The following is a 56,761-nucleotide window of genomic DNA, read 5'->3' on the forward strand; positions in this document are numbered from 1 at the left end:
ATCGTTATGTGGATCACCGCCTCCATCCCAGCCGGAGTGAGGCTCCTCAGGCGCTCCGCCGCACCGCCGGTCAGAGCCATGGTCGGCTGCCCGCCCCGGAGGTTGACCACCCCCATATCCCGCCAGAAGACGCCCCTGTTGAGCCCGGTGCCGAGCGCCTTGGCGCAGGCTTCCTTGGCCGCGAAACGCTTGGCGTAGGACGCCGCCCGATTGCGCCGCCGATCCGACTTCTGGCGTTCGACATCGGTGAATATGCGCTGGATGAACCGCTCACCAAACCGTTCGAGCGTCTTTTCGACGCGGCGAATATCGATCATGTCGTTGCCGATACCGAGGATCATGCGGCATGGACTCCCGCGCGAGCCTCGTCCATCAGCGCGCGCATCTGCCGGATCGCCGGGCCGAGCCCGATGAAGATCGCCTCGCCGATCAGAAAATGGCCAATATTCAATTCGGCAATCTGCGGCAGCGCCGCCACCGGCTTCACATTGCCGAAGCTGAGCCCATGGCCCGCATGAACCTCAAGGCCGAGTTCGACGCCGTCCCGCGCCGCCTTCGTGATCCGCGCCAGTTCCTCCGCCTGCTCCAGGCCCGTCCTATCGCAATAAGCGCCGGTGTGAAGCTCGACCACCGGAGCGCCGAGGGCGCGAGCGGCTTCGAGCTGGCGCACATCCGGATTGATGAAGAGCGAGACCCGGATGCCCGCATCGCCGAGCCGCCGAATGATGGGCGCAAGTTTTTCGCGCTGGCCGGCCGCATCCAGCCCGCCTTCGGTCGTCACTTCCTCGCGCCGTTCCGGTACGATGCAGCAGGCATGCGGGCGATGTCGCAAGGCGATCTCCAGCATTTCCTCGGTCGCCGCCATTTCGAGATTGAGCGGCAGGCCGATTTCCTTCATCAGCCTGTCGATATCTTCATCGCGGATGTGGCGCCGGTCTTCGCGGAGATGGGCCGTGATCCCGTCCGCGCCCACGGCTGCCGCAGCAAGGGCCGCACGTACGGGATCTGGATGCTCGCCGCCACGGGCGTTCCGGATCGTCGCGACGTGGTCGATGTTCACGCCGAGGCGCAGATGCGCCGTCTTTGTCCCGCTCATCTCTCGAAACTCCCGCGCGCCTTATTCCTGTTCGTCGTCCTCGTCGCCCATCGTCTCCTGCGCCGTCGTGCGGGCAAGAACACGGGCCTCAAGCTGCTCGCGCCGCCGGAGCTGATAGGCCGCGACGGCAGTCTTCACGATGAAATATGTCACCAGCGCTCCCGCAATGCCGAGCGGCAGCGAGCCGACCGCCATCGGCACGAGCACCGGCAAGATCATGTCGAACGCCTTGTGGCTCATCAGAACTTCCGAGAAGTTCACGTGATGGCGCCCCGACATGCCCAGGATCCGGTTGCCCACATCATAGGTCGCGATCCAGATCGGGGGATAGCTCAGCGGATTGCCGACCAGGGTTCCAAAGGCCGCCGCGATGAGGTTTCCCCGGAATACCCAGGCGATCACGAGCGCCATCATGATGTGGAAGCCGAGAAATGGCGTGAAGGCGGTAAAGGCGCCGGCGGCCACGCCGACCGCGATGGTGTGCGGCGAGCCGGTCAGGCGCCAGACGCGGCGCCAGACATACCGGCTCGCACGAATCCAGCCGATGCGGGGCCAGAGCGACTCTCGCAGCTTTTGCAGCGGGTGAAGTTCGACCCTACGCCGGAACACCGATCAATCCTTACTTGAGGCCTCGGCTGCCGGGCTTCGTCGCCGGTATCTTCGCAAGCTCCGGCGGAAGCTTGTCCGCCGGATAGGCCGGCACGTCGATCTGCGCGAGCGAGATGAGCTTCACGCCGACCTTCGCCTTGCCGCCCGAACGGTCGATCAGGCAGGCCGCGGCGACGACGCGCGCGCCCGTCTTCCTGATCGCAGCGATGCATTCGCGCGAGGAAAGGCCGGTCGTCACGATGTCCTCGACCATCAGGACGTTCATGCCCTTCTTGAGCTCGAAGCCGCGCCGCACGGCGAACTCGCCATTCTCACGCTCGACATACATGGCCGGAACGCCGAGATGCCGCGCCGTCTCGTAGCCGGGAATGATGCCGCCGACGGCAGGCGAGACGATCGCGTCGATCGGCTTGTCGATCTCTTCGCGCACCTTCGCCGCCAGCGCCTTGCAGAGCTTCGACGTGCGCTTCGGGTTCATGAAGACGCGCGCCTTCTGCAGGAAGAGCGGGCTGTGCAGTCCCGATGAAAGGATGAAGTGGCCGCGAAGCAGCGCTCCCGACTTCTCGAATTCCTTGAGAACCTTAGCCTCTTTCATGGCGCTCCCCATTTTGTGCCGCTTCGAAATACCAGATTTCGCCTGAGATGACCCGGAAATTAAATGCCCGCGACGCGGCTCAACGGCGCGGCCTCGAGACCTTGCTCACCGCCGACAGCCCGTTCAACGCGGCCATGATGCGCGTCAGATGCTTGAAGTCGCGCACTTCGAGATCGACCTGCATGTCATAGAAATCCGCGTCGCGCTGCGTCATCGAGAGATTTGTAATGTTGCTGCCATAATCCGCGATCAGCGAGGTGATATGGCCGAGCGAGCCCACCTCGTTGCGCGCGGTGATCATCAGCCGCGCCGGGAAAACCTGCGGATGCTCGGGATCGATGTCCCATTTCACATCGAGCCAGCGCGTCAGGTCGCCGTCGAATTCTTCCAGCGCGGGCGAGTCGATCGGATAGATCGTGATGCCCTTGCCCGGTGTGACGATGCCGACGATCCGTTCGCCCGGCAGCGGGAAGCTGTTAGGCGCCATGCTGATCGCGAGGCCGGACCCGCGCCCCGTGAGCCGCACCACCGCGTGCTCGTCCCCGGCGCCATTGCCCTTTACAGCCTTGCGCTTGGCGCTCTTCTTTACCGGCAATTCAGGGTAGACGGCCTCAAGCACCTGCTGGCCCGTAAGCTCGCCCGCGCCGACGGACGCCAGAAGATCGTCCACGTCGTCCTGATGCAACGCGCCCGTCGCGCGTTGCAGGATGACATCCGTCATCTCCTTACCTGCAGCGTCGAAGACGCCCTTCAGTATCTGGCGTCCGAGACGCCCGAACTCCGCGAGCTTCACCTGACGGATCGAGCGGCGGATCGCGGAGCGCGCCTTACCCGTCGCCACAAAGGCTTCCCAGGCGGGCGACGGACGCTGCGCCTGCGAGCGGATGATCTCGACTTCATCGCCATTCTGCAGAACGGTGCGCAGCGGCATATGGCGGCCGTTGATCTTGCAGCCCACACAACTGTCGCCGACATTCGTATGCACGGCATAGGCGAAGTCGATGGGCGTCGCGCCGCGCGGCAGCGTGATGAGCAGCCCCTTGGGCGTGAAGCAGAAGACCTGATCGGAGAACATCTGCAGCTTGGTGTGCTCCAGAAACTCCTCCGGCGTGCCGCCATGCTCCAGCATTTCGATAAGCTGGCGCAGCCAGCGGAATGTGCTGGCGAATTCCGCCGACTTCTCCGCCCCGCCCGCGCCTTCCTTGTAGAGCCAGTGTGCGGCAATGCCGAGTTCGGCCAGCTCGTGCATCTTGTGCGTTCGGATCTGGACTTCGACGCGCTTCTGCTCCGGCCCGATCATGGTCGTATGGATGGAGCGGTAGCCGTTGTTCTTCGGCGTCGAGATGTAATCCTTGAAACGTCCCGGCACCATCGGCCAGTTCGTATGCAGAACGCCGAGCGCACGGTAGCAATCGGCCACATCGTCCACGATGACGCGAAAGCCGAAAATGTCGGAAAGCTGCTCCAGCGAAATGGCGCGGCGCTCCATCTTGCGCCAGACCGAATAGGCGCGCTTCTGCCGCCCGTCGACCTTGCAGGCAAGTCCCGCCTCCTGCAGCTTCGCCTGCAGGTCGCTGGCAATGCGCTCGACGATGTTGCCGCTCGCGGCGCTGAATTCGGCGAGCCGCTTCATCAGCGTTTCGCGCGCCTCGGGGTTCAGCTCCTTGAAGGCGAGGTCTTCCAGCTCTTCGCGGATTTCCTGAATGCCCATGCGGCCGGCGAGCGGCGCATAGATGTCCATCGTTTCCTGCGCGATGCGGGCCCGCTTTTCCGGCGAGGAGATGTATTGCAGCGTCCGCATGTTGTGCAGGCGGTCGGCAAGCTTCACCAGCAGCACGCGAATGTCGTTCGACATGGCGAGCAGGAATTTGCGGAAGTTCTCCGCCTGCTTGGAATGTTCAGACGTCAGCTCGATGCGCGTGAGCTTGGTCACGCCGTTGACAAGATTGGCAACCTCCACGCCGAAGAGCCTGGTCAGCTCTTCCATGGTCGAGCCGGTATCCTCGATCGTGTCGTGCAGGAGCGCGGTGACGATCGTGGCGGTGTCGAGCTTGAGGTCCGTCAGAATGCCGGCGACTTCGATCGGGTGCGAGAAATAAGGGTCGCCCGAGGCGCGCTTCTGGCTGCCATGCTGCTTCATGGCATAGACGTAGGCGCGGTTGATCAGTGCTTCGTCCGCCTTGGGATCGTAGCCCAGTATCCGATCGACCAACTCATACTGGCGCAGCATTCTCGAAACCAGCCTGCCTCCGTCCAACTTCGCCCGAATAGCTCCGGGCTCAAAACAAAAGCGCCGCCCTTACCTTCCGGCCGGGGCGGCGCTCTAAACCGATTGACGCACGGGAGCGGAAGGAATGTCCGCCTTGCGGTCGCTTAGTCTTCCCCGTCCATGTCGTCCGCGTCGGCGGATTTCTGCTGCGGCGAGTCGATCTGGCTCTGAATGGCGCGGAGGAGCTCCTCTTCGCTCATGCGGTCGCCGCCGGCGCCCGCGCCGAACGTGTCAATGTCGGCGGCCGTCACTTCGCCAGCCGTCAGAAGCTGCAGGCTCTCGGCCTCCGGCTCGTCCGTCTCGACGCGCTTCTGCATCGTGCCGATCAGGTCTTCGCGAAGATCGACCGGAACGACGGTCCGCTCGGCGATCTCGCGCAGCGCCACGACGGGATTCTTGTCGTTGTCGCGGTCGACGGTCAGCTCGGCGCCTGCCGACATGGCGCGCGCACGGTGCGCGGAGAGCAGAACCAGCTCGAAGCGGTTCGGCACCTTGTCGACGCAATCTTCAACGGTCACACGCGCCATTGTTGCAACTCCGGGGTAAGGCGGGAAATCTATTGTGCGGTGTATGTAGGGGCTCGGCAAGGAGAAAGCAAGCAGAAACAGGCTCTTAGGAGCCAAAGCCCCGGCTTCCTCAGGAGATTTTCTCAATTCCCGCAAGCGCGCCAATGCCTTGCGCCGCCTGAAGGCGGGCCAGAAGCTCGTCCGGGCCCTGCCCCGTCACCGGATGGCGCCATTCCGGGGCGACCTCGGCCAGCGGCACCAGAACGAACCCCCGGTCGGGAATGCCCGGATGCGGCAAGGCCAGCGGCAGCTCCCCAAGCCCGGCATCGGCGCCCCGGCGTCCGACCGGCGGCACCACCATCCCGTCAAAATCGAGCAGGTCGATATCGATGGTCCGCTCGCCCCAGCGAACGCGCCGGACGCGACCGAACATTGCCTCGATCCGGTGCACCATTCTGAGAAGGTCCGCCGGCGGCAGCGCAGTCTCCACCACGGCGACACCGTTTACATAGGGGGGCTGTGAATAAGGCGTGATCGCGGGGGTCTGGTACCAGGACGAACGGCGGCGCACGGAAATGCCAAGTGAAGGCATCAGTTCGAGCGCCTTCTCCAACACCGTTATTGGCTCACCGTGAACAGACGTAAGATTTGCGCCAAAGGCGAGCAGGATCATTTCAATTTGTCCATGTAGATGAATCCCCGTTTTCAAAGCAAATCGGCTTCTATAGTTTCTGGCCGTGAACAGCCACCCCAAGCCGCGCTCAGTCGCCGGGCCTGTCTATTTCAACCCAACAAAGACTTTTGGCTACTCCCGGGAGTGCACCATGAATTTCTATCCCCAGGAACGCATCGCGCTCTTCATCGATGGTGCGAACCTTTATTCGGCCGCGCGGGGCCTCGGCTTCGATATCGACTATAAGCGACTTCTCGAACTTTTCCGCTCCAAGGGAACGCTTCTCCGCGCCTTCTACTACACGGCGCTACTTGAAGATCAGGAATATTCGCCGCTTCGCCCGCTTATCGACTGGCTCGATTACAACGGCTTCTCGGTCGTGACCAAGCCCGCCAAGGAATTCACGGACGCCACGGGCCGCCGCCGCGTCAAAGGCAATATGGACATCGAGCTCGCCATCGACGCGATGGAAATCGCCGACAAGGTCGACCATGTCGTGATCTTTTCCGGCGACGGCGATTTCCGCCGTCTCGTCGATGCCATTCAGCGCAAGGGCAAGCGCGTCTCCGTCGTTTCCACGACCCGCAGTTCGCCGCCCATGATCGCGGACGAGCTTCGCCGTCAGGCCGATCAGTTCATCGACCTGGAGACCTTGCGGGGCTTCATCGGCCGCAATGCCGATAATCGCCCTCAGGTGGTCCAGCCTGCGGACGATGACGACGACTTCTACGACGACGAAGAAGACGATATCGACCTTCCCGCGCGCGCCTGAACGCGATAAAAGGCGGCATGTCAGAAATCGAAGCAGCGGCGCCCGAAGCGCCGCGCGACTGCCAGCTCTGTCCCCGCCTCGTCGCCTATCGGCGCGAAAATCAGGCCGCTCACCCGGACTGGTATAATGGCCCCGTGCCTTCATTCGGCGACGAAAAGGCGCGCCTTCTCATTGTGGGCCTCGCGCCCGGCGTTCAGGGTGCCAACCGCACCGGCCGCCCCTTCACCGGCGACTATGCGGGCGACCTTCTCTACTCGACGCTGATCGAGTTCGGCTTCGCCAAAGGCGAGTTCAAGGCCCGTCCCGATGACGGGCTGACGCTGCATGACGCGATGATCTCAAATGCCGTGCGCTGCGTGCCGCCGCAGAACAAGCCGACGCCGCTCGAAGCGAAGACCTGCCTGCGTTTCTTTTCCGCGCGTCTCGCCGCCCTGCCGAAGCTCACCGCCATTCTGGCGCTTGGCCGCATCGCCCATGACAGCGTGCTGACCGCGCATGAAGCGAAGCGTTCGAAATTCCCCTTCGCCCATCAGGCGAGCCACGACATCGGCAACGGCCTGCGCCTCTTCGACAGCTATCACTGCTCGCGCTACAACACGAACACGCGGCGCCTGACGCCCGAGATGTTCCACGACGTGTTCAGGGATATTCGGGCGTATCTCGATCGGCGCTGATTCAGCGGCCTTCATCCTTCGAGATGCGGGCTCGCACCCGCTCCTCAGGATGAGAGTCTGGCTTTATGAGCCTCATCCTGAGGAGGGCCAAAGGCCCGTCTCGAAGGATCAACCCCACCCTCAGCTATAGCGCTCTTCCGTCCACGGATCGGCTTCGTTGTGATAGCCGCGCTCTTCCCAGAAGCCGGGCTTGTCGACCGGGCTGAACTCGATCCGCTGGATCCACTTCGCGCTCTTCCAGAAATACCATTGCGGCACGATGGCGCGCACGGGCCCGCCATGTTCGCGCGTCAACCGTTCGCCTTCCCAGGCATGGGCAAGCAGCACATCGGGCTCAGCAAAGACTTCGAGCCTGATGTTGGTCGTGTAGCCATCATGGGAATGAAAAATGACGTGCCGCGCATCGGCCGTTGGCTTCACGAGATCGAGGATCGTGCGGGATGAAACGCCGTCCCAATGGTTGTCGTAGCGGCTCCATGTCGTCACGCAATGAATATCGCTGACGTAATGGACCTGCGGCAGCGCCATGAATTCGTCGAAGCGCAGCGTCACCGGATTTTCGACCGCGCCATCGATGACGAGCTGCCAGCTCTCCACCGGAATTTCCGGCTGGATGCCGAGGTCGAGCACCGGCCATTTCTCGACGAGATGCTGGCCCGGCGGCAATCTGTTCTCGCGTCGGAGATCGGCCTTGCCGGTCAGGTGCCTGCCCTCGGCTGCGGTCCGCTCCTTGGAGCGGATCAGCTTGTCCTTGATCTGCCCGATCAGGCCGGGTTTGTCGCCGTCACTCATTTCCCGCCTCCTCGCCGCGCCTCCGCGAATGCCAGCCCGCCCAAAATCAGCGCCATGCCCAGCGCGTGATAGAGGTGGAACGGCTCTCCCAAAAGACCGACCGCAAGCAGGCTCACCATCATCGGCACGAGATAGATCGCGACGCCGGCGCGCGACGGTCCAAGCAATTCGATGCCGCGATTATAGCAGAAATAGGCGGCGACCGCCGGAAAGAGCGCGACATAGAGAATGGCGCCGACGCTCACTTCCGTGAGCGGCACAGGTCGCCCGTTCAGGCTTTCGATCAGGTATGGCACCAGCAGCGCGACCGACGAGACGCCGAATATGCCAGCGAGCAGGCTCAGCGGATGCACCGCCGGCTTCCATTTCAGCACGATCGAATAAAAGGCGTTGAGCACGACGCCGACGACGATCCAGACGTCGCCACGCGTGAAGGAAAGTCCGAGCATCCGCCCCAGATCGCCCTGAAAGATGATCGCGAGCACGCCCGCAAAGGCGACCGCCATGCCGGACACCTGCCGCAGGCTCGTCCGCTCGCCGAGGATCGGAATGGCGAGCATGAGGATCGTCACCGGAATGAAAGCCTGCAGGAGCCCCGCATTGATCGCCTGCGTGGTCTGAAGCCCGATATACATGCAGAGATTGAAGCTCGCGCCGCCGAGCGTGCCGAGGCCGAGCATCACGGGCCATGCGCCGAGCATGCTCCGCCACTCCACGCGCAAATGACGCCACGCGAAGGGAAGCACGATCAGGAAAGCGAGGAACCAGCGCCAGAAGGAAAGACCGATGGGCGGCATGCCCCGTTCGATGGCGGCGCGGCCGATAATGGCGTTGCCGCTCCAGAAAAGCGCCACAAGGAAGAGAAGAAAATATGGCTGGTTGAACAGGAAGCCTGATGCACGCGCTACAAAGCCGGGACGCTGCATTACCCGCGTTCCCGCATCACGCGAGCCTTGTCGCGCTCCCAGCTACGCTGCTTTTCGGTTTCCCGCTTGTCGGCGAGCTTCTTGCCCTGCGCGAGACCGATTTCCACCTTCACGCGGCCCTTGTCGTTAAAATACATCTTCAACGGAACAAGCGTCATGCCCTGTCGCAGCACGGCCTGCGAGAGCTTGTCGATCTCGCGCCGATGCAGCAACAGCTTACGGGGCCGCCGCGTCTCGTGGTTGAACTGATGCGCCTGCAGGTAGACGGGAATATAGGCGTTGACGAGCATGATCTCGCCCTGCTTCGTCGCCTGCGCATAGGCCTCGTTGAGGCTGCCCTGCCCGACGCGGAGCGATTTCACCTCGGTGCCCTTCAGCTCGACGCCGGCTTCAAAGACGTCGGAGATCGAGTAGTTGAAACGCGCCTTGCGGTTGTCGGCAATGATCTTCCGGCCGTCTCCCAGCTTTTTCTTTGCGCCGCCGCTCTTCGATGACATGGGCTCTCGGTTTCAGATACTCAGTTGATGAGGCCGGCATGACGCATGGCGCCACGGACCTTCTCGCGCGTCGGTTCGGTCACCGGCACCAGCGGCAGGCGCAGCTCGTCGCGGCAAAGGCCAAGCAGGCTCGCCGCGTACTTGATCGGGCCGGGGCTCGGCTCGATGAAAAGGTTGTGGTGAAGCGGCATGAGCTTGTCGTGAATCTCCAGCGCCTTCTTGTAATCGCCGGAGAGCGACGCGTTCTGGAACTCCGCGCAGAGCTTCGGCGCGATGTTCGCCGTCACCGAGATGCAGCCCTGCCCGCCATGCGCGTTGAAGCCCAGCGCCGTTCCATCCTCGCCGGAAAGCTGGATGAAGTCGGGGCCCATGGCCTGACGCTGAAGGCTCGCGCGGGCGAGGTTCGCGGTCGCATCCTTCACGCCGACGATATTCTTCAGCTCGAAGAGGCGCGTCATGGTCTCGACGCTGATGTCGACAATGGTGCGGCCCGGGATGTTGTAGAGAATGATGGGCAGGTCGACCGCATCGTTCAGCGCCTTGAAATGCTGATAGAGGCCCTCCTGCGACGGCTTGTTGTAATAGCCCGTCACGCAGAGCGCGCCATCGGCGCCGACCTTCCTGGCGTGATGCATCAGCTCCAGCGCTTCGGCCGTGTTGTTCGAGCCGGCGCCAGCGATGACCGGAACGCGCTTCTTCGTCACTTCGACGCAGATCTCGACGACCTTGCGATGTTCTTCATGGGAAAGCGTCGGCGACTCGCCCGTGGTCCCGCAGGGAACGAGCCCATGCGTACCCTCGGCGATCTGCCATTCAACCAGTTTGGCGAACGCGTCCTCATCCACCTTGCCGTCCCTGAACGGGGTGATGAGAGCGACGTACGATCCCTTGAACATGTTCCTCAAGCTCCAAAGCCCCGCATTTCCGGGGACGCCCGCCTTCCGGGCGGCGCGCACGATAACCATAACCCACGGGCGCGGCAAGAAATCCGCCGAAATCGGCAAGCGATGCGACTTGCGGCCCATTGCCCCGCTTGTTACCACAACGCTAATGTCAATGAACGATAAACCGGCGCCGAATCGCAAAAAGCCGGCTGTCGTCGAAGGGGTCGATGGCGTTCCTCCGGGGGGACGATGCGGCCGGAATTCATGAACTGGAACGAGTCATTGTCGGCTCCTGAGCGCGATCGAAGGCCGAACCGGGCAAAACCCCGAAGGTCGCCGCGCGTCGCGCACCTCCTGATCCTGATGCTCGGCGCCTGCCTCGCCTTTGGCCCCGCAAGCTTCGCCGCGGCCGAAACCTCCGCCACGACGCCCCACAAGACGACCTCCAAAGCTCATACGAAGAAGCCTGCCGAAAAGGCCGCCAGCAAGGCCAAGACGGCGAGCAAGAAGAGCACCGCCAAAAAGTCTGCCAAGAAGACCGCGTCCAAGAAAACTGCGAAGAGCAAGACCGCGGCAAAAAAGCCGACGCCCAAGCGCCATCTCGCGGTGGTGAGCTCAACCCTGCTCACCAAGGCCGACCTCGCCGCCTTGAACGACGCCTATGCCGAAGCCGATCGAGGCAACTGGCCGGAAGCCATGCGCCATGCCGGCCGGATCGCCGATCCGACGGCGGCGAAACTCGTTCTGTGGTCTCGCCTCGTTGCGCAGGATTCGGGCGCCACTCTGGCCGAGATCGTCGCTTTCCAGCAGCAGAACCCCGACTGGCCCCGTCAGGCGCTCCTGTCCCGCCGCGCCGAAGAGGCGCTTCTCGCCTTTTCGATGAGCGATCAGGATGTGCTCAACTGGTTTGGCGATCACCCGCCCGTGACCGGCGAAGGCCGCCTGCGTTATGGCAAGGCCCTCGCCGCGAATGGCCGTAACGACGAAGCGCGAGAGTGGATTCAGCGCGCCTGGGTGGAGAACGATTTCACCCTCGCCCGCCAGAAGGAAATCCTGAGCGGCTTCCGCCCCTATCTCACCGCCGCCACCCACAAGGCGCGGCTGGACCGGCTGCTTTTCGACGAGCGCAGCGCCGATGCCCGGGCCACCGCGGCACTGATCGGCGCGGATGCGCAGAAGCTCGCCGACGCGCGCATCAAGCTCATGACGCGCTCGACGCTCGCACCCGGCGCCCTATCGAGCCTGCCCTCGTCGCTCAGATCGGACCCCGGCCTCATCTACGACCAGATCCGTTATGAACGCCGCCAGGGCAATGACGAGAAGACGGTCACGCTGGTCATGACGGCGCCAAGCGCGCCCCACGCCATGGTCGACGCGGACGCCTGGTGGATCGAGCGCAAGATTGCCGCGCGCAAGGCGCTCGCCGTCGGGCAGTACAAGCAGGCCTATCAGATCGTTTCCCAGCACGGGCTGAAGACCGGCGCCGACTTCGCCGAAGCGGAATTCATGTCGGGCTGGATCGCACTCCAGTATCTGAACAATGCGAACACTGCACTTTCCCATTTCGCGCGCCTCAACGACGCCGTGTCGACGCCGATCAGCAAGGCGCGCGCGGAATACTGGTGCGGCCGCGCGGCGGAAGCCGCTCGCGACAAGACCGTCGCGGAGCTCTACTACCGCAAGGCGTCCACCTATCCGACGACGTTCTACGGCCAGCTTGGCACCGCCGCCCTCGCGGGCATGAACGGCGGAACGGCGCGTCTGCACCTGCCGAAAGACCCGGCGCCAACCGCTGGCGCCAAGGCATCCTTCGAGAAGCTCGAACTCGTCCATGCGACCAAGGTGCTGCACGATCTCGGCCGCACCGACCAGATGTGGAGCTTCATGCTTCACCTCGCCGACATTCTCGATGATCGCGGCGAACTTGCGGAGCTTTCCGACCTCGCGCTCAAATATGACGAGCCGAAGCTGGCGCTGCGCATCGCGAAGGCCGCCGCGCAGCGCAACATCGTCCTGCCGCAGCGGGCCTATCCGGTCGCTCGCATGCCGGAATACCGCGTGAAGGGCCCGACAGTCGAAAAGGCGCTGGTCTATGGGCTTTCGCGTCAGGAAAGCGAATTCGACGCAGGCGTCGTCAGCCCCGCAGGCGCGCGCGGCCTGATGCAGCTCATGCCGGGCACGGCAAAGCTCGTCGCAAAGCAGATCAAGGTTCCCTATTCGGCCGATCGCCTCACCAGCGACCCGTCCTATAACGCCATGCTCGGCTCGGCGCATCTCGGCGACCTCATCGAGAACTATTCGGGTTCCTACATCATGAGCGTCGCGGCCTATAATGCCGGCGGCTCTCGCGTGGGAGAATGGGTCGATCAGTTCGGCGATCCGCGCTCGGGCACCGTCGATCCCATCGACTGGATCGAGAACATCCCCTTCTCCGAAACGCGCAACTACGTTCAGCGCGTGATGGAGAACACCGAGATTTACAGAACGCGTCTCACCGGCCAGCCGGGCAAGATTCGCCTCGAAGAGGATTTGCGTCGGCGTAACGGCGGCCCCATTCCCGTCATCGCGAAGACGCCGCCTGCCGACGGCGGCGACATGGCGCTTTCTCCCTCGCTCGCGCTGCCGTCGACCGCCATGGCGCCGGTCGCGGACGACGAAGACAGGCCCGCCGACGCCAAGCCGGTGAAAGAGGCCGTGGCTGACGCCGACACCGCCCCGACGCCCAGGCCCATCGCGCCCAATCGGACGCATTCGAAGCAATGACGGCACAGCCCTACCGCGAACTGTTCTATACGACGCAGGACGGGCTGCGCCTGTTCGCGCGCGACTATGGCACCCGCGCATCGCGGGCGACGCCGGTTATCTGCCTTCCGGGCCTCACCCGCACCTCGCGCGATTTCGAAGCCTTCGCCGAACGCCTCTCGGCGACGCGGCGCGTCCTCTGCGCCGATCTGCGCGGACGCGGCCGCTCGCAATATTGCGAGAGCTGGACGGACTACACGCCCGCCCATGAGATGCTCGATACTTTCGACCTGATGGGGGCAGCCGGCATTCACCGCGCCGTATTCGTCGGGACGTCGCGCGGCGGCATCGTCACCATGCTTATGGCGGCGCAGCGGCCCAACGCGATTGCCGGCGTGATCTTCAACGATATCGGCCCCGAGATCGACATTGCCGGCCTTAAACGCATCGCGGGTTACGCCGGTATCGGCGAGGCCCCGCCCGACTGGACCGAGGCGGCGTTCCGGCTGCGCATGGCGAATGAGCGCGAGTTTCCCAACCTCACCAGCGAGCAATGGTACGCCTATGCGCGGCGCACCTTCGCCGAGGAGAACGGCGCGCCGAAGATCGATTACGACGCCAGGATCGGCACGGCGCTGCGCAAGGGGCTCGAAGCAGCGAATGGCGCGCTTCCCGACATGTGGGCGCAGTTCAAGGCTGTGAACCATGTGCCGGCGCTCGTCATCCGCGGCGAGAACTCGGACATCCTTTCAGCCGAGACCGTGATGCGCATGGAGGCCGGCCATCCCGACCTCGTGAGCGTCACCGTCAAGGATCGCGGCCATGTTCCCTTCCTCGACGAGCCCGAGGCGGTCGCCGCTCTCGACGCATTTTTCGAGCGCATCTGACTAGCCCTTCCTGATGCGCAGCATGCGGGTCGCGCCGCGCTGGAATTCGAAGGGGACCGGAACGAGTTCAGCAAATAGCCCCGCCTCCTCCAGCGCCTCCATGACGACCGGTAGATGGCTCGACGGGCGCCCGTCGAGATTGATGAGCGGAAATATCCGCACCTCCCGGGCGACCCGCGCGAGTTCCTTCATCGCGGCCACATGAAAGGCCGCATCGAGATCGTCGCCATATAGAAAAAGCAGATGCGAGCAGAGCGCCGTTTGAAACGCGTCGTTTCCGAACGGCAATGCGGGCAAGGAAGCGGGCACGTATCTCTCCCGGCCCCGAACCTCGAAGTCGGCAAGAAAAATGTCGAGCGCCTCGCGCCTGATCCTCTCGATCCGTTCAGGCGATCCATATCGCTTCCAGTTGAAGCGATATTGCGCAACGCGCAGGCCCGCCATCATGTCATTGCGGGTTTCCTCGAAGCGATGCCGGATGGCGGCGCCGCTCGCCGCATAAATCGGATCGCAAGCCAGAACCTCAATCCCATGCCCGGCCGCTTCCGCCGCGAAAGACGCGGGCCCTCCGCCCACATCGAGAACAGCGCCTTCCAGCGGCAGATCGGCGAGCGCAAAGAACTCCGCATACTCGTCGTAACGCCGCCCCCAGGGCACGATGCCCTGCAGGTCAAATTCCTTTCGTATTGCTGCTTCCTTGAACATCCTGCGCTCCGTAATGGCGCCGGCGGCTGCCCCTGAAGGCGCCTTCCATCCGATTACGGAAACAAAAAGGCCGCCTCCAAATGGGGCGGCCGATCCGGCAGGTCGATAGACGACATGACTGGGCCACCCTTCAGGTGGTCCACCAGGCCTTGTTGCAAAGGAACATGCGCGTCATCGTTTCATCCTCGCCCGGCAAATCCGGGATTGGCGGCAATCTACTCCTGCTCGACGGCCTTGCCAAGCACAGGCACCTTACTCAGGTTCGCTCGGCTCGATCCTGAATGTCGGGATCGACCAGCGCATGGCGAGCGCCGCGAGGCGGATGGCCAGCACGGTCACCATCGAAGTCCACAGGTTGACCGAGGCGGGAAGGTCGAATTCGCGCAGGACAACGAAGAGCGCAGCGCCGACCAGCGCGGCCAGGGCGTAGACCTCACGTTTCAGGATGATGGGGGTCCGGTTCGCCAGCACGTCGCGGATCAGGCCGCCGAAAACGCCCGTAACGACACCCATGATTACGGCGACGGGCCCCGATATACCCATGTCGAGCGCCTTGCGCGTTCCCAATATCGCGAAGACGGCGAGACCGATGGCGTCGGCGATCAGCATGGGTCGGCGGACATCAATCCCCCACTTCATGAGGGGAATTGTGGCCAGCGCAAATACGGATGCCACGACTACGTACCATGACGACACAATCCAGAATACTGGCGTCGCGCCCAGCATCATGTCGCGGATGGTGCCCCCGCCCACGGCCACGATCACGCCGAGGACCACCACGCCGAACCAGTCCATTTCGCGTTCGCCAGCCACAAGCGCGCCGGACACGGCGAAGGCGGCGACACCGATAAACTGAAGAAACGCCAGCAAATTGATAGCAAGCACGACCTTTTTCCTCCGCTGACGCTACTGCCCCTTGCTAGCCGGCAATCCTACCATTAGTAAAATCGGCAGACTTACTATTCTAAAAGCGGGGCCGATCACCCATATATGGCCATTCCGCCCCCGCCTCGCACGCGCAGTCCTCTATCCCGTCCGTAACCTTAGCTTAAATCGCACCTGGAGAAGCCCATGATGACCAGACGCATGGCAATCATGCTCGCCATAGTCGGCGCCATTCTTGGCCTGTTCATCGCCTACAAGCTCTTCATGGGCATGATGACCAAGAAGTTCATGGCTTCCATGGGCAACAAGGCCGAGACGGTCGCCGCAATGACCGTGACCCCGCAGAACTGGGAACCGACGATCAGCGCGGTCGGCAGCCTGCGCGCGGTTCGCGGCACGGATATCGCCCCCCAGCTCGCGGGCGTGGTGGCCTCCATTCCCTTCAAGTCCGGCGACGACGTGAAGGAGGGCGACGTGCTTCTTCAGCTTGCCGACGAAGACGACGTGGCGAACCTGAACGCGCTCAAGGCTTCTGCCGAGCTCGCGCGCATTACCTATGAGCGCAACAAGGAACTCGTCCGCACGCGCGCCGTCAGCCAGGCCGCGCTTGACAACGCAATCGCCGCCTACAAGAGCGCAATGGCCCAGGTCGCCGCTCAGCAGGCTCTCGTCAACAAGAAGCAGATCAAGGCGCCCTTCGCGGGCCGCGTTGGTATCCGCCTTGTCGATGTCGGCCAGTACCTCACGGCCGGCACCAAGGTCACGACCCTCCAGGCGCTCGACCCGATCTTCTTCGACTTCTCGATTCCGCAGCAGTCGGTCCACCTCGTCAAACCTGGCCAGAAGATCACTCTCACGACCAATGCCTTCCCGGGTGAAGCCTTCACCGGGCAGGTTTCGGCCATCGACCCCAAGCTCGACGTCGAGACGCGCAACGTGGCGGTGCGCGCGGAACTGCCCAATCCTCAGGCGAAGCTCCTGCCGGGCATGTTCGGCACCGTGAAGATCGTCACCGGCGAGCCCGAGAAGGTTTTCGCCCTGCCGCAGACGGCGATCACGTTCAATCCCTATGGCCAGTCGATCTTCATCGTGAAGAAGGGCGAGCCGGGAGCGGACGGCAAGCCCGTGCTGACCGCCGACCAGACCTTCATCACCACCGGCGAGACGCGTGGCGACCTGATTGCCGTGCTCAAGGGTGTGAAGGAAGGCGACATGGTGGTGACCTCCGGCCAGATCAAGCTGAAGAACGGCTCGCATATCGCCATCAGCGACAGCGTGAAGCTGCCGAACGACACGTCGCCGAAAGTACAGGACCGCTAAGGTCGGAGTAAGCCATGCACTTCACGGACATCTTTATCCGGCGTCCCGTCCTCGCAACGGTGGTGAGCCTGCTCATCCTCGTTCTCGGACTTCGCTCGGTGTCGCTGCTGCCGATCCTGCAATATCCGCGGACCGAGAACGCCGTGGTGACGGTGACGACATCCTATTACGGCGCCAGCGCCGATGTGGTCGCAGGCTTCATCACCACGCCGCTCGAAGCCTCGATCGCGCAGGCCAACGGCATCGACTACATGTCGTCGAGCAGCCTGCAAAGCCTCTCGCAGATTCAGGTGCAGATTCGCCTGAACTACGACTCCGCCAAGGCGCTCACGGAAATCAACACCCGCGTCAATGCGGTCAAGAACCAGCTTCCCGCCGAAGCCCAGGAACCGGTCATCACCATCGCCGTCGGCGAGACGATCGACTCCATGTATCTGGGCTTCAACAGCGAAGTGCTCGCCACGAACCAGATCAGCGACTATCTGCTGCGTGTCGTCGTGCCGAAGCTGCAAGCGGTCGAAGGCGTGCAGCAGGCCGAATTCCTCGGTGAAAAGCGCTTCGCGCTGCGTGTCTGGATGGACCCGGACAAGCTCGCCGCCTATGGGCTCACCGCCACGGACGTCTCGACGGCTCTGGCCCGCAACGACTTCCTCTCCGCGGTCGGCACGACCAAGGGGCAGATGGTCCAATACGATCTGACGGCATCGACGAGCCTTCATACGCTCGATGAATTCCGCAATCTCATCGTCAAGAACAAGGGCGGCACCTCCGTCCGCGTTCAGGATGTCGCCAACGTCACGCTCGGCGCCGAAGACTATGAGTCCGCCGGCGGCTTCGACGGCAAGCCTGCCGTCCAGATCGGCATCAAGGTCGCGCCGACCGCGAACCTGCTCGACGTCATCAAGCGCCTTCGCGCCATCTTCCCCGAAATTCAGGCACAGCTTCCTGAAGGCCTCCACGGCGCCATCGCCTATGACGCGACGAAGTTCGTCAACAGCTCCATCTCGGAAGTGGTGCGCACGCTGGTCGAGTCGCTCGTCATCGTGACTCTGGTCGTCTTCGCCTTCCTCGGTTCGCCGCGGTCGGTGCTCATCCCGACGCTCGCCATTCCCCTGTCGCTGATCGGCGCCTTCGCCTTCATGCTGATGTTCGGGTTCTCGATCAACCTGCTCACCCTGCTCGCGCTGGTCCTCGCCATCGGCCTGGTGGTCGACGACGCGATCATCGTGGTCGAGAACGTGAACCGGCATCTTGAGGAGGGGCTTTCTCCATTAAAGGCGTCCGTGCTCGCCGCTCGCGAGCTCAGCGGTCCGATCGTCTCCATGACCGTGGTTCTCATCGCGGTCTATATCCCGATCGGCTTCATGGGCGGCCTCACCGGCGCGCTTTTCACCGAATTCGCCTTCACGCTGGTCGGCGCGGTCACGGTTTCCGCCATCGTCGCCCTCACGCTTTCGCCCATGATGTGCTCGCGCCTTCTCAAGGCGCATGACGCAGAGAAAAGCGATTGGGAGCAGCGCCTCATCCAGGCCATCGACCGGCGCTTCGAACAGCTGCACAGAGCCTATTCCCGTGCCCTGTCGGCGAGCCTCGACCAGATTCCGGTCGTGGTCGTCTTCGCGCTCATCGTCATTGGCAGCCTTTATGTCTTCTGGTCTTTCGCAAAGACCGAACTCGCGCCGCAGGAAGACCAGGGCATCGTCATCAGCATGATCACCTCGCCGCCGACGGCAACGATCACGCAGCGCCAGATAGGACAGGCTGAAGTCTACAAGGCGATCCGGAGCCACAAGGAAACGGATCACGTCTTCCAGGCGATCATGCCGACACAGGCAATCGCAGGCCTCGTCACCATTCCCTGGGATGAGCGTTCGAAGACGTCGAGCCAGATCCAGGCGGAATTGCAGGGGCAGCTCGACCAGATTCCGATCGTCCGCGCGGTGGCCTTCCAGCCCCCGCCGCTTCCGGGCGCGCGCGGCCTGCCGATCGATTTCGTGATCCAGACGACCGAACCATTCGAGCGTCTCGACGAAGTGTCGCGGAACCTGCTTGCCGAAGCGCAGAAGAGCGGCAACTTCATCTTCCTCGACACCGACCTGAAGTTCGACAAACCCCAGGCCCAGATCGTCATCGACCGCGACAAGGTTGCCGACATGGGGCTCACCATGAGCGATGTCGGCGCGGCGCTGACCTCGATGCTCGGCGGCGGCTATGTGAACTATTTCAGCCTCTCGGGCCGCTCCTACAAGGTCATTCCGCAGGTGCAGCAGCAGTTCCGTCTGAACACGGATCAGCTGACGAACTACTACATCCGCACGTCTTCGGGTAAGTCGATCCCGCTTTCGACCGTCGCCCATATTGAGATGAAGACGGTGCCTCAGGCGTTGAACCACTTCCAGCAGCTCAACGCGGCCTCGATCACGGGCGTGTCGACCCCGGGCATCACCACGGGTCAGGCGCTCACCTATCTCCGCGACCTCGCGGCCCGGACCCTGCCCGCCGGCTATACGGTCGACTTCGGCGGCCAGTCGCGCCAGTTCGTGCAGGAAGGCAGCGCCCTGATCATCACGTTCTTCTTCGCCCTCGTCATCATCTTCCTGACGCTGGCGGCGCAGTTCGAGAGCTTCCGCGATCCGGTCATCATTCTGATCACGGTGCCTATGTCGCTTTGCGGCGCGCTGATCTTCATCAGCCTCGGCATCGGGGGCGCAAGCCTCAACATCTACACGCAGGTCGGTCTGGTGACGCTGATCGGCCTAATCAGCAAGCACGGCATTCTGATCGTCGAATTCGCCAACAACCTTCAGCTTGAGGGCAAGAAGAAGCGCGAAGCCATCGAGGAAGCGGTCGGCATCCGTCTTCGCCCCATTCTGATGACCACCGCCGCCATGGTTCTCGGCGTCATGCCGCTGATCCTCGCAAGCGGCGCCGGCGCGGTGTCGCGTTTCAATCTCGGCCTCGTCATTGCGAGCGGCCTTGCCATCGGAACGCTCTTCACACTCTTCGTCGTCCCCGCCATGTACATGCTGATCGCCGAAGACCATCAGGCGATCAAGGCGGAAGAAGACGCCCTCGCCGCCGCCGAGGCAGAGGTCCACTAGGTTTCCGGCCAGGCTCATCCGTAAATGACGGATGGCCCGGCGGGAGACTAGAATGCTCCATGCTCCGGACAGCCGGGGCCATGGGGAGGAGCCATGCCGAAGATCGAGATCAACGGCCAGACGGTAGAGGTTGCGCCCGGCGCAACCCTTCTCGATGCCGCCTGCAAGGCCGGAATTGACATCCCGACGCTCTGCCACGATCCGCGCCTTCACCCGGCAGGCGAGTGCCGCCTGTGCAATGTCGAGGTCGCGGGCGATCCCCATCCGCACACGGCCTGCACCTCCCGCGCCGCGGAGGGAATGCGCGTCACGACGCACACGCCCGAACTCGAAGCGTTCCGCCGGACAATGCTTGGCTGGATGGCGGAAAAGGTCCCGCCGGAAACCTGCGCCGCCCTGCCCGACAAGGAACTCCATCGCCTTTTTCGCGCTTATGCCGTCGAGCCGAAAGGCGCGACCTCGCCCATCGAGAGCCGCGACCTGTCGCACACCTATATCCAGGTGGACATGGCGCAATGCATCGACTGTTTCCGATGCGTCCGCATCTGCGATGAGGTGCAGGGACAATTCGTCTGGCACGCCGTGGGGCGTGGCGCGGATACGAGGGTCGTGCCCGGCGACGCGGCGAACCTCGCCGAAAGCGACTGCGTGAGCTGCGGCGCTTGCGTCGACACCTGCCCCACCGGCGCGCTGACCGACGTCGCTCAAGCGCCTCTTGGCGGCGACGAGCGCCGGACGAAGAGCACCTGCGTCTATTGCGGTGTCGGCTGCGAGCTCGAGATCGTCGCGCGCGACGGGCGCATCGCGGAAATTCATCCGGCCCGGGACGCTCCGGTCAACAAGGGCCATCTCTGCGTAAAGGGCCGCTACGCCTTCGCCTTCAATGAAGCGCCGGACCGCGTCACCGCCCCGCTGAAGCGCAACGGCAGCGGGTGGACACCTATGTCGTTGGAACAGGCGCTGGACGAAAGCGCCTCAACGCTCCGCCGCATCCTCGACGAGCACGGACCGGACTCGATCGGCGTGATCGGCTCGGCCCGTGCAACCAACGAAGAGAACTATCTGCTTCAGAAATTCGCCCGCGTAGTGCTCGGCACCAACAATATCGATTGCTGCGCCCGCGTCTGCCACACGCCCACAGCCGCCGCCATGAAGGCAATGCTTGGGACCGGCGCCTCCACCAATTCCTTCGATGACATCGAACGCTCGAACCTCTTCCTGATCGCCGGTGCAAATCCGACGGAAAACCATCCGGTTGTCGGCGCGCGCATAAAGCAGCGCGTCTTGCGTGGCGGCGCCAAGCTCATCGTGATCGATCCGCGCCGCACCGAACTCGCGGCGATGGCGACGATACATCTCGCTCTCCGCCCCGGCACGAACCTGCCGCTCCTCAATGCCCTCGCGCATGTGATCGTCACGGAGGACCTGACCGATCGCAAATTCGTGGCGGATCGCGTCGCCGAATGGGATCAGTTCCGGCACTTCATTGCCGACTGGACGCCGGAACGCGCCGCCGAAATCTGCGGCCTCGCAGCGGATGATATCCGCGCCGCCGCCCGCCTCTACGCGTCCACCAGCCCCGCCATGTGCTTCCACGGGCTCGGTGTCACGGAGCACACGCAAGGAACGGAAGGCGTGATGGCGCTGGTCAACCTTGCCCTTCTGACCGGCAACATCGGCAAACCCGGATCGGGCATCAATCCGCTGCGCGGCCAGAACAACGTGCAGGGCGCGGCGCATATGGGCTGCGATCCGGCGATCCTCACCGGCTCCGTCGCCATCGACGAGCGCCGTGCCCTCTTCGAGAGCGTCTGGAACGCGACGATCCCGCGCCAGCGCGGCCTTGATCTCATGGGCATGATCGACGCGGCGGCGGCAGGCCGCATCAAGGCGCTCTGGGTTGTCGGTTACGACATCTGGCCGACGCTCGCCAACAACGCGGAAACACGCCGCGCGCTGGAAAGGCTCGAGTTCATCCTCGTCGAGGACCTCTTCATCACGGAAACGGCGCGCGAATTTGGACACATGATCCTGCCTGCGGCCTCGGTCTTCGAAAAGGACGGGACCTTCATGAATGCGGAACGCCGCATTCAGCGCGTCAGGAAGGCGGTGAACGCCCCCGGCGAGGCCTGGTCCGACTGGCGCATCGTCAGCGCGCTCGCGGAGCGCATGGGCCGCGGAGAGGCCTTCGCATTCGACAGTGCGGAGGCAATCTGGAACGAGATCCGCGCGGTCTGGCCGGAGGCTGGCGGCATCACCTACCCGCGCCTCGAAAATGGAGGCCTTCAATGGCCCTGCCGCGATGAGAACTCTCCCGGTACGGAGATTCTCCACGTCTCGGATTTCGCGCGCTCGCACACCGCGCCCCTGACGCGCATCGACTATACGCCGACGCCGGAGCGCGTCAGCGCGGAGTTTCCCTTCCTGCTATCGACTGGCCGCACGCTTTATCAGTTCAACGCCGGGACGATGACCATGCGGACGCCCAATGTGAAGCTTCGCCCCACCGACACGCTCGACATCTCGCCAACGGACGCGGAGATATTGGGCCTGGTTTCCGGGGATCGCGTCCGCATGCGCAGCCGTCATGGCGAAGTGGAAATCTCCGTGCGCCTGACCGACGGCGTGAAGCAGGGCGAGCTCTTCGCCACCTTTCACGATCCTCGCGTCGCGCTGAACAGGCTGACCAGCCCCGAACGGGACAGGATCGTCCACGCGCCAGAATACAAGGTCACTGCCGTGCGGATCGAACGCCTCGCCTGAGAAAGCGCCGGCGGTTTGCGATCAGCACTGGTCGGGGAAATAGGACCGCCGCTCGACCTTGCCGTCGCTGAACCAGAGATAGACGGTCTTCTCGGCGTTGCAGTCGCCGCAGCCTTCATCGGGGCTCACGCTATAGCGCACCGGCACCCGCCAGCCGAAATGCTTGCCGAGCACGCCGATGTTGCACTCGGCGACGGTTGACGAAGCCGGAAGCACGGTCAGCGTCCTGTTGGGATCGTTCAGCGAGGCGCGCACCCAGTCCGCCGAAACCTTCTCATAATCCGCCGGCAGGGAGCCTACGGTATCGGGCGTGTTGAAGCCCGCCGACGGCCCGAGCTGGGACGTGCATCCCGCAAGCGCCAGCGTTGCAACTGCAAGCGCCAGCCTGCCCCTCGTCAATCCCAGCATATGAATCGTTCCTCCGGCTCGGTGTGCGCGAGTTTATCCGCATCGGAGGCGGCCACGCAAATGGCGGAACCGGGTCGAAATGGGGGAAATCCGCCAGCTTTCCGCCCTTTGCCGCATCCGGTCCAACTTCTCGCCGCATTTCCCGGCTATCAGAGCCTCCCCCGCGGCGGCATAATCCGCCCCCGCCATGCCGCACTGCCAAGGACCACCTATGCGACGTCTCTTGACCCTGCCCATGATTGCGATTGCCAGTGCGGCGCTCACCGCCTGCGCGTCGTCGCCCGTTCGGGAAATCGCGACGCCCGCGGAGCCCCTGACCTATACCCCCCGCGCGCATTCCGCCCCCTATCCCACCTACGCGCCGCCGCTTGTCGAAGTCCCCGATCTCCCCTTCAGGGAGCCGCTGCAATTGACGCCGAAGGACCGCGCCTGCCTTGTCGCGGTGATGTACTACGAGGCGCATGGCGAAGGCGAAAAGGGGATGGAGGCTGTCGGCCATGTCGTGCTCAACCGGCTGCACGAAAGGCCGGAAGGAACCACGGTCTGCGATGTGGTCTACGAGAAGAAGCAGTTCGGCTGGACCCGGCGCATCTCGCGCAAGAAGGTCGCCATCGGCAAGACGCCCGCATGGAAGTCGGCCGCCCAACTCGCCGACCGCCTCATCGCGGGCTATAGCGAGGACAAGACGCGGGGCGCCACCGCCTTCTATTCGGTCTTCGAATTCAGGGACGGTCCACCCGAATGGGTCGAGAACGACGAAAAGGCCGTACAGATCGGCAACCACGTGTTCGTCGCGCCCTGAACGGTACGCCCCCAGCTTCCGGTCGATGACGGATCTGAAGCATCGCTATTGGCGAGATGAATCTCCTGCGTGGTGAACCGGCCGTTCAACCCGAAGCTTCAGAAAGCCGGGAGGTCACTCGCCCTTGAACACCGGCGCCCGTTTTTCCCGGAAGGCGGCAACGCCCTCGCGATAGTCGGCGCTGTCATAGACCTTTCGGCGCATATCCTGAATGCGCTCGAATGTCTGCGCAGGAATGGGCACATAGTCGCTCATTACACGGATCTGTTCCTTGATGACAGCCATGGCCAATGGAGCCTTGCTCTCCATGCGGCGCGCCAGCTCCATCGTATAGGCTTCGAGGTCCGCCTCCGGCAGCAGATGATTGACAATGCCCCACTCAAGCGCCGTCTCGGCATCGACAGGCGCTGCGGTGAAGAAGAGCTCCTTGACGACGTTGAGGCGCAACCGTCCGATGAAATGCAGCAGGCCCGTCGTGTTGTAAGGCAGCCCCAGGTTGACCGGCGTGATGGCAAAGGTCGCGGTGCCATCGGCGATCACCATGTCGCAACTCAGTATGAGATCCAGCGCCCCACCCCAGACCGATCCATGCACCATGGCAAGGACAGGCCCCGGAAACAGGCGCACTGCGCGCAGCGTCTCCTCCATCGGATCGGCATAGTTCAGCGGATCGAGCCCGCCGATCGGCAGTTCGCCGATGTCGTGCCCCGCGGACCACACCTTCTGGCCCGGCTCCGCGCGGATGACGATCACGCGCGCCTTGGCATCGCCCAAGGCCTCGATCGCCTCGGTCAGGCCATTCATCATCTCATGTGTCAGCGCATTGCGCTTTGCCTGATTGGCGAGCGTGACGATGCCGACATCGCCCACCCGTTCGGTCCGCACCAGCGGCGTTTCAGCATAGCGCTTGGCGCGAATATTGTTTTCAGCCATGGAGGTCGACACCGTTCCGAATTGCACCGTCTCGACGGCGGCAATCGCCGCCTCATCGGAATGATCGTCCATTGGCCTCTCCCTTGACCATTAAGGGAGACTACTTAAACGCCGCCAGTTCCTCCGGCGTCACTCGATCTCGCAGATCCTGTTCCGGCCGTGCCTCTTGGCCTGATACATCGCGTCATCCACCCGCTTCAGACCATCCTCCAGCTGCTCGTCAGGGCGAAGCGCGGTAACCCCCATGCTCACCGTGATATGGCCCACAACGGGAAACTTGTAATCGGCGATCATGCTGCGCAGCCTATCGGCCAGCTTCATTGCATCAACGGTCCGGCAATGCGGCATCATCACCACGAACTCCTCGCCTCCCCAACGTGCCAGCAGATCGAGTGCTCGCAAACGCAGGCTCACAAGGTGGGTCAACTCGACCAGCGTGATATCGCCCGCCTGGTGCCCGAAGCGATCGTTCACCCGCTTGAAGTGATCGATGTCGAACAAGATCAGTGACACGGGCTCACCATAGCGCCGGGCTCTCTCCCGCTCCATGTCCAGAGCCTCTTCGAAGTGCCGGCGATTGGCCGCGCCAGTGAGATCGTCCGTTGTGGCCAGCCTCTGCAATTTCGCATTCGCCAGCGCCAGCGCCTGATTGGCCGCTTCCGCCTCTTCCCTGGCTCGCTCCAGTTCCTGCTCGTAGTGCTTCCGCGCGTCAATATCCCGCGTCACGCCAACGATTTCGACGAGAGAACCGTCCCCGCCAATCAATGGATAGGCCAACACCTCTGTCCAGTAGGTCGAACCGTCCTTCTTGTAATATTCGAGATCGCCCCGGAAATTTTGTGGGCCGCGTCCCGTCTTCACGCCCGCATTCACTTCCGCCAGATACTCCGCCACCGTCGCTTGCGAGTCCGGTGTAAGTATCTGATCCAGAGATTGCTGCATCGCCTCATCGGGCGTCAGGCCGCGCGCTCTCTCGATGGCCGGGCTGATGTAGGTGATGCGGCCGTCGGGCGTCATTGTCCAGATGACGTCGCTTGCGCTATCGGCAAGAAAGCGATGACGAAGCTCGATCTGCCTCAGCCTTTCGTCCATCGCCTGGCGGCTCGCCCTCCGCTCTCTGTAACCGCCTCTCGTTTCCACTTTCATCACGACAAACGCACCTTATTCTCTATACGGACTATCGTGCGACAATTTCCAAGACCGGCATCTTCGGATTTTCAGAAAGATGCCGATCCGTTTTTGTCACGCGTGAGTTTTCTTCTTCTGCCCCGCGCATCAAACTGCTTATACAAATAAGTTATTCATCCACGCACTTCCAGTGCATCGAACACTTCGCGACAAAAAGGCCGCGCACAAAAATTGAACGCTTCATTTTCTTGATCTTCGGAATCTTGTCGTCAACGACGCGGCTCGGTGCACCGCGCCGTTATCGGTCGCGCGAACAAGCCGGTCGATTTGCCCCGCACCGCCATGATGCAAGCTCGGGTTCACTCATCGATCCGTTCAAGGAGCGTCAACTGCCGATCAGGGGAAATGGTCCGTTCAGATGGTGCGGCGTCATCAAGCGCATATGGAACAGACGCGACGCAGCTATGAACGCTTCGTTTTACACCCGGCACACAGGCGCCCGTGAAAACCACGCTCGACATGCCGCCTGGAAAAGTCTGATTTCTCCGCGAGCCCCGGCAAGGCAAGCGCCTTCCACCAATATTGCCCCGTGAGACAATCGAGCCAGCTCGTCGGCCTCCCGGCCGGCAAGGATGACGATGATGGAGGCGGCGTCGCAGCTGCGGCGGGAAGTCGTTCGAGGGTCGCGCGGGCGACCGACTGCACCCGCCCGGAATCCGCCCTGGCGCGTCGGGTCGGCGCGCAAGAGCGCGGCACGCCGCTTCGGCGGCTCAAAATCTATTGCAGATCAATGGCTTATAGAAAGGGAATGGCGGATCGGAGGGGTCTGAAAGACAACCCTCTCCACGCTAACATGTTGAAATATATAGGTCCGCACCTCGTCTTCTGGACGAAGCCCCCTCAACGGTCGACCACGACGGCCAACGCGGAGCAGGCGTCAGGTGACGGTGAACTGGCCCATCATACCGGCATCCTCATGTTCGAGGATATGGCAGTGAAACATGAACGGTGTCTCGCGGCTGGCGGGCTGGTCGAACCGGGCGAGGATCTCGGCCTCTCCGGGCACCAGCACGGTGTCTTTCCAGCCGGTGTTCTCAGGCCGCGGGGGGGCGCCGTTCTCGGTGACCACCCGGAAGCGTACGCCGTGGACATGGAACGGATGCGCGACCATGGTGCTGCGGATCTGCCAGCGTTCAACTGATCCGAGGGCGACCTGAAAATCGATCCGACGCATGTCGTAGGGGCGCCCGTTGATGGCAAAGCTACCGCCGCCCATCATCATGCCGCCCATGCCCATGTCGAGCGAGACCTGCCGCGTCGCGATCTCGGCCCCCGACAGATCTTCAAGCGCGCCGTCCAGTTGCTCCGGCAGGCGGGTGATACGTGCTGGCAGCATGGAGTCGGTCGCGAACTGGAGGATACTATAGGCTTGGCCCGGATCGCTCATAAGCACCGGCGCGCCGCCTGACGAGAAATCGACAAGTACCTCGGCCCGTTCGCCGGGTGCCAGGCGCAGCACATCCAGTGCGACGGGTGCAGGCAGGAAGCCGCCATCCGTCGCCACCAGGTGCATGGGCCGCGCGTCGTTCAGGAACAGCGTGTAGATGCGCGCATTCGAGCCGTTGAGCAGGCGCAGGCGGACGATCCCCTGCGGCACGACCGCCGTCGCGCCCGCCTGACCATTGACGAGCATCCGGTTCCCGGCAAACCCGCGCATGATGTCCATCATGGACGGGTCATAGACCATACGTCCGGAGGCATCGAACCGACGATCCTGCAAAACGAGCGTCAGATCGTCGATCCCGTATGTGGACGGCAGACCGCGCGCGTCATCCTGCCCGTCCGTCACGTGGATGACCCCGGCCAGTCCGAAATAGACCTGTTCCGCAGTTCGTTCGTGGATATGTGAGTGATACCAGATGGTTGCAGGGTCCTGCGCAATGGACATCTCCGGTTGCCATGTCGCACTGGGCGCGATCGGAAGGTGCGGGCCGCCATCATGCTCTCCGGGCACCAGAAGGCCGTGCCAGTGCACACTGATGGGTTCATCAAGAGTATTTTGCACTTCGGCGGCCAGTTCGCCGTTCTGCACCAGGATGGTCGGACCCAGATACGCCTGATTGAACCCGGCGGTCGGTACGCCGGGACCACCGGCAAAGGCGCTGCTCCTCGAAGTTGCCGTCAGCACCAACCGCCTCGTTGCCCGGGTATCGAGAAGCGTTGGCATGGCGAGGCGCGTTTGCGGCGCTTGTCCCTGCGCAAAGGCACGTCCGACTAGTGCTTGGGAAAGAACGCCAGCGGTCAGGATCGCTGCGGACGTCGAAGTCAGGAACTGGCGTCTTTTCATGCCGATCTTTCAATGCCTGGTTGGAAGCGTCGCCATGGCAAACCCTTCTATGGCAGTGGACTTTGACGCTGCGTCGTGACGGAACACGAGACTGAAACTCGAACGGGCAACTGCACGCGCGGCCTAAGTCTCGCGTATTCTGAAAGGATACGACGCGTCGCGGGTCAGTCAGCCAGCAGCTTCTTGCGTTCGGTGAACTCGGTCGAGTCGATCTCACCCTTGGCATAGCGTTCCTTCAGAAGCGCCAGGGCACGGTCGTGACCGGCATGGTTGCCGACGGTGGGTCCGGCCGCGCCGAACAGGCGCAGGAGATAGATGATCCCGGCAACGATCCCGACCACGATCAGGATCATGAAGATCGGCCCAATGACCATTCCGAAGCCTCCCCACTGACTGCTGCCCCACATCATGTCATGTCCATAATAGTACGGGCCGTTTCGATCCGGGATTTCGCCGACCTGTGCCATCGCCGACGTCGCGGCGACGCAGAGTGCGCCCACCACGCTCGGGACAGTCGCCCAATTCCTGAATTCCATCCTATGACTCCCTTTTGCGTGGCATCGACTGCGACCGCCCATCAGATATGCATCATTATGCATCATAAGGGAATAACGGTGCGCTGGCCGTGATCTGTATCAATACAGCAGTGCCAAAGTACTATAGCATGACGCAGAGATGCGCAGGCGTGGTGGAACTGAATTGGCCGCGCAAGGCCGATCCAGTTCCACCACGCCAAGTCAGCGTCTCCCAAGCCCAAGAATAAGGATTTCGTTTCAGTGAGCTACACGATCAACCGTATGTTCAACGACGCCACGTTCGACGACATCGATGCCCGCACTCGCAGAGCCCTTGCGGATCATGGTTTCGGCGTCCTGACCGAGATCGACGTCAAGGCGACGATGAAAAAGAAGCTCGATATCGAGATGCCGGCTTATCGCATCCTTGGCGCCTGCAATCCGAAGATGGCGCATCAGGCCATCGGGATCGAGCCTCGGGTGGGCGCGATGCTGCCCTGCAACGTCATCCTGCGCGAGGTAGAGGGCGGCGTGGAGGTCAGCGCGATCGACCCGGTGGCGTCGATGCAGGCGATCGAGAACGCCGAACTGACAGCCGTCGCGGGCCATGTGCGTGACCTTCTCGCGAAAACCGTCGAGGCGATCTGAGATGAGCCTGCGCGCCGGCATTCTCGCAGGTCTGGCGATCCTCGGGATCGGCCTGCTCGGTGTCTGGCAGTTCGCGCCTTCGGTGTTCACCGAGGCACGCGGACTGCTGGACGGCGAGCGTCTGGAGATGCTGGTCGCGCGCGCCGGGCTCTGGGGGCCGGTCCTGATTGTCGCGCTCATGACCGTCGCCGTCGTGGCCAGCCCCATTCCAAGTGCACCAATTGCACTGGCCGCCGGTGCGGCCTACGGGCATCTTTGGGGGACCGTGCAGGTCGTTATCGGCGCAGAACTCGGGGCGCTGATCGCCTTTGGCCTGGCACGGGTTCTGGGACATGATGTCCTGCGGCGGGTGTTCGGCACCTCGGTGGATACCGGGCTGCTCGGGTCGCAGACCGCATTGACGGCGACGGTCTTTGCCAGTCGCCTGATGCCCTTCGTGTCCTTCGACATGATCAGCTATGCGGCCGGGCTCAGCCGTCTGCATGCCTGGCGGTTCGCCCTCGCGACACTGGCGGGCATCATCCCGGCAAGCTTCCTTCTGGCCCATTTCGGTGGCGAGGCGGTCAGCGGAGACCTGGGCCGGGCGACATGGGCGGTGCTCAGCCTCGGGCTTGTGACGGGGTTGCCGCTGCTCTGGGTCGCCATGCGGAGAAGGCCTGGAGAAGGCGCTCCCGACCACCATTGAAAAGGGCTTGAGCTTCCAATGGCTGGAGGCCGCAAGCTGGAACGAGATATCGAAAGGCTGGCAGAACATGGAGCACGATCATCAACACGCGGCGCCGGACATCCCGGCGGGGGCGAATATCGCCAAGGACCCGGTCTGCGGGATAACGGTCGCAATCAAGGCGGACGGACGTCACGCCGAGTTCAAGGGCGAGACCTTCCATTTCTGCTCGGAGAAGTGCCAGGCGAAGTTCAAGGCGGATCCATGGTTCTACGCCTCGGGACGGGCCGCCGGACAGAAGAAGACAGCTCCGACGAACGTCCAGTACACCTGTCCGATGCATCCCGAGATCGTCCGCGATGCGCCGGGAAACTGCCCGATCTGCGGCATGGCACTGGAGCCGATGGTCCCTTCGGATGAGCCCAGCGAGGAACTGACCGACTTCACGCGCCGGATGTGGATCTCGGCTGCCGCAGCGGTGCCGCTCGTCATTCTCACGATGGGCGAGCTGGTCGCCCTGCCGGTGCGCGACTGGGTCGGGCACCAGACCGCCAGCTACCTCGAGTTCGTGCTGGCCACGCCGATCATCCTCTGGGCCGCCTTGCCATTCTTCCGCCGCGGCTGGGATTCTGTGGTAAACCGCAGCCCCAACATGTGGACGCTGATCAGCCTCGGCGTGGCGGCGGCCTACCTTTACTCGATTGTCGCGACTTTCCTGCCTGGCGTCTTTCCTGAGCAATACCGAATGGGCCATGGCGTCGGCACCTATTTCGAGGCGGCGGTGGTGATCGTGGCGCTGGTCTTTGTGGGCCAGGTTCTCGAACTGCGCGCGCGCGAACGCACCGGTGACGCAATCCGCGCACTTCTGGATCTCGCACCCAAGACCGCACGGCGCATCCTGCCGGACGGCACCGAATACGACGCGCCGCTGGAGAACATCATCGAGGGCGACCGGCTGCGCGTGCGTCCCGGCGATGCCGTGCCGGTCGACGGCACGGTGATCGAGGGCCGGTCGTCACTAGACGAAAGCATGCTGACCGGCGAGTCGATGCCGGTCGAGAAAGGTCCGGGCGATGCGGTGACCGGGGCCACGATCAACAAGAACGGCTCCCTCGTAATCGAGGCCGGAAAGGTCGGGTCCGATACCGTGCTGGCGCAGATCGTCGCGATGGTATCGAACGCGCGGCGATCCCGTGCGCCGATCCAGGGAATGGCCGACCGGGTGTCGGCGGTGTTCGTGCCGACGGTCGTGGCCATCGCCATCGTCGCCTTCGTCGTCTGGCTGATCTTCGGCCCCGAGCCTGCGCTGGTCTTCGCCATCGCCTCGGCGGTGTCGGTCCTCATCATCGCCTGTCCCTGCGCGCTTGGGCTGGCGACGCCAATTTCCATCACCACGGCGGCGGGGCGCGGCGCGCAGGCGGGCGTGCTGATCAAGGACGCCGAGGCGCTTGAGCGGATGGCGGGTGTCGATACGCTGATCGTGGACAAGACCGGCACGCTGACCATGGGCAAGCCGAAGCTGACGGACACCGTGGCGCTTGGGAACGTCACCGAGACCGACCTGCTGTCGCTGGCTGCGGCCCTTGAGCGCGGCTCAGAACACCCGCTGGCCGAGGCGATTGTCGAGGGTGCCGAGGCGCAGGGCGCCGCGCGTCAGGAGGCCACGGATTTCGAAGCCGTCACCGGCATGGGCGTGCGCGGCACGGTCGGCGGACGGGCTGTGGCACTGGGCAATGCCGCGATGATGCGGGAGATGCGGCTGGAGACGGGCGCGGCCGAGGCAAAGGCGGACACTCTGCGCGCGATGGGCAAGACGGCCATGTTCATTGCCGTCGATGACGCTCTCGTCGGCATCGTGGCGGTGGCCGACCCGATCAAGGACAGCACCGCGCAGGCGATCCGGGAACTGCACGCGCAGGGTCTGCGCGTCATCATGGCGACGGGCGACAACGAACGCACCGCGCAGGCGGTGGCGAGCAAACTCGGGATCGACGAGGTGCGGGCCGGCGTCCTGCCCGAGGCCAAGAAGGATCTGATCGACCAGTTGCGAAGCAAAGGCCACAAGATTGCCATGGCCGGCGACGGGGTGAACGACGCCCCCGCGCTAGCCGCCGCCGATGTCGGGATCGCCATGGGCACTGGAGCCGATGTGGCGATGGAAAGTGCGGGCATCACACTGCTGGGCGGCGACCTGATGGGCATCGTGCGGGCGCGCAAGCTCGCCCGTGCCACCTTGCGCAACATCAAGCAGAACCTGTTCTTCGCCTTCGCCTACAACGCGCTTGGCGTCCCCATCGCAGCAGGGCTGCTCTACCCCGTCACTGGCCTTCTGCTCTCGCCGATGATCGCGGCGGCGGCGATGAGCCTGTCCTCCGTCTCGGTGATCACGAACGCCTTGCGGCTGAGGCGGGTCGACCTCTGACCGACAACGCAACGTTCAACTTGGAAAGGAGAACCAGATGACCCAAGAAACTCTTTCGCGCCGCGCGATCCTGATCGCGGGGTAGCACTGTTCGCAGCTTCGCCATTGCAGGCTCTGGCACAAGGCACCGGACCGGCGATACACGTGATGAAGGATCCGAACTGCGGCTGCTGTTCGGCATGGATCAAAATCCTCGAGAACGACGGCTTCATCGTCACGACAGAGCCGAGCGCCGGGACACTTCTCATGCGCTACAAATCCGACAACGCCATCCCGCAGGAGATGATCTCCTGCCATACGGGCTACGTCGATGGCTACATGATCGAGGGCCACGTCCCGGTTGCCGCCATTCGCCGTCTGCTGGATGAACGCCCTGACGCGGTGGGCCTCGCAGTGCCCGGCATGCCCTACGGATCGCCCGGCATGGGGCCGGAATCGCAGCGAGAGGCTTATGTCGTCCACCTGATCCGTCGTGACGGGACGACAGAGCCGTTCTTGAGCTACCAGGCGGCCTGAGCTCCGGATGACATTCAGGGGCGCACCTTGACGGTCGCTCAGTAGATGACTCCAGTGGCTGACAACGGGGAGGTCGCTCAGATCTGGGATGACCAGCGGGGATGTTCGTCATCCACAACAAAGGGGTGCGCGTGCCGCCGTTCGCCTTGAAGATGCGGATGATCAAGCCGGAGGTTTTCGTGGGTGTGCTCGACCGTCGTGGGATCGCCTGAAGGCCAGAGCCGCAGGGCGGTCAGCACGGCCGCACCCGCAAGTGCCGCCAGGACGCCAAGCGCCACGACGGGACCGAACCGTGTCATCAGCCATCCCGACAGCGGATAGGTGACGAGCCAGCAGGCGTGGCTGAGCGCGAACTGCGCCGCGAAGAGCGCGGGGCGATCCTCGGCATGGGCAGAGCGGCGCAACAGCCGCCCCGAAGGCGTCAGCACCGTGGAATACCCCAGCCCCACGACCAGCCACGCGCCAAGAAGGACCGGCCAGACAAGACCAAGGATGGCGACCTCGCCCGCCAGCCCCACAAGTGTCAGCACCATCAGCACGGCACCACCCACCATCACAGGACGGTCTGGCACCCTGTCCAGCACCTGTGGCAGCACGAGCGCGGCGATCATCGACCCTGCGCCAAAGGCGAACAACGTCCAGGCCAGCGCGGCCGCGTCCAGGCCCAGCGTGCTGCGCACCAGCACGACGGAGTTGACCAGCACCATTGCCCCCGCCGCGGCGGCGGCCGTGTTCAGCGCCAGCAACCCGCGCAGCCGCGGTGTGGCCAGGTAGATGCGGATGCCGCGGGTCGTGCGGTCGTAGATGCCGCGCGGCTCCGAGGATTTCGGGCTGGGCAACAGGACCGAGACCACGAGGGCAGCCGAGGCCGCAAACCCGACCGCTGTACCAAGGAAAAGCGAATTGTAGCTCACCACCGCCAGCAGCAGCCCGGCCAGCATCGGGCTGACGATATTCTCCAGATCATAGGCCAGCCGCGACAGCGACAGGGCGCGAGTGTAGCGCGCCTCTTCCGGCAGGACGTCGGGGATCGTCGCCTGAAAGGTCGGCGTGAATGCCGCCGAGGCCGATTGCAGCAGGAAGATCAGGATATAGACTTGCCACACCTCGGTGACGAAGGGCAGGCACAGCGCGACACCCGCCCGCACGAGATCCAGCGCCACCAGAAGCGCCCGCCGGTTCACCCGATCCGCGAAGGCGCCCGCGACAGGGGCGATGCCGACATAGGCCACCATCTTGATGGTGAAGACCGCGCCCAGCACCATCGCCGCATTGTCGCCCGCCAGATCGTAGGCCAACAGTCCGAGCGCGACCGTGGCAAGCCCTGTGCCCAATAGCGCCACGACCTGCGCGGCGAAGAGGTGGCGATAGGTTCGGTCGGCAAGAATTTCCAGCATGGGTGCCTCAGAGGTAGCGGGAGATCGCCTTCAGTTCGTCGCGATCTGCGGTTGAGTGTTCGGCATCGAGGCAGTGATCCATGTGATCGTGGATCAGGGCTCGCTTGGCGTTCGCGACGGCCTTCTCGACCGCCTGCATCTGTTGCGCGATCTCGAGGCAGGGCCTTCCCGCCTCGATCATGTCGATCACCGCCCGCAAGTGGCCGTCGGCGCGTTTCAGCCGGGCGATCAGGGCGGGATGGCTTGCGTGCACATGGGGCTTTGTCATGGAAGGATTCTATCCCCCCCAGGAGGATACAACAAGATGGCTCGGTGAATGGGCTGCGACGACGATCCAGATTGGCGCCGCCTCGTGAAGGCCCGAGGCGGGTCGCAGACCCGGTTGGCGCCCGAGCCAGGCCGGGTTCAGCGCCAGCCACCGTGCCACGGCATCCACCAGCGTCATCTGGAAATTGAAGGCGGGCTTGTAGCCGGGGATCCAGTCCTCGCCGAGCCCCTTCAGAACCGCGCTGATGTTCTGGTGCTTGAACTCGACGGCTCCCTCGGACCGGTCATTCAGCAGCGGCAGAAGCGCGCAGGCACCGCTCGGCTTTTCCAACGTCAAATCATGTGGTTAGCTGGAGTGGTCATCCTTGAACCGATCAATCTGATGCATGCGCTCGTGCAGGATGGTGACGATCCCGATGTCGCCGTTCGAAAGCCGTCTCCAGTACACGAAATGGCGCTCGTAGCGGAAGAAATACCCTTCCACCCCGAACTCTGCCGGCACGGGCCTCGACATCACACCGCGTGCTTCGATCTGCTCGAACGCGGCGAAGAGGCCGGTGACGTAGGTTTCGGCCTGCGCTTCGCCCCAGCGGTCGCGGGTGTATCGGTAGATCTCGTCGAGGCGCACCGAGGCCGCCTCCTGGACCCGGATCGCCATGCGCTCAGGCCCGCCGGTTCCGGGCGATGACCTCGGCGGCGGTCAGGGGCCTGTAGCTTTCCTCGGGTGCTGCGAAGGCGCGGTTCAGCTCCGCCTTCAGGCGATCAAATGCCTCGCGCTCCGCGCGTTCCTTGTCGCGGCGGATGAGATCGCGGATGTACTCGCTGACGTTCTCATACGCGCCGCCCTCGCCAACATTCGCGGCGACGAACTCGCTGAGGGCGCCGCTGACGCGGACGGTCATGGTGGTTGTGCGGGACATGCGGCACATCTTCCCTGTTCCAGTGTCTTCAAGATAACCAAAAAGGAAGACAGGTCAAGACGTGCACTGTCCGTTCCCCGCGCCCCGCTACGCGACTCCCAGCAGGGTACGGCCTTCAATCGTGTTCGCCTTCCACCACATGGCGTCCCGCAAGCGCGAGAAGCACGAACAGCACGGCATCGGAGTGCCGCGCCAGCGCGATGAGATGATCGCCACTGGGTCTGGGTCAGAAGTTTGTCAACATGACCTAGGTTTCATAGCAAAGACCAGGCAGCGCGTGACGGATATTGTGAACAGGTAGACCCGATCCCGGATGATGGCAGGGATTAAGGGGCGAGACACGAAGCCCGAACTGGCGCTTCGGCGGGCGTTGCATGGAGCTGGCGGCGGAAGCTGGAGAGCGGGGAAGCGGCGACGATCCAAGACATTGCCGAGGCCGAGGGCATCTCGGACCGATATGTTGGGCGCATGCTACGGTTGGTATATCTGGCACCCGCCGTGCTGGATAGACTGCTGATCAGTCGGGTGCCGTCGGCCGTATCGATCAAGGATCTGTCCATGGCGGCGGAGCTGCCCTGGGCGGCACAGGAGGCGGTCGCATTCGGAACTTAATGATTTCAGAGGATGGAATCTGGCAATAGGATGGGGAACAAACCTTTGGGAGATTCCATTTGTCCGACCCACAGAAGACAGAGATTGTGAAGGGTCATTGCCCAGACTGCGGCCCTGACCGTTTTGCCGATGTGGTGGGGCATCACGTTAGTAGATTCGATGACGACGAGGCCGGCATCTGGGGCCAGACAGATTATCGCATTTTACAGTGCCGAGGGTGCGGCAGAGCTTATTTTCAGATCGACGAAGTTTTTTCTGAAGATGTAGATCACGTCCAAGATCCACATACTGGTGAATGGGAGCAATACCTCCCCCATAAATTGTCGTACTGGCCATCGCCCTCAAAGAGGGAGAGACCTGATTGGGCCTTTGAGCTAGATGTAACAGACAGCGAATTGGGCACATTGTTCGGTGACATTTATGGCGCATTAAATGCTGACCTGCGTGTCCCTGCGGCGATCGCTGCGAGAACAGTTTTTGATCGCGCATCTGAACTGCTTGGAATTGATCCAGCGATTACATTTGCGGAGAAACTCGACGAACTCGCCGACGCTGGAAAAATCAGCACCGACGAAAAGGGCACACTAGAAGTTTTGACCGACGCCGGCAGCGCAGCCGCTCATCGAGGTTGGCGGCCCAAACCTCGCGAACTGGAAACGATGATCTCGATTATCGAAGCATTCCTACACCGCACCTTCGTGCTCGGTGAAGCTGCGCGAGAACTGCGAGCTAAAATACCGCCGAAGGCCAAGCGCAAAACCAAGAAAGCAAAAGCGAAAAGCACCACCTAACGTTGCGCGTCTTTTCGCTGAACTACGCCTACCTCAGTCTCTTAAAAGGAGCTTGCCCACCAAGAAACGGAGGTGAAATACAAAGGAGGCCATTTCATCAAATCCATGAAATAGCAAAATAAAATCTATCCGAACCTTCTCAGACGAGGTTCGGGTAAAAAGAGACAAAAGCCGATCAGAGACCAATTTCGGCGTTCTCGGCAGTCTCTAAGGTTCGGTCGCTATCAGCAAAACCGGGCGGAAGTTGGGGATTTTCTGGCCTCGTGAGGCCCATCTCATTGATTCGCGATGAGATGTTGGCGGGCCGCGACCGACGATGATGAGCATTATGTCTACGCTATAGCCCTATGAACGGCAGATCGTTGGAAGCCGGAACGGCCTCGTTCACCGGGCCGATTTTGCGCCGGGGACGATGCGTATCATTCCAGGGTATACCCAAGGGCTCGATATCCCGTTCGTCGCTTTGCCGCCATTCGCGCCAACAAGGGCACCGCTTCATCGACGTAATCGACGACAACAACGTAAGCGATGTTTCGCTCACACCTTGACTGGATAATTCCAAGGGAGCAGATCGTTGATCTGGCTTTGCTTGTGGCCGTTGACGATCCTGGTAAGGACATTAGTGAGCCAGTGACCTGCCCCTGCGATTTTCCTCCAGCTAGATTTAGAGTCCGGCCTTATGGAAGGGAGACGGACGATGAAGAGGAATCGATTTACGCAAGAGCAGATCATTGGTGTTCTGCGGGAACATGAGGCCGGGGCGAAGGCCGGTGATCTGGCTCGCAAGCACGGCATCTCGGAAGCGACGCTATACAACTGGAAGGCCAAGTATGGTGGCCTTGACGTGTCGGAGGCTCGCCGGTTGAAGGCGCTGGAAGACGAGAACGGCAAGCTGAAGCGGCTTTTGGCTGATGCGATTCTGGATGCTTCTGCGTTGCGGGAACTTCTGGCAAAAAAATGGTAGGGCCCGCCGCCAAGCGGGAAGCTGTCGCTCTTCTGCGAGAGATGTTCCAGATGAGTGAGCGCCGGGCCTGCTCCGTGATCGCGGCGGATCGCAAGATGATCCGCTATCGCTCGTGTCGGCCAGCAGAGACGGAACTGCGGGCAAGGCTACGTGAGCTGGCCAATGAGCGTCGGCGCTTCGGCTACCGGCGCTTGTTTATCTTGCTGCGCCGGGAAGGTGAAGCATCAGGGATCAACCGCATCTACCGGCTCTATCGGGAAGAGGGGCTGACGGTCCGCAAGCGCCGTTCCAGACGAAGAGCTATTGGCGTGCGTGCGCCGATCCTCGTTGAGGCAAAAGCCAACGCCCGCTGGTCGCTCGACTTCGTGCACGATCAGATGGCGAATGGCCGCCACTTCCGGGTTCTCAACATTGTCGATGACGTGACGCGCGAATGTCTGGCCGCGATCCCCGACACCTCGATCCCGGGTGTGCGCGTGGCCCGGGAGCTGACTACCCTGATCGAACAACGCGGCAAGCCCGGGATGATTGTCTCTGACAACGGCACGGAGTTCACCTCGCATGCGATCTTTGCCTGGTCAAAGGACCATGTTGTCGACTGGCACTACATCGCGCCCGGCAAGCCTATGCAAAATGGCTTCGTGGAGAGCTTCAACGGGCGGATGCGGGACGAGCTGTTGAACGAAGCTCTGTTCTTCGGCATCGAACATGCCCGTCAGGCCATCGCCGAATGGGCAGACGACTACAACACAGGTCGACCGCATTCGGCGCTCGGCTACCAGACACCGGCAGACTTCGCCGCCAAACTCACCGCAACAGGCTGTCACCCTGCGCTTTGTGATGGCTCCGTGTGCCAGCCTGTTGCTCAAACCGCCCGAGAGGGCATAATCATGCCGTAACTCTAATCCCCGTTGGGGGAAACTTCAGTGGCAGGTCAGCCTAGCAGGCTGTTGAACAAATAGCCGATTTTCTCGGGATTTGTTCAACAGCCTGTTAGAGCCACGGCAAGTTCAGTAACCTAAGGACACTCGACGCTGAGGCGGCGTTGCTCAACAAGCCATGTCGTCAATTTGGCCTTTTCTTGATTCGTTAGACTTGGGTGAATGGAAAGAGCAATATCTGCAATCCAATAGCGTCCGCCAGCGCGGGCAGAATCGACTGTGCTTGCGCCGCCGCCATTACAATCGCCTGGATCTCTGTTTATCTCGGCTGGTGTCTTCCAAATCGGACATTCATTTTCGCTCGATACGAATATTCCTTTCCTGAATCACGGTGGCGGGTGGTTGGGCGGGTGAGATAATCACGCCCAATCCTCGAACCGCAGTCCCTGCACACGCGCGAATTCGCGCGTGTTGTTCGTCACCAGCACGCATTCGGCGGCCAGCGCATGACCCGCAATCATGATGTCATTGCCGCCGATGGGCGTTCCCATTGCTGCCAGATCCTGCTTGATGCGCATGGCCTTTTCCGCAGCCACCGCTTCCCATGGCAGGATGGCGGAGAGACGGGTGACGAAAGCATCCACCAGTCGCGCATGACGGGGCGAGGCGTTGCGGCCGACCGTGCCCAACAGCATTTCGTAATAGGTGATGACCGAGATAACGATCTGGTGCTGGCTTTCTGCCACCTCTTGCAAACGTTCAATAACGGAGGCCGGGCGCTCGCGCATGATGAACGAGCAGATATTGGTGTCGAGCATATAGATGGCCGGCATCAGTGCTTCCCATCATCAAGAGAGAACCGCCCCTCTTCAATGAGGTCAGGCCGCTCGCGCAGGAAATCCGCATCCGCGTGAGTTTCATCCATGAAGGACAGCCAGTCCGGCCGGACGGGACGCAGCAGGATCGTATCGCCCTGCCGCTCGATGGTCAGTTCGGTCACCCCCTGGAACTCAAAGTCCTTGGGCAGGCGGATTGCCTGGTTGCGGTTGTTGCGAAAGATGGACACGGTGCGGGTCATGGAACACCTCCATAGTGAGGAAGACATGGTAACATATGCCTTGCATATGTCAATTCCCATCTCTACGCCGCAGCACGCTCAAGCGCCTCTGCATCCTCCATGAGCACCTTCATTTCTGCCGGAGGCGAGACGCACAAAGTTCTATATGCCTCCAGGAACCCCAGCCAAACGTTCCAAAAACCGGCGGAATACAAGGCTTTCTAGGGCTCCAAAGCCGCTGTGCCACACAGGTGAGACACCTGCCCACAGCGCACAAGGAGCGCTGAATGGGCAGCAGAAGCTGAAGAGCAATATACGCCACGCTGGACGAGCCCGTCATGGCCGCTTAACTCGGACCAGATAGCCCCGGCAAACCCGGGGCGGTTCAGTCCTCCTCCGAGCCAAGGCGTCGCCCCGGCCCCCCCTTTTCTCAGGCCCGCTCAATCTGCTACTGCGTCGTACCCACAGACTCGAACCGGTACGGATTTTCCGTTTCTAATTCGCGCTCGCCACGATCCTGGCCACAGGCTCACGGAACTGGAGCGCGCAGAGATGCGCATAGAGCCCTCCTTTCGCAATCAATTCGCTATGGGATCCAGACTGCAGTACCTCACCATTCTCCATGACATAAATTTTATCTGCATTACGTACCGTTGAAAGTCGATGCGCAATGACAACTGTCGTCCGACCTTCCATGAGACGATCGAGGGCCTCCTGAACCTTGTGTTCGGATTGTGCATCAAGAGCTGAGGTCGGCTCGTCAAGCAAGAGAATTGGAGCATCTCTCAGCATCGCGCGCGCGATGGCAATGCGCTGACGCTGACCACCAGAAAGTCGTCCGCCACCTTCTCCGACGGGCGTGTCATATCCGAATTCAAGCGCAGAAATGAAATCGTGTGCATTGGCATTTTTTGCGGCTTCCACCACCTCGTCGTCCAACGCGCCAGGTTTCCCGAAGGCGATGTTTTCCTTTATCGTTCCATCAAAGAGAAACGTATCCTGAGTAACCAGCGCAATATTCCGACGAAGCGACTCGAACAAAACAGTGCGGAGATCCTGACCGTCTATCGAAATATTTCCACTCACGGGGTCATAAAATCTCTCGATAAGCGCAAAGATTGTTGTCTTTCCGCCTCCCGATGGCCCCACCAAAGCTGTTACGCCGTTGGGTTGAATATCCAGGGATATGTTGTTCAGGGCTGGAGAATTGCCATAGGCAAACGACACATTCTCAAGCGCGATGCGACCTTCAGTAATCGACAGATCAACGGCGTTGGGCGCCTCATCAGTGTCGATTGGCTGATCAAGTATCTCGTAGAGCATCGAAACGCCGACGATATTGGAATGGAACTGCACGTTAAGACGAGCAAGACGCTTTGCGGGTTCATAAGCCATCAACATCGCCGTAATAAATGAAAAAAAGCCACCTGCATCGGCTCCGTTTTCAATCACATTCCAGCCGCCATATATGATGATCCCCGCAATGGCGAAGCCCCCTAAGGACTCCATCAATGGTCCCGTCATCGCGCCCGTTACAGCAATTTTGTTGGATCGCTTCTCCACATCTCTGATGGCCCGCCCCATCGCCTTTCGCATCACGTCTTCGAGACGGAATGACTTTACGATACGTATACCGATCGCTGTTTCCTGCATCGTGGAGACGATCTGAGCGAGCGATTTTAATTCCGCGCGCATAATCAATTTCACGCGCTTTACGAGCCTCGTGACGCCGATGACTGCTCCCGGCATGATGAGTAAAACCACCCCGGACATCAGTGGATCCTGCGCGATCATGACTGCGGTTAGCGCAATGAGGGACATCAGGTCGCGCCCAAGACTTGTCATGACAAGATCTACGACCGCACGGGCCGCCTGCGCGTTGTATGACATTCGCGTCGCCAGATCACCGAATGTATGACGCTGATAGAAACTGATTGATTGATCCAACAGGCGATCAAAAATCCGCCGCTGCAGGGAAGCGATGATTGCGTTTCCAATGCGCGTAAGTATCACCTCTTGTCCATAGCTCGACAAGCCTTTGACCGTGTAGATGGTGATCACGGCCCCTGCGATCAGCCAGATCATATTTTCCTGTTTGTCGATGAAGATCCGGTTGATAATGTCCTTCATGATCCACGCGCTGGCGCCTGTTGTCACTGCGACAAGACCCATGCATGCGAAAGCACTCAGATACCCCAGTTTGTGTTCTGCAACATTTTCAACGAACAGCCGCCTCATTAGCGGCAACACCTGTTCCGGGTTTCCGAAAAACTTCGCTACGATCCAGCGTTTTATCATCTTTACCACCAGAGGTCGGAATCTGCGGAACGACTCAGTATGCAAACAAATGTTCTGAGTGTCCGTCGCTTGCCCGCAATCGGGCTGGTTGAGGTATCGACTGACGTACTAGAGTGTCACCGTCAGTTTCCAGGCTCAAAGGTTTTTTAATGCGTCGAGCCGCCCCATGGCCGCCGCAACGCGCTTCAGATCAAGTTTCAAAATCGCAATCAACAGACGTTTAACAGCCTTGCGAAACTCCCGATCCGGATCGAACCCAAGGCCATATTTTTTCAGAACATACTTACGGGAAACAAGGCGCTCCCTCGCCTTGAATCGCAAAAGTCGCAAAGACTGAGGGCTCGAGCCACCCGAAACATGGAAGACCTCGGCTTCGGGTTCATAAATCAACGACCATCCGGCTCTCGTCAGACGCAAACTGAGATCATCATCGTCATGATAGAGGAAGATATTTTCGTCAAAGCCGCCTATTGAATTGAATGCGCTCGCGCGACAAAGCAATGCGGCTCCGGTCAGAAGCGGCACACAACTCGCAGCCTCCGGCTCGGGAGGCGCGCTTCTGTCATACGGGTGCAGGACCGAGGAATACCGCCATGGCAATCGCCCCGAGTCGTTGAAAAGCCGTGGAGCAACGGCGCCAGCGTCAGGAAATCGCTGCGCCGTCGCAACCATGGTTTCCAGCGCGCCCGCCCTCAATGCAGCATCGGGATTCATGAAAAGAATGAATTCGCCATTACATTTGGATGCGCCCAAATTCGACGCCCGGGTAAAGCCCAGATTTCTATCGCCGCAAATGCATTGCGCGCCAGCTTTACGCGCAAGTGCCACGGAATCATCACTGCTCGCATTATCCACCGCGATAACCCCTACACCAGACGGCACAGAACGTATCGCGCGCTCAACGACCTTGCTGCTGTTGAACGTCACCAGCACGACAGACACTGCGTGGCCACCCGAGCCAGGCACCACAGGATGGTTTTGAGAAAATTCTTCGACCATCACCTCAAACATTCAATAGAATAAAAACCTGAAGAATGACATCGACCATTTTATGTCCCGCCCAAGTAAGAGCCCTCTGAAAATTATGTTGAGTGATTTCAGAGGCTTATAATTCTTTCTTGTTTGCAAAGACGACGGAGGATCGGATGGCCCGGACTGAAATCATTTGGGAACAATATGATCGGAGGCGTCTGCACTATGCAAGTGATTGTACGGACGAGGAATGGGCGTTGATCGAGCCCTTCATCCAGATCCGCACAAGGTCGACCGACCGCGCAAATGGCGGATGCACGAGACATGGAGCATGACCTAGGTATGGAACCTCGACAGGTTGTTCCCATCTATGCCGAGTCGGCTGATAGGTGGCTTTGATTCGATGCTGCCATGCGGCCGGTGCCAATTATAGTGGTGCATCCAGTATGGCAGTTCGGCGGCGCGCTGGTCTGAGGTTTGGTAGGCGCGAGCATAGGCCCATTCAGGTGCAAGCCATCCAGCAACAAGACTTTGAAAGAATATCTGAACGGGGGTGGAGCTCGACGGCTTCAGCCAGACCGTGGGCGCCGGATCGGCCAAGCGCGTCCATCGCTATCGTTGGATGGAAGACGTGCCGCTCAGGGACAGCAAGGACGCGCTCACCATCAACTGGCTGGAGATCGAGATCGTCAGGCCGAATGGCAAGGTGACCTACCGCAACAGCTTCGTCACCGATTTGCCCGTGACCCGGAAAACTGCCGCTGAGATCACCGCCTACCACCTCTTCCCCTCCTGGCATATCCTCATGCGAACCATCATCACCGGAATGCCGCCACCCAAAACAGCCTGCCCCTCAACCCCACCTCCGGACAAACCTCCAAACTCCAACCCATTCCCGGCGGCGCTATCGTGAGAACTGCTGGGCATCCACACTGAAGGTTGACCGACCGGGCAGCCTCAGTGTCTAATGAAAGAGACAACTCGTTTTGGCGGGTCGGGAGGGAGCAACATCTGGAGGGCCGCTCATCCGCAGATGCAGGTCGGCTGGATGGTGGGCACTTGTTAAGCGTTCTTATGCAATGTCCTACCGCAAATGGTCGTCCGGGTAGCGACAGCGGAGTTCCTTGCAATATGAGTCAAATCGTTCCGTTTAACGATCTGCTGCGCCAGAACAACGCCTTGAAGGATGAACTGACCGACACCAGCGCGCGCGTCGTTGCGAGCGGTTGGTATGTTCTTGGGACAGAGAACCAGAGGTTCGAGCAGGAGTTCTCCGCCTACTGCGGCTCCGACCATACGATAGGCCTCGCCAATGGTTCAGACGCCCTCGAATTGGGACTGCGCGCCCTCGGTGTTACCTCGGGCAGCGTGGTTGTAACCGTTGCGAATGCCGGCGGATACGCGACCACAGCAATTCGCTCGATCGGTGCGATCCCCCTTTATATCGATGTCACGCCGGACAGATTTCTCCTCGACCAATCGAAGCTGGGTGCCCTGCTCGACTCTCATCCCGTCTCAGCAGTGGTTGCAACTCACCTTTTCGGTCGCATGTGCGAGATGACCGTAAGCGGTGTTTTGCCCCCACATTACCTCTGGCGTCGTGATCTGCGATCACCTTTTGATGGAAGATTGCAGGGAGTTTCTCCATGGAGAGTACATTGGAGGTTCTCACGATGGGCAAGACCGAACGTGAGGGACATCGCCGCTGGCCGGATGATGTCAAGGCGCGGATTGTTTCGGAGAGTTTGCGACCGGGGGTGAGGGTTGGCGAGGTGGCGGCGCGTTATGGGCTCAATCCGAACCACCTGTCATCGTGGCGTACGATGGCGCGCCAGGGCAAGCTGGTCTTGCCCGCTCCGGCGGATGCGGTTGAGTTTGCGGCGATGGTTGTGGAGCCGCCCGAGGCCGGGTATCCGTCGGGGAATATCAGCCGTCCCGAGATCATAGTTGGTGCTGTCACGATCCGTCTGGAGGAAGGCGCGTCAGCCAGCCGGATCGTTACCGTTGCGCGTGCGTTTGCGGTCTCGGCATGATCTTTCCGTCAAACCGCGTACGGATCATGGTGGCGACGAAGCCGGTAGACTTCCGCAAAGGACATGACGGGTTGGCGGCGCTGGTGAAGAATGAGCTGCGCAAGGACCCGTTCACAGGCACGGTCTATGTGTTCCGGTCGCGCAAGGCCGATCGTTTGAAGCTGATCTACTGGGATGGCAGCGGTCTGGTGATGGCCTACAAGCGGCTGGAAGAGCATAGCTTTACCTGGCCTGATATCAGGGACGGCCTGATGAGCTTGAATCACGCTCAGTTCGAGGCCCTGTTTGCGGGGCTTGATTGGCGGCGGGTTCGCACCGTCGAAACGAGAGCGCCGAAAGCTATCGAATAGCTGCGGCACGGTGACTCGGCTGTCTGATTCCAAAGGCAAATCGGGGCCGGATTTGGTAGACTTGGCGCATGCCTGAGACCGCTGATCTTCTCGATAACATTGCTGCCCTGAAGGCGCTGCTGATCGCCGCGACGGCGCGTGAAGCTCGTAAGGACGAGCGGATCGAACGACTGGAAAAACTGGTTGCCGCCTTCAGGCAGGCCGCCTTCGGGCGCAAATCCGAGAGGGCCGATCCTGATCAGTTTGATCTGGCGCTGGAGGACCTGGAAACCGCCATTGCGACCATCCGGGCCGAGGAAGGAGCCGATGTTGCGCCGAGCAAACGAGCCTCCAAACCACGCGCGCCCAATCGTGGTTCGCTTCCGGGCCATCTTCCTCGTATCGAAGAAGTTATCGAGCCGGAAAGCCTGATCTGCACCTGTGGCGGATGCCTGCATTGCATCGGGGAGGATGTATCGGAGAGGCTGGACGTGGTCCCGGCTCAGTTCCGCGTCATCATCACGCGCCGCCCGAAGTATGCCTGCCGTTCCTGCGGCGATGGTGTGAGGCAGGCCCCGGCACCGGCTCATCTGATCGAGGGCGGGATTCCAACCGAAGCAACAATCGCGCATGTGCTGGTCTCCAAATATGCCGATCATCTCCCCTTGTACCGACAGGCGCAGATATACAGCCGCCAGGGCATTGATTTGGACCGATCCACGCTGGCCGATTGGGTTGGCAAGGCGGCATACGAACTGAAGCCTGTATTTGAGGCGCTGATCGCCGATCTGAAATGCTCTTCAAAGCTGTTTATGGATGAGACGCGGGCGCCTGTGCTGGACCCGGGGCGCAGAAAAACCAAAACAGGTTACTTCTGGGCCCTGGCGCGTGATGACCGGCCTTGGGGCGGTGAAGACCCACCCGGTGTTGCCTTCACCTATGCGCCGGGGCGATCTGGCCAATATGCTGAACGGATATTGCAGGGCTTCACGGGGGTTCTGCAGGTTGATGGCTATACCGGATACAACAGACTGATTGGGCCCGAGCGCATCGGCGGGGACATCCGGCTTGCCTATTGTTGGGCCCACGCGCGGCGTAAGCTCTATGAGGTTGCGCAAAATGCGACCGCGCCGATTGCCGAGGAAGGGCTCGGCCGCATTGCGGCCCTCTATCAAATTGAAAAGGACATCGCAGGCTTGAGCGCTGAGGCGCGTCTGGCAGTACGACAGGCTCGATCAAAACCACTGATCGCCAACATGGAAACATGGCTCGTCCATCACCGCGCCCGCGTCTCACCCAAGGCGCCGCTTGGTGAGGCGCTCAAATATATTGCCAAATACTGGGATGGGCTCTGCCTGTTCCTGACCGACGGGCGCGTCGAGGTGGACAACAACAGCGTCGAGCGCAGCATCCGGCCAATAGCCATCAATCGGAAAAACGCACTCTTTGCAGGTCATGATGCTGGTGCCGAGAACTGGGGCGTCATCGCCTCGCTCGTTGAGACCTGCAAACTCAACGACGTCGATCCACAGGCCTGGCTCACTAATGTCCTTACCAGGATCGTCAACGGACACAAGCAAAGCCAGATCAAAGATCTGCTCCCTTGGAATTATCCAGTCAAGGTGTGAACGAAACATCGCTTACAGATGACCCAGCTCATGGCGATTTGCACAAGCCGCAGCATTCCGGTTATCGAAGATTGCGCACAGGCCCATGGCGCAGTGATGGCAGGCCGAAAGGCCGGCACGTTCGGCGACCTCGGCTGCTTCAGCTTTTATCCGACCAAAAATCTCGGCGCTCTCGGGGACGGCGGCGCCATCGTCACCAGCAACAGCGATATTAGCGAGCGCGTGCGATCGCTCCGGCAATACGGCTGGAAGAACAAATATCAGATCATGATGCGAGGCGGACGCAACAGTCGGCTTGATGAAATGCAGGCCGCCTTTCTCCGCGTAAAATTGCGCTATCTCGACGAATGGAATATCCGCCGACGCGAAATCGCAACACGCTACAAACTGCTGCTCGACAACTCGAAGGTGACGGTTCCGGTCCACGAATGCGAGAGTTACGTCGCACATCTGTTTGTCGTGCGATGTGTGGATCGCGAGGCGCTCCGTGAGCGTCTTCGAGCGGCCGGCATCGGCAACGACATTCATTATCCGATACCCGATCATCATCAACCCGGATGGCGCGATCTCCCAGGCAGCGATCTGAGCCTGCCCATAACCGAGCAGCTTTCGAAAGAAATACTCTCCCTTCCCTGTTATCCCGAATTGCGCGACGACGAGATCGACGCGGTCATTCGCGCTGTGAACGGGTGGTAGATTGCTCTATTCGATCATCATCCCTGTCTATAAAAACGCTGAATCGATTGGGGAATTGATCCGGGCCCTGGCCGATATACAGCTATCTGTCCGAACGCAATTCAGCATGGATATCGAAGCTGTTTTCGTCGTCGACGGCAGTCCCGATGGCAGCATCTCGATCCTCGATCAGCGGCTGCCGTCAGCCCCGTTCCGCTCACAGCTTCTCGCTCACGCCAGGAATTTCGGCTCCTTCGCCGCGATCAGAACGGGACTTGCCGCCGCCAATGGCGAGTATCTTGGAATGATAGCGGCCGACCTTCAGGAGCCTCCGGAATTGCTGGTCGCGTTTTTGGAGCGGCTCGTCGACAATTCCTCAGACATCGTCGTCGGCGTTCGCGAAAGCCGCGAAGATCCCATGTTGACGCAGATGTCTTCCGGCCTGTTCTGGAAGATATACCGCAGCCTCGTCATCCGCGAGATCCCGGAGGGAGGTGTCGATCTATTTGCCTGCACACGCCAAGTGAGAGACCAACTGCTCGCGCTGGGCGAGTCGCATAGCTCGCTGATCGGCCTTGTCTACTGGATCGGCTTCCGGCGTTCCGAAGTCTCCTATACCCGCAGGGCGAGAAAATACGGCAGGAGTGCCTGGACCCTCCGTAAAAAAATCGACTATTTGCTGGACAGTATCTTCGCCTTCACGGACCTGCCGATCAGGATACTGACTATCTTGGGCCTGGCGGGCATGCTTCTCGCTTCTGTCTGGGGATTTCTCGTTCTCATTGCGCGCGTCTTTGGCAACATCCCGGTTTCCGGCTACGCAGCGACCGTCCTGACCATCGTCTTCTTCGGCGGGCTGAATACTCTTGGTATCGGCCTTGTTGGTCATTACGCCTGGCGAACCTATGAAAATACCAAAAGACGTCCGATCGCCATCGTGCGGTATGCTCGCCATTACGGGCCAGTGGAGAGCCCTGCCGAACGAACGGTCGATCGGTTCGGTTAACCGTGGCACGGTCCAAGCCGAGGTCCCGACGACTCTCATTAAATCGCGGATGAAAGATGATCGATCAGAGCGCATTTATCGACCCAACCTCGACCTTGTCACCCTCCGCGACCATCGGGCCTCTCGCCTATGTTGGACCGGGCGCGGTCGTGGGTGACTCCGTCGTGATCGGTCCCGGCGCGCAGATATTGTCGGATTCCGACCGGCCGACCATCATCAAGCCCTGGGCCGTGATCGGCGGCGGTTCGACTGTCACGGCGGGGGTCGAGATCGGCACTTACGCCCGGATTGGCAGTGGCGTGGTAGTCGCTGAGAATGTTCCGCCGAACATGATACTCTCGGCGCCGAGACCCCGGGTGCTCGGCTATGGGGAGGGTTCCGGGCAACCCGTCGCCCGGCGGCATTTTTCTAGGGACTCCAAGCTCGACGCACCGACGAAGATTGGCGTAGGCGCAGGCGAGCTGTGGCCGGTGCCGGTCTTCTCCGATCTCCGAGGCTCGCTCAGCGCGATTGAACTTTCGACCAATCTACCGTTTCGGCCGGAACGCATTTTCCTCATCTATGGCGTTCCAAGCGAGGAAATGCGGGGCGATCATGCCCACAGGCGCTGCGCACAGTTTCTCGTCGCGGTGCATGGCAGCGTCTCGCTCATTCTCGACGACGGCGAGCGGAGCGTCGAGGTCCGGCTCAATCGCCCAAACCTGGGGGTCTACATGCCACCGATGATTTGGGGCACTCAATACAATTACAGTTCCGACGCAGTACTGATGGTCTTTGCTTCACACTCCTACGATCCGTCCGACTACATAAGAAGCTACGATCAATTCAAAGCGATCCTCGCTTCGCAAGAAACGACGAGATGAAGAGACTCTTGGTATTCGGCTTGGTCGGTGCAGCGAATACCATCGCGACCTACGCATTGTTTCTGCTTCTGGTCCACCTTCTCTCACCTGGCATTGCTTATGTCGTCGCATATCTGGCGGGGCTTTTGGCTGCGATCACCGCCAATCTGAAAATCACCTTTCAAACCAATGTCGACACCGTATCCTTCTCACTTTCCGCTGCGGTCTATCTGTTTTCGATGGTTGTGTCGGCTGGCTTCGTATCCCTGCAGACACGTTGGGGCATTGAACCGTGGTTGAGCGGCATCTTTGGCATAGCGGTCAGTTTCACTCTGAACTATCTCGGGCTTTGGATGATAAGTTCGGTCAGGCGGACGTCATGACACGGAATTCTCGCCGCTCGCTCGCCGCACAAGCGCAGTTATAGGAAGGCGAACCAATGTCTGATAAAGGCTCTTCTCTAGTGGAGAATTCAGCGCTCGATCAGCGAAGACGGACGCATTTCAAGCCGGTCAGGCCGGACGACGCCGAGTTCATTCTCTCGCTCCGCACCGACCCGCAGCTGAATTCTTTTCTAAGTCCGGTCGACGACAGCGTGGAAGCCCAGCGCCGATGGATCGAAAGCTACGTCGCACGAGAGGACAGAGGGGAAGAATATTACTACCTGATCATGCACGAAGGCCGCCGCGCCGGAACGGTTCGGCTTTATGATTTTCAATTCGAAAACGGAATCAGATCGTTTAGCTGGGGAAGCTGGATAATTCCAGCGCCGCGTCCGAAGGGGCTCGCAAATGTCAGCCTGTGTCTCGTTTACAAAATCAGCTTTTCGAGCCTTGGGTTCAACCGCTCGCATTTCAAGGTCGACCTCCGGAATCTCAAGGTGATCGAACTTCATCTCCGCACCGGTGCTGAGCGGCTCGCCGACAGCGACGGGGATGCAAATTTCTATTTCTGGCCAAAAGAAATGAAATCGCTCTGGGCTCGTCATAAAGAAGCCCTCGTCGAGCACGAGCAATACTAAACAGCTTCCTTCGCTCCGGTCAGATCCCCGGTCGACTGTGCCTACAAAGCAATTGCATGTCTCGGATCGTCACCCTCTGGTTGCTGTCCACCGGATCGAGCCTGAAGCTATCGGCGAATCCGGTCCGGCTGATGATCTGAAGACGAATGTCGACAAAGCCTCCATCCGGGGCTGGCGCGATTTGTGTGTCCGTCGAGGTCTCTCCGTTAAATTCGCCTTGCCCCGGCGGCTTGTAGAAGATCTGGACGCCGGTAGGCCGCTCGACCTTGAGCTGCATACGCAATTCGATACGGCTGCAGCTCTTGACGAGCTGAGCGTCGCCGGTCTCGAAAATGAGTTGCGGATCGCTCACCGTGCTAAGAGCGATCTCGCTGCCCGTCCGCGCCTCCACCAAACCGTTCCGCAGCGACCATTTGCCGGCTGGGGCGTCCGAGAGGCTGAAAAAGGGCTTCTCCTGTCCTCTGTCCGGCAATCCGTCGCCCGACAGCAAATCCCGATAGTTCGGATTTGGAATATCCGACAGCTTAACCAGAACGACACCATCTGACCTAACCCGAACCGCGCCCTCGGCAGGCCAAGGGGGCATATCGACGAACTCGTCGAGCAGCTCCGGCCGACGCTCCGGCCGCACCACATCGAATATCGGTAGTCCGATGAGCTTCAAATAAGTCACCATCCGATATGGATTTCCTCTGTCCCACTCAAAGAAGGACGCTCCAATCGTCGAACCGTCGATCTTCGAATAGGGGCTTTTGAAAGGTCGGAATCCGAAGACGTCGATCGTCAATGGCTTGTCGCGCGCGGTTGCCGACGACAGGCGAGCGACCCGCTCCGAGAGCGCAAGAGCCATTTGCCGATCATTGACTTGCACGAGATCGCGGGTCGCGTTGAAGGCCGCAAGCGTTTTGAACATCGAGAAATAGAGCACGAGCAGCGCCACGAATCCGATGCGCTTCAGTCCCCCGCTCGCATTCGGGAAGCCCAACAGGACCATTCCTGCGAAAACCGTCGGCACTGCGACAAGGGATCTCACAGGCATGCTGCCGCCGCTCATCAAATTCATGCCGAACGGTGCAAGCAGCAGCACCACGACCGCCAATAGTCCGAGGATTGCCCCTCGTGTGGCCGCAATTCTGCGGGCGTGGAGGACCATCCCGACGGCAGCCATGACGAGCAGAACCGCAACAGCCGGAGATTTGTAGCCGTAAACGTCGTCCTTGCCGAAATAGACCTGACGCATCTGGCTCACGAGATGCGAAAGAACATCGCCCGGCTGGTTGAACAGATCATCCAGCCGCACAAACCCCTGAATATAGGAGACGTCTGTCTGCGTACCTTTCATGAATAGTTTGAGAAGGAGGGCATAGATCGCGAGCGATGCGATGAGGACCGCTCCTGCCGCCAAACAGTCGACAAGAACAGCTCTCGCCATTCTCCCGTCGAAGGCCATTGCGACGATTGCCAGGCAAAACATTACAGCGAGATCGAGAGCAAAAGACTGATAACAACCGATCGCCGCCGCTCCCGTCAGCGCAGCGGCAGCGAGCAGCGCAATGCCCTTCCCGTCGATACCGGCCCTCTCGCGCTCTGCACGCAGGAGGAAGGCAGACCAACAACACAAGAAGACGCCCAGCCCGGCAGCCGCCGTATTGCTCTGGAAGGCTGTCAGGAACGCCCAGGTCGGAAATGCGGAAAACAGAGGAAAAGCAAGGAGCGACCAGAGCCCCATCCGCTCGCGCCCCAGTGCCCTGAGGAAAAGCAAGTAGCCGGCCGCACAAAACAGCCCAAATAGCGCCAATGGCAGAAAGGGCAAGACCGGCTGGGGGACGACGAACCGCTCCCACAAGTAGATCGTCCAGCGTCCCTGTGCTACCCAGGCGGCCGCATTCTCCCGAAAGGCGGCAAATTCATCATCGACCGACAGCGTGAAACTTGTGAGGCCGTCGAGATTGAATATCGCGAATGACAAAAACAGAACCGCGATCGATTTGATCCGCGCCTCGATCTTTGCGGTATCGATGTCCTTTCGCCAGAAGTCGCCCGTAAATCTTCTCAATCTAGCCCCTTTTTTCGCGGCTCGTGATTCTTTCTTCCGTGTCGTTTCTCACTGGAGACCAACGCCGACCGTCCCATATCATCGGCGACAGCGAGCGGATCGAGAGCTTTCATTGATGGCCCTCCGCAGATTGAGGTGTGTCCTGTGATTGTCCTTCCCCCGCCTCTGGGCGTTTGAACAACCGTCCCTCGGAACGGCCATATGACAGGTAGTGGACCACGGGATCGCTGCCTGCGGCGAGCACGTCCGGATTCAGGACGAGATACTCAACCGAATTGAACCCTTCCGGCAACTCGTCTCCGTACCCTGCCTCGTCGGATACAGGGCGCATAACATACCGTCGTAGACGAACATAGGGAGAAGCTTCGTCCTGCCAGCGCTTTACGCTTTCTACGACGAGCAGAAACAACTCCTTCGATATGTGATCCACTGGCACCTGCGGCCCCTCAGACCGGTTATCCATGTTGACGTCGATAACCGGCACACCTGTATCGACCATGTATCGTATCAGGGATGCCAGGAAAGGAGCGTTGGCATCCCTGATCGCCGAGGCCAGAACCGGATCGAAATGCCGGTAATGAGGGATGTCGGGTTTGGCCCTCAGCATTTCATTTGAGATTTTTTTGCTTAAGGCCGAATCTCGGAAAATGCGATTGATCACGAGAAGTACTTCGAGCTCTTCGAAAGTCAGAGACCTGTTGACTCTGATGTTGGATGCGCCCGCCGCCAACTCCGCTGAAACGCCCAGTTCGGCGGCAAAGCCCTCAATCAGCTTGGAGTCTCTATAGACCAGCAACTTGATGTTGCCGAAAAGCTGAATGCAGCGCGTCAGCGCTTCCTGATAGCTAAAGCAGTTTCGCAAAGCATAGGCTTGGAATTCCTCGCTGAGGCCGTCGCCCTTGACGGCTTGCCCCCAGGCCGACCAAAGCCACCAGTATGGATCGCGGACGTAGGCGAGTACCTCTGGTCTGAACAACTCAGATGCCCTGATCCTGAAAAACTCGAGGTTCTCCTCAAGACCTAGCGGAATGAACTCACTCGAAAGAAGCACCGAGTGACAACCGAGATCAGCGGCCTGTGCCGCATAGCTCTCAAGGAGCGATGAAATCGCGTCGAAATTCCCTCTTTCCGCCCCCCTGCGCGGCGTGTTTAACAGCGCCACCAGATCGTTGCCGTTCCCGCCGAGAATATTGCCGCCATTCGCCAGGCACGGATAGAGAACGCCATCAGCGGCCAGCTGATCGGCACGCTCGGCTAGCCAGTGCTGTATCGCACTCGAGCCCGTCTTATTCGGACCGACATGCAACACGAACCTCGGCCGCATTGGACCTCCTGCGCCGACGTTCGATCCCATCTCGTCTCCCAAAATCATTTTCCTTCCGCCCAACTCTCTTGCCTGCACTTGGTCCCATGAACGAGGCCCGCTTACGAAGAAAACTGTACCGCCCGCAAGTCCTCTCCTGCCGACATATCCGGATGCGATCGGCATGAACTCCGGCCCGCCGGGGACGATTCCCGGGAACAGCTCACAACGACGAAACACGTGGCGAAAACCCCTGTGAAGTCGAAACTTTTTCGCTTCCGTTCCTTCTGCATCTCTCCACCTTCGGTGACGGCGCAGTGTCCGCTCCGCCCTGATATAAAAGCCGCGCTCAGGCGACCACCACCTTCTGCCCCCAGAGCGGCTGCTCGACGAAATGGCGTCCTTTCGCCAATTGCGCGCGAAAGTTTTTCGCCTGAGGTTCGACCTCGTCCGCCAGGATGGCGGCCTCCAGCATCTCCTTGTATTGCGCCGCGCTCGCGCGATGCGCCAGGAAGAGCTTGTTCGAGATATAGGCCACCGGGACAACCAGGCGAGGCACCGCAAAGAATTTGTGGATCGCCTCGTTGACGCCGAGCGTCAGCGGATTGAGAAAATCGTCGGCCGCGATGATACCATTATGCGCAACCAGATTCTCGCAAAGTTGCAGATCGAGAAAGACATCGTCGCACTCATGCGACCCGTCGATGCTGATGAAGCGCGCCTTGCCGCCTAATTGGCTCAGAATATCTTCGGTCGAACATGCGGAAGAATGACGATGCCAGAGCGTCACGTCGGCCTTCAACGTCTCATCGCTGAGCGACAGCATTTTCAGCACGTGCTTCTCGTCTCTCCACTGAAATGTGTCGATGCCAAGCAGCTTGTCGCCGTTGCGCTGCGCTGAACGCGCCAGAAGCGAGAAATATTTCCCGCAAAAGACGCCGATCTCCATCAAGGGTCCGCCGATCCCGTTGTCGTGCTGGAAATCCAGAATGTCCATCGTCCTGAGGGATGTGAACCTGTTCAGCCAGCCTTCGGTCTTCTCCACGACCGCATCCTGGAACTCGACATTGGTCATACGTGACACACTCCGGGCATCGTTCACGACTCGTCCGACGAGCGGGATATGGGCGGAAATCGACTTGCCGATCTTTAGAAGCATTTTTTCCTCATGTACAGCGTCATTCCGCCGCCTGCCCTCTCCAGATAGAGCGGGCCATCAGGCCGGTCACTCCGCTGCAAAGGCGGGCACAGCGTTCAGCAGTATGTCATTTATAGCACTAGCGTCGGACATCTTTGACAACGGTATCAATGTTCCGTTGCCCGCTTGCCGCAATCTCGCCGCCGGCGCCCCCATCTCGAAGACGCATACCGGGAGCTTGCTCGAGATCGCGATGGACAGAGTGTAGCAATAAGTCTCGGGCCAAACGGATGGTAAGAGAGCGATATGCGCGCCCGCTTCCTCGATGCGATCATAAACTTCGTGCTCCGCATAAGTTCCCGTGACCGTGACGTTGGGCCTGCTGGCAAGCTCGGGAATGTTGGTATAGCCGACAACCGTAAAATGGATGGGAAGGCTTCGCCGCGCCGCATCATCAGCGCAGTCCCGAAGAATCTCGGAGCCCTTATGCGAACCGATTGCGCCAATAATCACGACATTGAGCGTGCCTCCGCGATAGGGCTTCGCAACGGGACGGATATAGGAAGCGGCCGGCTCCTCATGCGGTCGCACCATGACGGAAATGTCCGGAAAATACTTCCGAAGCCGCGTAGCCGTATCGCTACTGGGAGCAGCGACCTCGCGCGCTTGAGCGAGAAAGCGTTCATATTGCGCCCGCCATTCAACAATATCGGTCATACCGCAGCTTGCGGCATCGGGATGGATGACGTTTTGGGTTTTAGCCCCGGCGCGCAGGCAGCGCCGACACTGCTCCTCTCCCTCTTCACCGCAATAGACCCCGCTCTCGTCGATAAGATTGATCCGAGGACAAACCGGCACATAGTCATGCACCGTGAAATCGAAAGGGATCCCGAGCGACCGAGAAATCATTGGAATGGATTGCAGAATCTCCGCAGACCACCCGACCGTACTATGGATTTCGATGGCATCAATCGGGAGCGATCGAAGGAATTGCACGAAAGCGTCGCCGTCCCCGTCCATATCAAAGTCGGGTAAATTCGGTAGTACTGGCCTTTCGCCAATGCAGGACAGCCGGATCCTGTTCCCATCCGGAGAACCGGGAACAGCCATCAGAAAAGCCTCGCCCGCATCTCGATTCAATTCCGCACGATCTTTTATGTAGCGCTCGATGCCACCGCCCATCAGGTGCGTGAAGCACAATATGATGCGCTGTTGATCTCCTTTTAAAAGGCGGGCGGCATCAAGCCTTTGACGCGCTTTTCGTGCCGGATCGACGCCGATATATTTTTCCACGCGCGCGATATAGCCTGGATGTTTGGCTATAAGCGCTTTTAAACCCGCCTTTTTGGCTTGCGAAGCGTCCGCACCGAAGGAGGTTTCACCGGAATGGAATACAAAAACGTCCAGCGCGTGAACATTCCTCATGCCCTGCTCGAAAGCTCTCACGCAGAAGTCGTTCTCTTCCCCATACCCCCTGCCGAAAGTCTCGATG

At 60.9% G+C, this 56,761-nt stretch carries 54 protein-coding genes and 4 pseudogenes (2 of these 58 only partly in view); 25 read left to right on the forward strand and 33 right to left on the reverse strand.

What is annotated here, in order from left to right; all coding sequences use genetic code 11:
• The 7 genes from acpS to folK form a co-directional block, all read right to left on the reverse strand.
• Nucleotides 1-341: the 5' portion of a holo-ACP synthase gene (acpS, locus tag ABFC66_RS11715; protein ID WP_346741138.1), read on the reverse strand. 82 nt of this gene lie to the left of the window's left edge; only the first 341 of its 423 coding nucleotides appear in the window; it begins with the start codon at nt 339-341; the stop codon falls past the left edge of the window.
• On the reverse strand, nt 338-1,096 hold the full coding sequence (locus tag ABFC66_RS11720; RefSeq protein WP_346741139.1) for a pyridoxine 5'-phosphate synthase: 759 nt from the start codon (nt 1,094-1,096) through the stop codon (nt 338-340). Before ABFC66_RS11720 ends, acpS begins: the two co-directional genes overlap by 4 nt.
• Before the next feature lie 21 nt (nt 1,097-1,117).
• A complete protein-coding gene (locus ABFC66_RS11725; protein ID WP_346741140.1) occupies nt 1,118-1,705 on the reverse strand; it encodes a DUF2062 domain-containing protein in 588 nt (195 codons plus the stop codon).
• A gap of 10 nt (nt 1,706-1,715) precedes the next feature.
• The gene (gene pyrE / locus ABFC66_RS11730) at nt 1,716-2,300 is read right to left on the reverse strand and encodes an orotate phosphoribosyltransferase (RefSeq protein WP_346741141.1); all 585 of its coding nucleotides are present in this window, start codon (nt 2,298-2,300) and stop codon (nt 1,716-1,718) included.
• Nucleotides 2,301-2,379: 79 nt separating this feature from the next.
• Nucleotides 2,380-4,530, reverse strand: coding sequence for a bifunctional (p)ppGpp synthetase/guanosine-3',5'-bis(diphosphate) 3'-pyrophosphohydrolase (locus ABFC66_RS11735; RefSeq protein WP_346741142.1), 2,151 nt, complete (start codon nt 4,528-4,530; stop codon nt 2,380-2,382).
• Between the two features lie 143 nt (nt 4,531-4,673).
• Nucleotides 4,674-5,096, reverse strand: coding sequence for a DNA-directed RNA polymerase subunit omega (rpoZ, locus tag ABFC66_RS11740; protein WP_346741143.1), 423 nt, complete (start codon nt 5,094-5,096; stop codon nt 4,674-4,676).
• A 109-nt stretch (nt 5,097-5,205) separates the two neighbouring features.
• Nucleotides 5,206-5,748: a 2-amino-4-hydroxy-6-hydroxymethyldihydropteridine diphosphokinase gene (folK, locus tag ABFC66_RS11745; protein WP_346741144.1), complete on the reverse strand. Its 543-nt coding sequence runs from the start codon at nt 5,746-5,748 to the stop codon at nt 5,206-5,208.
• A gap of 151 nt (nt 5,749-5,899) precedes the next feature.
• On the opposite strand from folK, the gene ABFC66_RS11750 reads away from it, so the two are divergent.
• Together ABFC66_RS11750 and ABFC66_RS11755 are read left to right on the forward strand one after the other, a co-directional pair.
• A complete protein-coding gene (locus tag ABFC66_RS11750) occupies nt 5,900-6,520 on the forward strand; it encodes an NYN domain-containing protein (protein ID WP_346741145.1) in 621 nt (206 codons plus the stop codon).
• A gap of 17 nt (nt 6,521-6,537) precedes the next feature.
• The gene (locus ABFC66_RS11755; RefSeq protein WP_346741146.1) at nt 6,538-7,194 is read left to right on the forward strand and encodes a uracil-DNA glycosylase; all 657 of its coding nucleotides are present in this window, start codon (nt 6,538-6,540) and stop codon (nt 7,192-7,194) included.
• Nucleotides 7,195-7,314: 120 nt separating this feature from the next.
• Here the strand turns inward: ABFC66_RS11755 and ABFC66_RS11760 are convergent, their stop codons facing one another.
• Genes ABFC66_RS11760 through dapA form a run of 4 tightly spaced genes read right to left on the reverse strand, consistent with a single transcriptional unit; the run spans nt 7,315 to nt 10,305 of the window.
• Nucleotides 7,315-7,986, reverse strand: a complete 672-nt coding sequence (locus ABFC66_RS11760) for a sulfite oxidase-like oxidoreductase (protein ID WP_346741147.1) — start codon at nt 7,984-7,986, stop codon at nt 7,315-7,317.
• The gene (locus ABFC66_RS11765; RefSeq protein WP_346741148.1) at nt 7,983-8,912 is read right to left on the reverse strand and encodes a DMT family transporter; all 930 of its coding nucleotides are present in this window, start codon (nt 8,910-8,912) and stop codon (nt 7,983-7,985) included. The genes ABFC66_RS11760 and ABFC66_RS11765 overlap by 4 nt, the downstream gene beginning before the upstream one ends.
• The gene (smpB, locus tag ABFC66_RS11770; protein WP_346741149.1) at nt 8,912-9,409 is read right to left on the reverse strand and encodes an SsrA-binding protein SmpB; all 498 of its coding nucleotides are present in this window, start codon (nt 9,407-9,409) and stop codon (nt 8,912-8,914) included. Before smpB ends, ABFC66_RS11765 begins: the two co-directional genes overlap by 1 nt.
• Before the next feature lie 20 nt (nt 9,410-9,429).
• The gene (gene dapA / locus ABFC66_RS11775) at nt 9,430-10,305 is read right to left on the reverse strand and encodes a 4-hydroxy-tetrahydrodipicolinate synthase (protein WP_346741150.1); all 876 of its coding nucleotides are present in this window, start codon (nt 10,303-10,305) and stop codon (nt 9,430-9,432) included.
• A gap of 237 nt (nt 10,306-10,542) precedes the next feature.
• Here dapA and ABFC66_RS11780 point away from each other — a divergent pair, with 237 nt between their 5' ends.
• Nucleotides 10,543-13,056, forward strand: coding sequence for a lytic transglycosylase domain-containing protein (locus ABFC66_RS11780; RefSeq protein WP_346741151.1), 2,514 nt, complete (start codon nt 10,543-10,545; stop codon nt 13,054-13,056).
• Nucleotides 13,053-13,922 carry an alpha/beta hydrolase gene (locus ABFC66_RS11785; protein ID WP_346741152.1) on the forward strand — a complete coding sequence of 290 codons (870 nt, stop codon included), beginning with the start codon at nt 13,053-13,055 and terminating at the stop codon, nt 13,920-13,922. Before ABFC66_RS11780 ends, ABFC66_RS11785 begins: the two co-directional genes overlap by 4 nt.
• On the opposite strand, the gene ABFC66_RS11790 is transcribed toward ABFC66_RS11785, so the two are convergent.
• Nucleotides 13,923-14,627, reverse strand: coding sequence for a hypothetical protein (locus tag ABFC66_RS11790; protein WP_346741153.1), 705 nt, complete (start codon nt 14,625-14,627; stop codon nt 13,923-13,925).
• Between the two features lie 252 nt (nt 14,628-14,879).
• On the reverse strand, nt 14,880-15,512 hold the full coding sequence (locus tag ABFC66_RS11795) for a trimeric intracellular cation channel family protein (protein WP_346741154.1): 633 nt from the start codon (nt 15,510-15,512) through the stop codon (nt 14,880-14,882).
• Between the two features lie 186 nt (nt 15,513-15,698).
• On the opposite strand from ABFC66_RS11795, the gene ABFC66_RS11800 reads away from it, so the two are divergent.
• The 3 genes from ABFC66_RS11800 to fdhF all read left to right on the forward strand — a co-directional run bounded on the left by ABFC66_RS11800 (nt 15,699) and on the right by fdhF (nt 22,696).
• The gene (locus tag ABFC66_RS11800) at nt 15,699-16,832 is read left to right on the forward strand and encodes an efflux RND transporter periplasmic adaptor subunit (protein ID WP_346741155.1); all 1,134 of its coding nucleotides are present in this window, start codon (nt 15,699-15,701) and stop codon (nt 16,830-16,832) included.
• Nucleotides 16,833-16,846: 14 nt separating this feature from the next.
• Complete coding sequence (locus ABFC66_RS11805) at nt 16,847-19,933, forward strand: efflux RND transporter permease subunit (RefSeq protein WP_346741156.1); 3,087 nt, start codon at nt 16,847-16,849, stop codon at nt 19,931-19,933.
• 93 nt (nt 19,934-20,026) lie between these two features.
• Nucleotides 20,027-22,696, forward strand: a complete 2,670-nt coding sequence (gene fdhF / locus ABFC66_RS11810; RefSeq protein WP_346741157.1) for a formate dehydrogenase subunit alpha — start codon at nt 20,027-20,029, stop codon at nt 22,694-22,696.
• Nucleotides 22,697-22,717: 21 nt separating this feature from the next.
• On the opposite strand, the gene ABFC66_RS11815 is transcribed toward fdhF, so the two are convergent.
• A complete protein-coding gene (locus tag ABFC66_RS11815; RefSeq protein ID WP_346741158.1) occupies nt 22,718-23,104 on the reverse strand; it encodes a hypothetical protein in 387 nt (128 codons plus the stop codon).
• Nucleotides 23,105-23,315: 211 nt separating this feature from the next.
• On the opposite strand from ABFC66_RS11815, the gene ABFC66_RS11820 reads away from it, so the two are divergent.
• Complete coding sequence (locus tag ABFC66_RS11820; RefSeq protein ID WP_346741159.1) at nt 23,316-23,906, forward strand: cell wall hydrolase; 591 nt, start codon at nt 23,316-23,318, stop codon at nt 23,904-23,906.
• 114 nt (nt 23,907-24,020) lie between these two features.
• On the opposite strand, the gene scpB is transcribed toward ABFC66_RS11820, so the two are convergent.
• From scpB to ABFC66_RS11840, 4 genes are all read right to left on the reverse strand, one after another.
• Nucleotides 24,021-24,911, reverse strand: coding sequence for a methylmalonyl-CoA decarboxylase (scpB, locus tag ABFC66_RS11825; protein ID WP_346741160.1), 891 nt, complete (start codon nt 24,909-24,911; stop codon nt 24,021-24,023).
• A gap of 57 nt (nt 24,912-24,968) precedes the next feature.
• Nucleotides 24,969-25,931 (reverse strand): diguanylate cyclase, encoded by a 963-nt coding sequence (locus ABFC66_RS11830; RefSeq protein ID WP_346741161.1) that lies wholly within the window; start codon nt 25,929-25,931, stop codon nt 24,969-24,971.
• A 973-nt stretch (nt 25,932-26,904) separates the two neighbouring features.
• Nucleotides 26,905-28,314 (reverse strand): multicopper oxidase domain-containing protein, encoded by a 1,410-nt coding sequence (locus ABFC66_RS11835; RefSeq protein ID WP_346741162.1) that lies wholly within the window; start codon nt 28,312-28,314, stop codon nt 26,905-26,907.
• 164 nt (nt 28,315-28,478) lie between these two features.
• A complete protein-coding gene (locus ABFC66_RS11840) occupies nt 28,479-28,850 on the reverse strand; it encodes an SHOCT domain-containing protein (protein ID WP_346741163.1) in 372 nt (123 codons plus the stop codon).
• Between the two features lie 240 nt (nt 28,851-29,090).
• Between ABFC66_RS11840 and ABFC66_RS11845 the strand changes: the two genes are divergently transcribed.
• From ABFC66_RS11845 to ABFC66_RS11860, 4 genes are all read left to right on the forward strand, one after another.
• Nucleotides 29,091-29,477 (forward strand): DUF302 domain-containing protein, encoded by a 387-nt coding sequence (locus ABFC66_RS11845; RefSeq protein WP_346741164.1) that lies wholly within the window; start codon nt 29,091-29,093, stop codon nt 29,475-29,477.
• Nucleotide 29,478: 1 nt separating this feature from the next.
• Nucleotides 29,479-30,162, forward strand: coding sequence for a VTT domain-containing protein (locus ABFC66_RS11850; protein WP_346741165.1), 684 nt, complete (start codon nt 29,479-29,481; stop codon nt 30,160-30,162).
• Between the two features lie 67 nt (nt 30,163-30,229).
• Nucleotides 30,230-32,563: a heavy metal translocating P-type ATPase gene (locus ABFC66_RS11855; RefSeq protein WP_346741198.1), complete on the forward strand. Its 2,334-nt coding sequence runs from the start codon at nt 30,230-30,232 to the stop codon at nt 32,561-32,563.
• A 147-nt stretch (nt 32,564-32,710) separates the two neighbouring features.
• Nucleotides 32,711-33,079, forward strand: a complete 369-nt coding sequence (locus ABFC66_RS11860; RefSeq protein WP_346741166.1) for a DUF411 domain-containing protein — start codon at nt 32,711-32,713, stop codon at nt 33,077-33,079.
• 77 nt (nt 33,080-33,156) lie between these two features.
• On the opposite strand, the gene ABFC66_RS11865 is transcribed toward ABFC66_RS11860, so the two are convergent.
• Genes ABFC66_RS11865 through ABFC66_RS11885 form a run of 5 tightly spaced genes read right to left on the reverse strand, consistent with a single transcriptional unit; the run spans nt 33,157 to nt 35,663 of the window.
• Nucleotides 33,157-34,476: an MFS transporter gene (locus ABFC66_RS11865; protein WP_346741167.1), complete on the reverse strand. Its 1,320-nt coding sequence runs from the start codon at nt 34,474-34,476 to the stop codon at nt 33,157-33,159.
• A 7-nt stretch (nt 34,477-34,483) separates the two neighbouring features.
• Complete coding sequence (locus tag ABFC66_RS11870) at nt 34,484-34,744, reverse strand: metal-sensing transcriptional repressor (protein WP_346741168.1); 261 nt, start codon at nt 34,742-34,744, stop codon at nt 34,484-34,486.
• Between the two features lie 9 nt (nt 34,745-34,753).
• Nucleotides 34,754-35,074: a hypothetical protein gene (locus ABFC66_RS11875; protein ID WP_346741169.1), complete on the reverse strand. Its 321-nt coding sequence runs from the start codon at nt 35,072-35,074 to the stop codon at nt 34,754-34,756.
• A 15-nt stretch (nt 35,075-35,089) separates the two neighbouring features.
• A complete protein-coding gene (locus tag ABFC66_RS11880; RefSeq protein WP_346741170.1) occupies nt 35,090-35,401 on the reverse strand; it encodes a type II toxin-antitoxin system RelE/ParE family toxin in 312 nt (103 codons plus the stop codon).
• A gap of 4 nt (nt 35,402-35,405) precedes the next feature.
• The gene (locus tag ABFC66_RS11885) at nt 35,406-35,663 is read right to left on the reverse strand and encodes a transcriptional regulator (protein ID WP_346741171.1); all 258 of its coding nucleotides are present in this window, start codon (nt 35,661-35,663) and stop codon (nt 35,406-35,408) included.
• A 313-nt stretch (nt 35,664-35,976) separates the two neighbouring features.
• Between ABFC66_RS11885 and ABFC66_RS11890 the strand changes: the two are divergent.
• Together ABFC66_RS11890 and ABFC66_RS11895 are read left to right on the forward strand one after the other, a co-directional pair.
• Nucleotides 35,977-36,039, forward strand: a pseudogene (locus tag ABFC66_RS11890) (very short patch repair endonuclease); the annotation flags it as partial.
• Between the two features lie 295 nt (nt 36,040-36,334).
• On the forward strand, nt 36,335-37,066 hold the full coding sequence (locus ABFC66_RS11895) for a DUF4145 domain-containing protein (RefSeq protein ID WP_346741172.1): 732 nt from the start codon (nt 36,335-36,337) through the stop codon (nt 37,064-37,066).
• Nucleotides 37,067-37,603: 537 nt separating this feature from the next.
• On the opposite strand, the pseudogene ABFC66_RS11900 reads toward ABFC66_RS11895, so the two are convergent.
• Nucleotides 37,604-37,696, reverse strand: a pseudogene (locus ABFC66_RS11900) (transposase domain-containing protein); the annotation flags it as partial.
• 67 nt (nt 37,697-37,763) lie between these two features.
• Between ABFC66_RS11900 and ABFC66_RS11905 the strand changes: the two are divergent.
• A protein-coding gene (locus ABFC66_RS11905; protein WP_346741173.1) for an IS3 family transposase occupies nt 37,764-38,929 on the forward strand; the annotation gives its coding sequence in 2 pieces (ribosomal slippage) (nt 37,764-38,016 and nt 38,016-38,929; 1,167 coding nt in all).
• A gap of 401 nt (nt 38,930-39,330) precedes the next feature.
• On the opposite strand, the gene ABFC66_RS11910 is transcribed toward ABFC66_RS11905, so the two are convergent.
• The 4 genes from ABFC66_RS11910 to ABFC66_RS11925 form a co-directional block, all read right to left on the reverse strand.
• Nucleotides 39,331-39,744: a type II toxin-antitoxin system VapC family toxin gene (locus ABFC66_RS11910; protein WP_346741174.1), complete on the reverse strand. Its 414-nt coding sequence runs from the start codon at nt 39,742-39,744 to the stop codon at nt 39,331-39,333.
• Nucleotides 39,744-39,989: a type II toxin-antitoxin system VapB family antitoxin gene (gene vapB / locus ABFC66_RS11915; protein ID WP_346741175.1), complete on the reverse strand. Its 246-nt coding sequence runs from the start codon at nt 39,987-39,989 to the stop codon at nt 39,744-39,746. Before vapB ends, ABFC66_RS11910 begins: the two co-directional genes overlap by 1 nt.
• Before the next feature lie 474 nt (nt 39,990-40,463).
• Nucleotides 40,464-42,266, reverse strand: a complete 1,803-nt coding sequence (locus ABFC66_RS11920; protein ID WP_346741176.1) for an ABC transporter ATP-binding protein — start codon at nt 42,264-42,266, stop codon at nt 40,464-40,466.
• 135 nt (nt 42,267-42,401) lie between these two features.
• Nucleotides 42,402-43,277 carry a glycosyltransferase family 2 protein gene (locus ABFC66_RS11925; protein ID WP_346741177.1) on the reverse strand — a complete coding sequence of 292 codons (876 nt, stop codon included), beginning with the start codon at nt 43,275-43,277 and terminating at the stop codon, nt 42,402-42,404.
• Between the two features lie 134 nt (nt 43,278-43,411).
• Between ABFC66_RS11925 and ABFC66_RS11930 the strand changes: the two are divergent.
• Nucleotides 43,412-43,545 (forward strand): annotated as a pseudogene (locus tag ABFC66_RS11930) (IS5/IS1182 family transposase); the annotation flags it as partial.
• 29 nt (nt 43,546-43,574) lie between these two features.
• Here the strand turns inward: ABFC66_RS11930 and ABFC66_RS11935 are convergent.
• Nucleotides 43,575-43,742: pseudogene (locus ABFC66_RS11935) on the reverse strand (integrase core domain-containing protein); the annotation flags it as partial.
• Nucleotides 43,743-43,791: 49 nt separating this feature from the next.
• Here ABFC66_RS11935 and ABFC66_RS11940 point away from each other — a divergent pair.
• The 9 genes from ABFC66_RS11940 (at nt 43,792) to ABFC66_RS11980 (ending at nt 50,772) form a co-directional block, all read left to right on the forward strand.
• A complete protein-coding gene (locus ABFC66_RS11940) occupies nt 43,792-44,151 on the forward strand; it encodes a hypothetical protein (RefSeq protein WP_346741199.1) in 360 nt (119 codons plus the stop codon).
• Between the two features lie 760 nt (nt 44,152-44,911).
• Nucleotides 44,912-45,271 (forward strand): transposase, encoded by a 360-nt coding sequence (locus tag ABFC66_RS11945; protein ID WP_246176968.1) that lies wholly within the window; start codon nt 44,912-44,914, stop codon nt 45,269-45,271.
• On the forward strand, nt 45,268-45,621 hold the full coding sequence (gene tnpB, locus ABFC66_RS11950) for an IS66 family insertion sequence element accessory protein TnpB (RefSeq protein WP_152217685.1): 354 nt from the start codon (nt 45,268-45,270) through the stop codon (nt 45,619-45,621). Before ABFC66_RS11945 ends, tnpB begins: the two co-directional genes overlap by 4 nt.
• Nucleotides 45,622-45,689: 68 nt before the next feature.
• Nucleotides 45,690-47,228 (forward strand): IS66 family transposase, encoded by a 1,539-nt coding sequence (locus ABFC66_RS11955; protein ID WP_346741178.1) that lies wholly within the window; start codon nt 45,690-45,692, stop codon nt 47,226-47,228.
• Nucleotides 47,229-47,246: 18 nt separating this feature from the next.
• Entirely contained in the window at nt 47,247-47,924 is a 678-nt protein-coding gene (locus ABFC66_RS11960) for a DegT/DnrJ/EryC1/StrS family aminotransferase (protein WP_346741179.1), read from the forward strand.
• A gap of 1 nt (nt 47,925) precedes the next feature.
• Nucleotides 47,926-48,909, forward strand: a complete 984-nt coding sequence (locus tag ABFC66_RS11965; protein ID WP_346741180.1) for a glycosyltransferase family 2 protein — start codon at nt 47,926-47,928, stop codon at nt 48,907-48,909.
• Between the two features lie 56 nt (nt 48,910-48,965).
• A complete protein-coding gene (locus ABFC66_RS11970) occupies nt 48,966-49,772 on the forward strand; it encodes a WxcM-like domain-containing protein (protein WP_346741181.1) in 807 nt (268 codons plus the stop codon).
• Nucleotides 49,769-50,134 carry a GtrA family protein gene (locus ABFC66_RS11975; RefSeq protein ID WP_346741182.1) on the forward strand — a complete coding sequence of 122 codons (366 nt, stop codon included), beginning with the start codon at nt 49,769-49,771 and terminating at the stop codon, nt 50,132-50,134. Before ABFC66_RS11970 ends, ABFC66_RS11975 begins: the two co-directional genes overlap by 4 nt.
• Before the next feature lie 56 nt (nt 50,135-50,190).
• Nucleotides 50,191-50,772, forward strand: a complete 582-nt coding sequence (locus ABFC66_RS11980) for a GNAT family N-acetyltransferase (protein ID WP_346741183.1) — start codon at nt 50,191-50,193, stop codon at nt 50,770-50,772.
• A gap of 19 nt (nt 50,773-50,791) precedes the next feature.
• Here the strand turns inward: ABFC66_RS11980 and ABFC66_RS11985 are convergent, their stop codons facing one another.
• From ABFC66_RS11985 to ABFC66_RS12000, 4 genes are all read right to left on the reverse strand, one after another.
• On the reverse strand, nt 50,792-52,828 hold the full coding sequence (locus tag ABFC66_RS11985; RefSeq protein ID WP_346741184.1) for a glucosyltransferase domain-containing protein: 2,037 nt from the start codon (nt 52,826-52,828) through the stop codon (nt 50,792-50,794).
• A gap of 109 nt (nt 52,829-52,937) precedes the next feature.
• Nucleotides 52,938-54,182, reverse strand: coding sequence for a hypothetical protein (locus ABFC66_RS11990; RefSeq protein ID WP_346741185.1), 1,245 nt, complete (start codon nt 54,180-54,182; stop codon nt 52,938-52,940).
• Between the two features lie 298 nt (nt 54,183-54,480).
• The gene (locus tag ABFC66_RS11995) at nt 54,481-55,290 is read right to left on the reverse strand and encodes a class I SAM-dependent methyltransferase (protein WP_346741186.1); all 810 of its coding nucleotides are present in this window, start codon (nt 55,288-55,290) and stop codon (nt 54,481-54,483) included.
• A 66-nt stretch (nt 55,291-55,356) separates the two neighbouring features.
• Nucleotides 55,357-56,761 carry part of the coding region annotated (locus ABFC66_RS12000; RefSeq protein ID WP_346741187.1) for a glycosyltransferase on the reverse strand (this coding region is incomplete at its 5' end). Its footprint extends 1,275 nt past the window's final position, so 1,405 of the 2,680 annotated nt are shown.

This window comes from Parvibaculum sp., from assembly GCF_039680535.1.
GTDB lineage: Bacteria > Pseudomonadota > Alphaproteobacteria > Parvibaculales > Parvibaculaceae > Parvibaculum.

Bases quoted from the DNA above. Each gene is read 5' to 3' on its own strand.
- dapA (WP_346741150.1), bottom strand. From the start codon at position 10,305: ATGTTCAAGGGATCGTACGTCGCTCTCATCACCCCGTTCAGGGACGGC.
- ABFC66_RS11970 (WP_346741181.1), top strand. From the start codon at position 48,966: ATGATCGATCAGAGCGCATTTATCGACCCAACCTCGACCTTGTCACCC.
- ABFC66_RS11975 (WP_346741182.1), top strand. From the start codon at position 49,769: ATGAAGAGACTCTTGGTATTCGGCTTGGTCGGTGCAGCGAATACCATC.
- ABFC66_RS11925 (WP_346741177.1), bottom strand. From the start codon at position 43,277: ATGTTTGAGGTGATGGTCGAAGAATTTTCTCAAAACCATCCTGTGGTG.
- ABFC66_RS11735 (WP_346741142.1), bottom strand. From the start codon at position 4,530: ATGCTGCGCCAGTATGAGTTGGTCGATCGGATACTGGGCTACGATCCC.
- ABFC66_RS11785 (WP_346741152.1), top strand. From the start codon at position 13,053: ATGACGGCACAGCCCTACCGCGAACTGTTCTATACGACGCAGGACGGG.
- ABFC66_RS11830 (WP_346741161.1), bottom strand. From the start codon at position 25,931: ATGGACGAAAGGCTGAGGCAGATCGAGCTTCGTCATCGCTTTCTTGCC.
- ABFC66_RS11865 (WP_346741167.1), bottom strand. From the start codon at position 34,476: ATGCTGGAAATTCTTGCCGACCGAACCTATCGCCACCTCTTCGCCGCG.
- ABFC66_RS11790 (WP_346741153.1), bottom strand. From the start codon at position 14,627: ATGTTCAAGGAAGCAGCAATACGAAAGGAATTTGACCTGCAGGGCATC.
- ABFC66_RS11960 (WP_346741179.1), top strand. From the start codon at position 47,247: ATGACCCAGCTCATGGCGATTTGCACAAGCCGCAGCATTCCGGTTATC.
- ABFC66_RS11805 (WP_346741156.1), top strand. From the start codon at position 16,847: ATGCACTTCACGGACATCTTTATCCGGCGTCCCGTCCTCGCAACGGTG.
- ABFC66_RS11920 (WP_346741176.1), bottom strand. From the start codon at position 42,266: ATGATAAAACGCTGGATCGTAGCGAAGTTTTTCGGAAACCCGGAACAG.
- ABFC66_RS11870 (WP_346741168.1), bottom strand. From the start codon at position 34,744: ATGACAAAGCCCCATGTGCACGCAAGCCATCCCGCCCTGATCGCCCGG.
- ABFC66_RS11760 (WP_346741147.1), bottom strand. From the start codon at position 7,986: ATGAGTGACGGCGACAAACCCGGCCTGATCGGGCAGATCAAGGACAAG.
- ABFC66_RS11980 (WP_346741183.1), top strand. From the start codon at position 50,191: ATGTCTGATAAAGGCTCTTCTCTAGTGGAGAATTCAGCGCTCGATCAG.
- ABFC66_RS11820 (WP_346741159.1), top strand. From the start codon at position 23,316: ATGCGACGTCTCTTGACCCTGCCCATGATTGCGATTGCCAGTGCGGCG.
- ABFC66_RS11835 (WP_346741162.1), bottom strand. From the start codon at position 28,314: ATGAAAAGACGCCAGTTCCTGACTTCGACGTCCGCAGCGATCCTGACC.
- ABFC66_RS11885 (WP_346741171.1), bottom strand. From the start codon at position 35,663: ATGTCCCGCACAACCACCATGACCGTCCGCGTCAGCGGCGCCCTCAGC.
- ABFC66_RS11855 (WP_346741198.1), top strand. From the start codon at position 30,230: ATGGAGCACGATCATCAACACGCGGCGCCGGACATCCCGGCGGGGGCG.
- ABFC66_RS11780 (WP_346741151.1), top strand. From the start codon at position 10,543: ATGCGGCCGGAATTCATGAACTGGAACGAGTCATTGTCGGCTCCTGAG.
- tnpB (WP_152217685.1), top strand. From the start codon at position 45,268: ATGATCTTTCCGTCAAACCGCGTACGGATCATGGTGGCGACGAAGCCG.
- ABFC66_RS11990 (WP_346741185.1), bottom strand. From the start codon at position 54,182: ATGGGATCGAACGTCGGCGCAGGAGGTCCAATGCGGCCGAGGTTCGTG.
- ABFC66_RS11910 (WP_346741174.1), bottom strand. From the start codon at position 39,744: ATGCCGGCCATCTATATGCTCGACACCAATATCTGCTCGTTCATCATG.
- fdhF (WP_346741157.1), top strand. From the start codon at position 20,027: ATGCCGAAGATCGAGATCAACGGCCAGACGGTAGAGGTTGCGCCCGGC.
- ABFC66_RS11750 (WP_346741145.1), top strand. From the start codon at position 5,900: ATGAATTTCTATCCCCAGGAACGCATCGCGCTCTTCATCGATGGTGCG.
- ABFC66_RS11945 (WP_246176968.1), top strand. From the start codon at position 44,912: ATGGGCAAGACCGAACGTGAGGGACATCGCCGCTGGCCGGATGATGTC.
- ABFC66_RS11720 (WP_346741139.1), bottom strand. From the start codon at position 1,096: ATGAGCGGGACAAAGACGGCGCATCTGCGCCTCGGCGTGAACATCGAC.
- ABFC66_RS11955 (WP_346741178.1), top strand. From the start codon at position 45,690: ATGCCTGAGACCGCTGATCTTCTCGATAACATTGCTGCCCTGAAGGCG.
- smpB (WP_346741149.1), bottom strand. From the start codon at position 9,409: ATGTCATCGAAGAGCGGCGGCGCAAAGAAAAAGCTGGGAGACGGCCGG.
- vapB (WP_346741175.1), bottom strand. From the start codon at position 39,989: ATGACCCGCACCGTGTCCATCTTTCGCAACAACCGCAACCAGGCAATC.
- ABFC66_RS11765 (WP_346741148.1), bottom strand. From the start codon at position 8,912: ATGCAGCGTCCCGGCTTTGTAGCGCGTGCATCAGGCTTCCTGTTCAAC.
- ABFC66_RS11815 (WP_346741158.1), bottom strand. From the start codon at position 23,104: ATGCTGGGATTGACGAGGGGCAGGCTGGCGCTTGCAGTTGCAACGCTG.
- scpB (WP_346741160.1), bottom strand. From the start codon at position 24,911: ATGGACGATCATTCCGATGAGGCGGCGATTGCCGCCGTCGAGACGGTG.
- ABFC66_RS11850 (WP_346741165.1), top strand. From the start codon at position 29,479: ATGAGCCTGCGCGCCGGCATTCTCGCAGGTCTGGCGATCCTCGGGATC.
- rpoZ (WP_346741143.1), bottom strand. From the start codon at position 5,096: ATGGCGCGTGTGACCGTTGAAGATTGCGTCGACAAGGTGCCGAACCGC.
- ABFC66_RS11800 (WP_346741155.1), top strand. From the start codon at position 15,699: ATGATGACCAGACGCATGGCAATCATGCTCGCCATAGTCGGCGCCATT.
- ABFC66_RS11995 (WP_346741186.1), bottom strand. From the start codon at position 55,290: ATGCTTCTAAAGATCGGCAAGTCGATTTCCGCCCATATCCCGCTCGTC.
- ABFC66_RS11755 (WP_346741146.1), top strand. From the start codon at position 6,538: ATGTCAGAAATCGAAGCAGCGGCGCCCGAAGCGCCGCGCGACTGCCAG.
- ABFC66_RS11860 (WP_346741166.1), top strand. From the start codon at position 32,711: ATGAAGGATCCGAACTGCGGCTGCTGTTCGGCATGGATCAAAATCCTC.
- ABFC66_RS11880 (WP_346741170.1), bottom strand. From the start codon at position 35,401: ATGGCGATCCGGGTCCAGGAGGCGGCCTCGGTGCGCCTCGACGAGATC.
- folK (WP_346741144.1), bottom strand. From the start codon at position 5,748: ATGATCCTGCTCGCCTTTGGCGCAAATCTTACGTCTGTTCACGGTGAG.
- ABFC66_RS11840 (WP_346741163.1), bottom strand. From the start codon at position 28,850: ATGGAATTCAGGAATTGGGCGACTGTCCCGAGCGTGGTGGGCGCACTC.
- pyrE (WP_346741141.1), bottom strand. From the start codon at position 2,300: ATGAAAGAGGCTAAGGTTCTCAAGGAATTCGAGAAGTCGGGAGCGCTG.